Here is a 56,422-nt window from a genome sequence, read left to right as displayed (position 1 = left end):
GCGTTTGCACTAGCGCTGCGGAGCACGATGAGAGGCCGGCAACACACCTTAGCCAGCTCTATTGCCCTAGAAGGCGTTGGCCTGCACACCGGCCTGCCAATTGGCTGCAGTCTGCATCCAGCTCCTGCCGGCAGCGGTCGGGTGTTTGTGCGGGTGGATCAACCGGGATCCCCTGAGATCCCGGCTCGGTTGGGATCCCTGGCCCCTGCCCATCTCTGCACCCTGTTGCAGCAGGGATCCCCCTCTGTTCAAGTGCAGACGGTGGAACACCTGCTGGCCGCCCTTTACATCCTGGGCATTGACAACTGCCGCATCGAGGTGGAGGGGCCGGAGCTGCCGATTCTGGATGGCTCTGCCCTGCCCTTTGTAGAGGCCATTGCCCAGGCCGGGATCCAGGCCCAAGATCAGCCAGCCCTGCTGGGGGTGATCCAAGAACCGGTCACTGTCTGGGCGGGGGAAGCCTTTGTCAGCGCCCTCCCCCATCCTACAGCCCGCTTTACCTATGGCATCGATTTTGCCGATTGCCCGATTGGAGAACAGTGGCTGAGCTGGAGGGAGAACAGGCCGGATTTTGTCCAGTCCATTGCGCCGGCCCGCACCTTCGCCCGCCAGCAGGATGTGGAGCTGGCCCGGGAACGGGGGCTAATCCAGGGGGGCAGCCTGGAAAATGCCATTGTCTGTAGCCAAACCGAGTGGTTGGGGCCATTGCGCTACCCAGATGAGCCGGTGCGCCATAAGCTGATAGATTTACTAGGAGATCTCAGCCTCCTGGGCTGCCGACTGCAGGGGCACATTGTGGCCTACAAGGCGGGCCATGCCCTGCACCACCGTTTGGCCGAGCAGTTGCTCAAGAGTGGATCCCTGCTGATCCATGAAGAGTGAGGGGGAGCAAGGGATCCGGTTGCGCAGCAACAACCCTGCCATCCTCAGTTGCGAGAGCGGTGCGGAGCACTTGTCTTCAAGGGGATCCCCAGGGTGGGATCCGCTTCATTCCCCTCCTTTCCGCAGCTCCCTGGGTGCTCTTTTGGCTGAGTTCTGGCCTGCCGTCCTCCCCGTCCGGGATTTGGTTTTGTCCTCTGCCTCTGTGGGTTCACCATGTCCTCTGATGTCTCTCCTCCTCCCCTTCTCTCGGCTGAGGCAGCCGCTCAATTGGCAACCGCTCCCCCCGTCTTCACAACGGAGCAGATTTTGGAGATCTTGCCCCATCGCTATCCTTTCTTGCTGGTGGATCGGGTTGTGGAGTATCAACCGGGGCAACGGGCGGTGGGCCTGAAAAACGTCACCTTCAACGAGCCTTTTTTTCAAGGGCATTTCCCCAACCGACCCATCATGCCCGGCGTCCTAATCGTCGAGGCCATGGCCCAGATAGGGGGGATCGTGTTGACCAAGTTGCCGGACGTGGCCGGGCGTTTGGCCCTGTTTGCCGGGATCGATGGCGTTCGCTTTCGCCGCCCGGTACTGCCGGGGGATCAACTGCTGCTCTCCGCCGATTTGCTCACCATTCGCCAGAGGCGCATTGGCAAGATGTTCTGCCGCGCTCAGGTGGGAGGGCAACTGGTAACCGAGGGGGAGCTGATGTTCTCCCTGGTGGATTGATGGGCCAACAGCGGCCATCCAGGAGGCGCTCCGGTGTGGGTGTTCTCGCAATTGAGATAAAGTGTTGGGATAGAAAGATGGCTCAGGGGCTGCTTGCGCCTTTCTGTCGGGATACGGTAAACATGTTGTCGCGACAGTGGGGCGTAGCTCTAAGGCTCATCTCCCCTGGAGTCAAGTCTTGGTGATCCTTCGCGGGGTTGGGAGCGTAACCACAGTTGCTGGCTAGGTCGGAAATGAGTTCGTTCGCTTCAGCGGGATCCACTCCCAACATCTCTGCAAGTGCGCCGCACCGCTCACGGGAGCGGATTCATCCCACTGCGGTGATCCATCCGAAAGCTGAGCTGCACGAAACGGTGCAGGTTGGCCCCTATGCGGTGATCGGCGAGCATGTTCGCATTGCTGCCCATACGGTGGTGGGGGCCCATGTGGTGATCGATGGCTGGACGGAAATCGGCGAGGGCAACCACATTTTTCCGGGAGCAGTTGTGGGCACCGAGCCTCAGGATCTGAAGTACAGCGGCGCCCCCTCTCAAGTGGTAATCGGCAGAGGCAATCGCATCCGCGAGTTCGTCACCATCAACCGGGCTACCAATGAAGGGGAAGCCACCCTGATTGGAGATTACAACCTGCTGATGGCCTACACCCATGTCGCCCACAACTGCGTCATCGAAAATCAGGTGGTGATTACCAATGCTGTTTCCTTGGCCGGCCATATCCACATCGAGTCTCAAGCCCGCATTGGCGGCATGGTCGGGATCCACCAGTTCACCCGCATCGGGCGCTTGGCCATGGTGGGGGCAATGAGCCGGGTTGACCGCGACGTTCCCCCCTACATGTTGGTGGAAGGACATCCGGCTCGCATCCGCGGTCTGAACTTGGTGGGGCTGCGGCGAGCCCAAGGGATGGAGGGATCCCTGCCCTTGCTGCGGCAGGTCTACCGATTTTTGTACCGCTCAGGGTTGCCTTTGGAAAAAGCGCTGCAAACACTGCGCAGCAGCCTGTGTGTCGTTTGTAACAGCGGTGCGGAGGGAGAGCGCCATGTCCTTTCCCTACAGGGGAAAGAGTGGGTGGACGAGACGGGATCCCTGCAACATCTGCTGCAATTTTTGGAAGACTCCCTCTCCCAGCCCCAACGACGTGGCCCTCTGCCGGCCCTGCGCGGGAGGGGGGAAGATCCGCCGGTGCAGAGCACTTCAGAGCTGGATGACTAAAGATTGGGGTCGGGAGCGTAGCTCTGGTGAGCCACCTGTTCATCTGCACGGGCGAGGTCTCAGGGGATCTGCAGGCCGGCCATCTGATTGAAGAATTGCTGCGCCAGCGCCCTCAACTGCGCATCACAGCGGTCGGGGGAGAGCGCATGGCTGCTGCCGGGGCCCGTTTATTGCACCGCACTACCGAGATCAGCTCCGTTGGCATTTTAGAGGCTCTTCCCTTTATCGGCCCCGCCCTCTGGACGGAATGGAAGATTCGCCGCTTTTTGGCCCAAGACCCGCCAGATGTGGCTGTGCTGGTGGACTACATCGGCGTCAACAGCCGCATTGCCCGTCTGCTGCAACGGCGGCAGATCCCTGCTGTCTATTACATTGCCCCCCAAGAGTGGGTGTGGTCGCAGGACGCCCGCCTCACCTACCAACTGGCCCAGCAGATGCGGCTGATGTTGGCAATTTTCCCTGAGGAAGCCCGCTACTACGCGGCGGCAGGAGCCCATGTCCAGTATGTGGGCCATCCCCTGTTGGATATTTTGGCCGCTGTGCCCAGCCGTGCTGCCGCCAGAGCCCAGTTGGGGATCCCTGCCGAAGCCACGGTGGTGGTGGTGGTGCCGGCTTCGCGTCGGCAAGAGCTGCGCTCGGTTCTGCCTGTCTTGCTCAAGGCGGCTCAGTTGTTGCAAGCTCACCTGCCTCAGGCACAGTTTTGGGTGCCCCTGGCCTCGCCCCGTTTTGCTGCCCCGATTGCGCGGGCTGCCCGCCGCCTTGGGCTCAACCTCACCCTTTTGGATCCCCAAGCTCTGCCCTTCTTCTCCCCCCACAAAGCTCATCACCTCGCCTTGGCAGCGGCTGATTTGGTGTTGGCCAAGTCGGGCACGGTGAACTTGGAGACGGCCATCTTGGGGATCCCCCAGGTGGTGATCTATCGCCTCAACCCCCTCACCTTCTGGATCGCCCGCCATTGGCTGAGGGTGTCGGTGCCCTTCATGTCTCCGCCCAACCTGGTGCAGATGCGCCCCATTGTCCCGGAGTTGCTGCAGGAGCAGGCCCAGCCAGAGAAGATTGCCCAACTGGCGCTGGAGTTGCTAACTCGGCCCGAACGCAAAGCCCAACTGCAAGCCGACTACGCCGCGATGCGGGCAGCCCTGGGAGAACCCGGCGTTCTGGCTCGCGCTGCCAAGGCCATCCTAGAGGTGTTGGATGGCGCAGCCGGCCCCCAGCGGCATCCCTTTTGCCGCTAGCTCCGGTGACCCAGGGCCCGGGGCACCGCCCGTCCTCCCGCCAGGGCTGCCGTTGAATCTTCCTCTTCCAGATACTCAGCATCTTGGTTGACGCGCCACCCATCGTAGCGCCGTTCCCCCGCCACAATGTTGCGAGCGGCCAAAAGGCCCGTCATCATGGCGTGATCCTGGTTATTGTAGCGGTGCATGCCGTTGCGGCCTGCCACCTGCAAATTGGGCAGTGCTTCTTCCAAAAAGGTTCGAATGGTCTGGATGTGAGCTTGATAGCCGTGATTGTAAACTGGGTAGGCTTTTGGGGCGCGAATGACTGTGCCGCCCAAAACCTTTGCCCTCCCCAGCAGGCCCAACCGCTGCAATTCCAGCGTTGCCAAGGCCATCAAATCCCCATCGGTTTGTCCCCAAAAGGGATCCGTCGCTGAGCAAAAATACTCCAAACCCAAGCAGGTGACCGAGGGATCCGGAACCATGTCCGCGCTCCAATTCTTGAAGTTTTGGATACGCCCCACCCGCACCGAGGGATCGTGAATATAGATCCAGTGATCTGGAAATAGGTTGGGCTCATCCACCAGCAAAGCCACCGTCAAAAAATCCCGATACCGCAGTTGTTCGGCGGCCTCTCGCACCGGCTCCGGTGCTGCAGGTACCAAAGCCCGCACCAGAGAGCGCAGCGGCATGGTGGAAATGAACTGCTCGCCGGTCACCCAAAAGGTCTCTCCCCCTTGAGAACAGGCTTGTACAGCTTGAACTCCGGCCCGGTTCCAGTGGATTGCCGTAACCTTGCGATCCAGTTGTACCGGCTGCCCGGCTTCTGCCAGCAAGGTTTGAACGCGCTCCCACATCTGGCCTGGCCCTAGGCGAGGATAGCGAAAGCGATCGATCAGGGTTTTGATCACCCCCTCTCGGTTGGGGAAAAAGGTTTTACGGATCAAAGAAGCCATCGACAGACCCTTGATCCGCTGGGCTGCCCAGTCGGCGCTGATCTCGTGACAAGGGATCCCCCACACTTTCTCGGTGTAGGTCTTAAAAAAAGTGCGATACAGCCGTTCCCCAAATTGGTTAATGACCCAATCTTCAAAAGATACAGGATTGGGCCTGGGAAAGAGGCGCGCCTTTAGGTAACTGAGCAGACAGAGGGTGGTAAACCCTGGCCCCAGTTTGGCAAAAACATCCGTAGGTCGAATTGGATAATCAAAGAAAACACCTCGGTAAAAAATGTGGGAAAGCCGACGGCAAACCTGCATTTCCGAGCCCAAAATCTCCGTCCACAGAGCCTCAATTTCCGCCGACTTGGAGAAAAAGCGGTGTCCACCGATATCAAAGCGATAGCCTTGGTAGGTTACAGTGCGGGATAGCCCCCCTACCTGCACCGGATCCGCTTCCAAAACCGTTACCGGGTAGCCCTGCTTGTTCAGCTCGTAGGCGGCACTCAATCCAGCTGGCCCCGCCCCGATCACCACTGTGGACTGCACTCTGGATAGCTGCCTTGAGGTACCATCTGGTAGTATAGCAAAGGGATTGCAGTTTGACGGCGTTGGCTGTCTTTTGTGGTGTGTTCTGATTCACCCAGTTCAACGCCTGCACAAAGGCATCTATTGTCGCATCCAATTTTGCAGCTTGCGACTGGGACACCTTGAGTTTGCAAGCTATAGTCAGGACTTGGGTCATGCGCCGATTGTACTTCATCAAGGAAGGCCGCATTCCTTCCGGCACTGACCCTGGATAGTGGTGAGTGGGTAGTGACTAGCCACTAGTCACTAGCCACTAATAGAGTGCGGGGCTCCTGCGGGTTCTAGCTGAAAACAGCACGTCCCGGTTGGCTGGCCACCAATCAGGATCTGATCTTGGCCCTGGCCGATCACCTCTCCATCGCCATTCGGCAGGCGGAATTGCTCCAACAGGTTCAGGAGCTGAACCGCACCCTGGAAGAAAAGGTACAGGCCCGCACCGCCCAACTGGATCGCCAGATACAGGAATTGCAGCGGCTGGATCGCCTGAAAAATGACTTCCTTAGCACGGTGTCCCACGAGCTGCGCACCCCTCTTTCCAACATGAAAATGGCCATCCGCCTGCTCAGCTCCGTCCTGCTGCCTGCCCAGGGCGCTCCCAGATCCCCGGATCCGGCCAAAATCTCTCAGTACTTGAAGGTGTTGGACAACGAATGTGAGCGGGAGATCAGACTGGTCGAGGATCTGCTGGAACTGCAGCAGTTAGAGGTGCTCAAGGGACTCCGTCCCGCTAACGCGAACGGTTCACAGCGGCCCTGCTGGTTGGAGCTGCAAGAGTGGTTGCCCCAGATCGCGGAGCCCTTTGCTCAGGAGGCCCATAGCCGCCATCAGCGCTTCAGCCTTGGGATCCCTCCAGGACTGCCTGCCATTTTTACCCTGCCGGGAGTGCTAAAGTCGGTGCTGGCGGAATTGCTGAAAAATGCATGTAAATTCACCCCTGCTGGGCACCTGATCAGCCTTCAGGCCACCTGCCATTCCGACCACCTGGACATCCAAGTCCTCAACACCGGCGTAACCATTCCCCTGGAAGAGCAAAAGCGGGTATTTGAGAAGTTCTATCGGGTGCCCAGCGCGGATCCCTGGCGGCAAGGGGGGACAGGGTTGGGGTTGGCCCTTGTGCGGCAGCGGGTAAGCCTGTTGCAAGGAAGCATTCACCTCAACAGCGAGGCCAACCACACCTGCTTTACCTTGCGGCTGCCTCGGGTTCTCCCTGTCTTTGGCCAAGGCAAGCCAGCTCAGCCTAGGGTGTAGGCGTCGGGGTGGCCGGCTTTGGAGAGTTGGAAGCTTCCCCTTCCTGCAAAACTTCTTGCAAGCGGGCCCGAACCCGCTGGTTGAGAACAGGATTTTCGTTCGCCAAGGTCATCAATTCGCGGTATTGAAGCACTGTCAGCCCTTGCTCCTCGACAATGCGGCTGGCTTGGGTTTCTGTGCGCTGCATAATTTGCTCGTACTCTTCCTCGTTCTGGGTTTCCCGCAGTTGGGCGCTCGCTTCCCGAATCAGGGGATCCAACTCCAACAAAATCCGCACCAACTGTTCCACCTGGGCATCGGTGACTTGCTCTGGGGTTAGAGTCGGAGATGCCAGAGGGCTAGGAGTTGCTGTGGCCGGAGCCTCCCCCGAAGTTGGAGAAGCAGTTGCAGCAGGGCCAGGCGACGGGGTTGCTCCCTGTGCCCAAGCCGGCAGGGATCCCAAGCTGAGTCCCAGACCCATCAGCAACGCGAATTTCATCATGCCCAAAACTCCCCAAACCCAGACAAGATAGACCTAAGCCCTTGAGGTGCAGCCAAACCTGAAGCCAGACTAGCAAGATGCCTGAATTCCGTCTAATCGGTTCAACGCAGTCCTGGCAGCCCATCAAGCTCATTCCAGCTTGCCGGCACCTGAGGCGGGATCCATCCAATCCCTACGGTACCAGAACTCCTCACTCCAGGGCTCCCAGGATGAACTCGCGAAAGGGCTGTGTGGACATGCTGGGGATCTGCAGTGGATCTCTTGTAGAAACAAGAAGTTGGTTGTACAGTCTTACATGCGCTGTTCAACGGTAGCCCGGCACCGGAGTGCCCCTTTCTCTCCTCGGTTGAGCAGCTCCAGACTTGCAGCATTGGCAATTGACTTAGCACTTCAGCCCAAAGGGGGTTGTCTTGAAGCTGAGCTTAGGTATATGTTCTGTTGAGTATCGTTTTTGTTAATGTTAGGCTAGGGGCCAGATTTGATGCGGATCTCCCACATCGGCATCTGACTTTCTTCGCAGGTGTCAGAGCCCGTGGATCCCCTATCAATATCAGCAGTTAACCTAGCAAACGCCCAATCGCCAGCTCTCTTTGCAGGCGATTGTTGGAGGATTTTTTGTTCGGAGAAAGGTTCCCGATTAGATTTTTTTGGGCGCGTCCATAAGTAACCCTTCAAGGGCTTTGAGGGCGACTGCTGTCTTTATTGCCTTTGTAAAAGATGATAACAAAAATGGGTAAAAGTTATTGCTTTTCTTAAGCAGCGCTGATATATTCTTTGCGGTTGCGGTTGTTCGGTCATCCTTCTACAGGAGGCTTACATTGGTTAGGAGAAGAAAGCGTAAGAGCCGCCGTCGTCTGGAAGGGCGCAAGATTTTAGATCACATTCCTCAATTTAATTTGGACAGTGGTGAGGAGAAGTCTGTAACCGCTGCTCGAAAATATATTCAGGAGAAGTCTATTCAGCCCCCCGCACTTATTTTGGTGCGACGAAATGAACATACAGTTGATCGGTTTTTCTGGGCGGAGAAGGGGTTGTTCGGCGCGCAATATGTCGAGGAGAACCACTTCCTTTTTCCCAGCCTGCGAGCTTTGTTAGCAGAGGTTGCGGCTGAAAAGCCAGAGAAAAAATCCTCGAAGACCCTTGCAACTGCCGCTCGCTAGCTTCTGGCCAGCTTTTCCTACAGCAGGAGCCCAGGAAACAGCCCCCCTACCCTGGGGGGTTTGTTGCAGCCGCTCTCAGAAAATCAAGAAAATCAAAAGAACTGACCCTATTTAGGGGATCCCTTTCACTCAATGGGTTGAGCTTCTGATACCTCACTCCCCATGCTGGATCTGCTGGCGGCAGCGAGGGAGCCACGCGCTACCCTACAAGGGATCCCGTCGGGAGATGCCGGATGAGCCGACTGCCTCAGACCACTGCCCACATCCAAATTACCCGCCGCTCTTGGCAAGAGGGTGCCATTGAGGGGGAAGTCAACGCCAATGGTTGGGCTTGGCGCTTTTGCTGGCGCTTTCGGGCCGGAGAGCTCAGAGTGGAGCCTTCTGTGGGGCGGGCTTTGATTTGCGAGCCCTTGAGCCGTTTTCTGGAAAAATCCGACTATCTGCTGGAACCGGGCAGCAACTACTCGTTTGTGATTCGCAGCAGCTTGTGAACTCTCAATCTGAGCAGATCTGAGCAGAGCTTTTGCCCAGCACCAAAGACCGGGGCTGAGCAATGGAAGGCACCTGCTACGGTGACCCAGAAACCAGGTCTCAAGCCCCGTGGGCGAAGAGTGCCTCCCCTCTCACTCCTGTCGCGCCCAAGCTGTTCGCACTTGAAAGAATCCTCGCCCTCTAGGCAGGGGGGTAGTCAATAAAGCTGCAGCAGCCTTTGGTCTTCGGCGGGGGAGGAGGCACATCCAGAGCTGGGTTGCACTCAAAGAAGCCCAGGGGCTTGAGCATAAAGCCGATGTAGCTAGCCGGCATCACTGGCCAGTCCTCGGTGCGGGGGAAGTGATTGCAGCCAAAGCTATACCAGAGCACCAGGCGGGTGTTTTCCAGGGATCGGTTCGCTTGCGTCCATTGCACCAGCCCTTCGCCACCGGGGTGTTGGTTGGGGTAGTCCCCTGCTGGGAACTTCTCGCCGGGATGGTAGGGCGTGGCCCAGAGGTGGTGGGCCAGGTATCCTGCCCGTCGGTACAGCCAAGAGTCGGGGTGGGCCAAAAGCTGGACATTGTCCCCCGGCATCAGTTTGTAGGCCACCGGCTGTCCCAGGCGGTTGTGGCGATTGGGGTTGACAATCTTCCAATAGCGGCCCCGCAAGGGATCCACCGTTTGCTTAGCCTCCTGCTCGGTTTTGAGCAGGGTGGAGCGGGCGCGAAAGGCGTTGCCGTGAGGGTTATCCGGCCCCAGAGGCAGAGGTTCTGCATGCACTTCATAGAGGGAGTTGCACGGCCCATCCACCGCCATATCGAGGCGGACAGTGAAAAAGTGCTGGTGGTTGAGGCCAGACAATTGGGGTGCCACCAAGACGCCAAACTCCGGCTCTTCCCCCGGCAACGTGGCGCAAGTGTTGATGATGCCGGTGAGCTTGGCTTCAAACTCCAGCGTGCCGTCTTGGTAGAAATACCAGAAAAAGCCGTAGTCGTAGTTGCCAATGGTGGTGAAAAAGGAAAGCACCAACCGCCGCGAGCGCCGCACCTGCGCCCGTTCCGTGCGCCAGTCGGTGTGCTTCCAGAGCACCCCAAAGTCCTCCTCGTGCATACAGACGGCATTTTTCAAAAGCATGGGCTCACCGCTGTTAGTGGGCAGCCAGGCATCGAAGTAGTAGATTTCCCCCAGACAGTCGCAGCCCAGCTGCAGGGAATTGGCCTGCATGCCAATGCCGTATTCCCCCACATCAAAGGCATTTTTGCGACAGTGGGGATCCCGCGGATCCCCGTAGGGCACCACCATCTCGGCTACCGAGGCGCGGTAGAGAATGGGGCGAAGGCGGCCTTGATCCTCGTAGCTCACCTGGTGGAGGACGAGCCCCTCTCGCGGGTTAAAGCTGATGCGCAGATCCCACTTCTGCCAGCGGATGTGGTGGCCGTCCACCTGGAAGCTCACCCCTTGGGGCTGAGTGATTTCTAGCGGCTTCAAGTCTTGGCGAAAATCTTTGAAAAACAGCTCGTCGAAGTTGCCGGACTCCGGCGGCAAGGGCCACAGACCCCGATCCTCCACCTTGACAACTTGCATGCGGTTGAGGTCAATCCAGGGGTAGAGCCCCTCGATGGGGCGGGCATAGCCGTTGTCGCAAGGGGAAGTACGTAGGAAACAAAAGCCTCGCACCAGCCGCCGCCCTTCTTCTTCCGGGATCCCGAAGTAGCCCACCGTCCAGTAGTCCACCATCACCAAATCCACATCGGCAATCCCCCGCCGCTGCAGAGCCGCCAAAAATTGGGGATCCTCCTTGAGCAGGCGGTCGCAGGCGTACACCTCATCGTCGAGCAGAGGGGGCTGCACGCCCGGAACGAGCTGCCAAGAGCGCACCTGCTGTGTTGACAGAGAGACCACGGCTTCGTAGGTGTTGCCACTGGCCGGATCCAACAGCACCACGAAAGCCTGCCGATCCCACGGCTGCCCCGGCTGCCACGCTTCCATCCAAGGCCGCTCCGGCTCTTGTAGCTGGATGGTTACAAAGCGCCCCTGAGAACTGAGGGGCCGTTGCCGGCGCAGGATCTGCACCACTTGCCGCATCTCCTCGGCGCTAAGGGGATCCAAGGGGTGGCCTTGGGGCAATGAAGCCTGGCCAAGCAAAGCAGATTCACTCGACTGGCTATGTCGATCCAAACTGGGAGAAACTTTACAAACCACAGCAATAACCTTGAATTCTTCGGTTGGAAAATGATTGAGCTGAGTAGGAGAAAATGGAGAGAAGTCTGTTGGGAACGGCCAAACGGATCCCTTCGCTCGCCATGCCGCGGGCCAGCCCATCAACCCAACTCAGAGAATCCAGAAAACCTAACAGCAGGCTAAACAGACTATCCTGTTGCCATCGCCAACATCGGGCAACTTTGCAAGAGATACCCGGGGAAAGGAAAACTTAAGCCAAAGCCCAAGGAAGTGAAGACAACCTCGGCCCTGCTAATTGTCCAGATCTAGCAATCTTCTGTTTCCCCGTCCGCTAACCAAATGAAGAGGGCAACGGCACCTTGAGAAGCCGCGCCAGGGCGAACAGGAAGCCGTCAACCCATCGGGAAAATCTGAATACAGGTCTTACTACAGATAAACCCAAACTCGAGAGCAGGAGAAGTTTTCTGTGATTAAACGTCAGGCTTAACGTTGCACAGGAAAGCATAAAAAAGAGAAAACGCTTCACGCAGGCTAAGGGCAGGATCACACCGAGAAAGCTCAACGCAACGTCAACTCTCGCAAGAGCGCAAAGACATCTCGAAGCCTGCCCTGACCCTACCTGCCAGGGGGATCCCACCACTTGGGATCCGAAATGCAACCGACCATCACTATAGCAGAGGCACCCCCCTTTCCCACAAGCCCGGCCCAAAGCCTCCCGGTCGCATCAGCAGGGTGTGACCCTAGGCCTTCTCCCCGTGAAGTTGAAGTCCAGCTCAAGTTGAAGGTTTGGTGTCGGAGAACACATATCTAAGAGTTACCCTGGAGCCATGCTTAAGGTTAAGAATTTCTAACAGTTCGAATAGTAGGATCTCCCAGGTTCTCTGAAAATTGTCCACAATGAGGCAGGGCTCATAGAATCTGGTGAGGGAGATGGCTTCAACTCGATACCGCCTGGTGCCGGTGCGGCCAGGAGACGGCAGCTTTTATCCAGAGCATCTCTATTTGGCCTTAGAAGCCACCCAACTGGGCTATTGGCAACTGGATCTGCGCACCTGGGAGTTGAGTGCTTCTCCCCAGTGCAAGGCCAAATACGGGCTGGATCCCGGCCAAGATTTCACCCTGGAAGTGTTTTTGCAGCACGTTCACCCGGAAGATCGCCAAAGGGTGAAAGAAGCTTTGCAGACGGCTGGGCCCAGGGCGGTAGAGGGGGATCCCAACTTTTCGGTGGAATATCGGGTTTACCAGGCCGACGGCCAGATGCGCTGGCAGCTTTCCCAGGGGATTGTGCTCTTGGGGCCGAAAGGGGATCCCGGCCAGGTTGTCGGGGTGACCCTGGATATCAGCGAGCGCAAGCAATTAGAGATCACCTTGGCCGAGCGAGAGCGCCACTATCGCCAGCTCCTGGAAGCCCTGCCCGACATGCTGCTTCGTCTGGATCGCCAGGGCCGATGTCTGGAGTTCAAGCCGCCCAGCTATTTTTCTGTCCCCCATCCCCCTGCCTACTACCTGGGCAAAACTCCTGAAGAGCTGTTTCCTGAGGTCGCCTGCGCCGGTGCGGCAGAGCCCACAGCCCAAGCCATTCGCGAGCATCTGGAGCTGGCCTTGGCAACCCGGCAAGCTCAAGAGATCGAGTACCCCTGCCCAGAGGGATCCCCTCAGCCCCAATATCAGCAGGCTCGCATCGCCCCCTATGGGGAAGATCAAGTCCTGATGATCATTAGAAACATCACCCCTCGTAAGCAAGCCGAGCTGAAGCTGCAGCGGCAATTGCAGCGAGAAAGGCTGTTCAGCCAGCTCATTCAGGCCATCAACGCCTCGCTCGACTTGCCCACCCTGTTTGATGTGGCAGTCCGGGAAGTGAGGGCAGTGTTACAGGCAGCACGGGTTACCCTTTACCAGTACCTGCCGGCTGAGGCTGTATGGTTAGGTGTTGCCAGCTACGTCCAATCGCCTGATCTGCCCACTGCCCTTCACCTGCACATCCCGGATAGTCCAGACATTGTGGCCATCCAATACTTGAAGCAGCTGCAAGTTTTTCATGCGCCGGATCCCGAGCAAGTTTTGGATCCCTTTGCTATCCATGAAAAGCGAGAATACCACCTGGGCCCTTGGTTGGTGATCCCAGTGGCTTGCCAGGGAAAAGTGTGGGGTGCCCTGGCCCTGCGGCGCCTGATCTCAGATCCGGATTGGCAAACCGACGAGATCGAGCTGGCCAAGGCTATCGGGGAGCACCTGGCGGTGGCCATTCAGCAGGCAGAGCTTTATCAAAAGCTGCAGCAGGCCAATGCTGAATTGGATTACCAAGTGCGGGTGCGCAATGCAGAGCTCGAACAAGCTTACAACGACGAAGCGCTACTCCAGCTCATCACCGAAGAAATTCGCTCCACTTTGGATGAACAAAAAATCTTGGAAACGGTAGCCCGAGAACTGGCCCTGAGCTTGAACCTATCCAATTGCACCATTGCCCTTCATGACCCAGAGCGGCAGGTCAGCGTTTTGGCGGTGGACTATTTGGCCGGAGAAGGGATCCGGCGCTTCCCCCTGGAGGTTTCGTTTGCGGATTTCACCCATGTGCTTCGTCAGCTCCAGCGCGGACAGCTTTGCCACTTCAGCAATCTCCATCACCCCTGCTGGCCTAACCATGACCGCTGTACCCTGATCGTCGCCCCCATCTGTGAAAAAAGGGATCTGGCAGGGCAAGACGAGGAACTGCTTGTTTTGGGGAATATTTGTGGATCCCGTCCACCGGGGCAGATATTTACCGAGCGGGAACAACGGCTTATCCAACGGGTAGCCGGCCAATGCGCCCTTGCCATTCGCCAAGCACGTCTTTATCAGACAATTCAGCGCCAGGTGCAACAGTTGCAGGAGCTCAACCAACTCAAAGATGAGTTTCTGCACATGGTCTCCCACGAAATGCGCACACCTCTCACCAACATGAAGCTGGCCATTGGGTTTTTATCCAAAGCCAACCTAACCGAGCGGGAAAGGCGCTACTTGCAGATTTTGGAGATGGAGACCAACCGCGAGCTGGAGTTAATCAACGACCTGTTGGAATTGCAAGCCCTCGAATCCGGAAACAAAGTCCTCAGACTTACCTGTTTATCTCCCCAGGAATGGATCCCCAATCTTGCCGAGCCCTTCCGGCTGCGGGCTGCGCAGCAAGGCCAACAGTTCCAGGTGGAATGGGATCCCGACCTTTGGCCCCTCTGCACGGATGAGAGCCTCTTGTCGCGGGTGGTCAGCGAGCTTTTAAACAATGCGTGTAAGTACACCCCCACTGGGGAAAGCATCTATTTAAGTGTGAGCCAGGCTAACTCCAATGGCCGTCCCGGCTGGCTGATCACGGTGCGCAATACAGGGGTGGAAATTCCTGCAGAAGCGTTGCCCCGCCTTTTTGAAAAGTTCTATCGCCTCCCCCAGTTGGATTGCCGCAACGCCGGGGGAACGGGCTTGGGTCTATCGCTGGTTCAAAAGGCAGTGGAGCTGCTGCAGGGATCCCTGCGGGTGGAAAGCCACTCCCGGCAGGTGGTTGTTCAGGTGTGGTGCCCCCACCAGGGCAGCTTGTCGGAAACCCCAAGCAAGGCTTAGAGGGCAAGGCCAGCGCCTTGCGCAGGACTCGAACCTGCAACCATCGACTTAGAAGGTCGGTGCTCTATCCATTGAGCTAGCAAGGCCGAAGAAAAGGGTGCAGAGCCATTATATCCCCGACCCAGTTCCCAATCCCCAACCCTGCCCACCTGCCTCTGGCTTGGATTTCCGCAGTGTTGCTTGGGCAAATTGCGCGGTTTGCCTTAGGGAGCCAGGGCGGGATCCCTTCACCATGGGAATGTTGGTTTTCGCTCAGGATATGAACGTCAAAGAGATCGTCTGCCAAGCTCTTGGAACGGGACGTCTGGGCGTCTCTCAGGAAACTTGACTGTACGGATAAGGAAGACTTGCAGACGGCAGATGCTTTGAGCAGATGCTTTGATCAGTGCCTTTTTGGATGGCGCTGTGCAGCGGGAGAGCCACAACTGGGCTCCCTGTGCATCGATCCCTTAAAATGGGCGAGCCGAAAGCAGAAAAGTACTCGTTTGAGTTCGAGGATCCCATGCAACCGAGCTATTGCGTCGGAGATAAGTCCAAAATGGGTGTTGAGGTGTCGAAAATTGGGATCCCCATGCCCTTGCTCCCTGATCCTGGCTCAGTTGGGCGAAAGAAAGCTTCTTCCGGCACTCAAGCTCTGTCTCCGGCAGCCAAGCGTCTGCTGCGCCTCTATCACGGTGGTAGCTTCATCTTTCTGGGCCTGTTGTGGCTGGTGGTCGGGATCCCCAGTCTCTGGGCTTTGCGAGCGGATATAGCCCGCCTGTGGGATTACTTTACTTGGACGGGCCTGCGATATGCCTTGTTTCACCGCCCAGGATGGCCGACTTTGGGGTTGTTGCTCTGTGTCAGCTTCACGATGGGGATCCTGATCGCCCAAAGCCGCTATGAGCTGTTCGGCCTGTATCCGGTGGAGCGTCTCATGCTGGAGCAGCAATCCCGCTGGATCCTGTCCTTGCCGGTGTGGCATCCGCTGCGGCGCTGGTTGGTGCGCAGGTTGGATACTCAAGATTAGGTTTTGGCTGCCACTTGGGATCCCTGCCGGCACCGAGGCAAAATCTCGTTTGCGTGCGGCTGAAATCCCGCACAAGCACCACTTCCGAAGCAGCAGGAGAATTCAACCATGCTCAACCAAAGCCTCAGCCTGGGATTTTTCCGAGGAAGCCACAGATAGCTTCACAATCCGGGCCAGCCGAGCCTTACGACGAGCGGCTGTGTTTTTGTGCAGGACGCCGGTTTTGGCAGCTTTATCAATGCGGCTGAAAGCAGCACTCATCGCCGCCTGGATTTCCTGCAGAGTTTCTTGCTGTGGGTTGGCGGCATAGGCAGTTGAGAGGGAGATCACTTTCTTCATCAGAGCGCGCACCATGGCTTTGGTGGCTTTATTGCGCAGCCGATTACGCTCTGCGATCTGAACGCGCTTGATGGCAGATTTGATGCGTGGCATGGTTGAAGGGGAAGTTCCAGCGAAGATCCAGCATACCATCAGAGCTGGAAGCTCCACCAGTTCCTATTGTTCTCCGATGGGATCCCCATGTTCCAAGATTGCAGCTCGCAGATCCGCTTTAACCCACCTGCCCTTTTCTACGGGGTTGCCGCTTGCGATTTGGATCGGGATGGGGCCTTTGAGCTGTTTGTGTGCGGGTTCCGCGGCTCCAATCGAGTCTTGAAGTGGGATGGGCAAACCTTGGTGGATCAAGCAGACGACACCCTGGCCGATGCAGGGCGCATGGCAATTGGGGTGGCTGCCGCCGACTTTGACGGGGACGGGCAGGAAGAACTTTATGTCTTGAACACCGATACCTTCGGCGGGCGCAAGCGCTTTGGGGATCGCCTCTTCGACTGGCAGGGATCCGCCTGGGTGGACCTGTTCTCCCTGCCGCAAAACCAAGATGCCCTCAACTTGACGGCAGGTCGCTCTGTAGCCTGTGTGGATCGTCTTGGCCAGGGGAGCTATGGATTTTTCGTAGCCAACTACGGCGGCCCTATGCGCCTCTACGAGTTGGGCCCTAACCAAATGATCGCCGATGTGGCGCCAGAAGCGAGACTCAATCGGGTGACGGGCGGGCGGGGGTTGGTGGCCTTGCCCTTGGTCTCGCAGCGGATGGACATTTTTGCCGTCAATGAGCAGGGGCCCAACTTTCTGTTTCGCAACCGGGGGGATGGCACCTTTGAAGAGATTGCCGCTGAGGTGGGCCTGGCGGATCCGGACGAGCACGGACGTGGCGTGGCGGCGGTGGATCTGGATGGGGATGGACGGCTGGATTTGCTCTATGGCAACTGGGAAGGCCCCCATCGCCTCTGGATCCAGACCCCCGACGGTTTTTTTAAGGATGTAGCCCCCCCGGAGTTGGCTAGGCCCTCCCGCATTCGCACAGTCATCGCTGCCGACTTCGACAACGACGGCTACCCAGAGCTGTTTTTCAACAACATCGGCGAGCCCAACCGTCTGTTTGCTTGGCGCTCAGGCCGTTGGCAAGCCATTGACATTGGAGATGCTGCCGAGCCCCAGGGATTGGGGACAGGAGCAGCAGTGGCCGATGTGGATGGGGATGGTCGTCTGGAATTGTTGATTGCCCATGGGGAGTCTGGCGCCCAGCCTCTCAGCTTCTATCGCCCTCAGGCCAATGCCAACAACTGGCTGAGGGTTCTGCCCCTCACCCGCCAGGGAGCCCCGGCCCGCGGCGCGTTGGTAAGGCTGCTCACCTCCACCCGTACCCAGATCCAGGCCATCGACGCCGGCAGCGGCTACCTCTGTCAGATGGAGCCGGTGGCCCACTTTGGCCTGGGATCCGAAACAGGGGTCAAGGAAATCCAGATCCAGTGGCCAGATGGGAAACAGTTGCAGGTGGCCCACCCACCGGTCAACCAGCTTTTGCGGATCCCTTATCCCCGCTAGCCGCCAATCTGAGACATGGTGCGCCGGTAGGATCCCTGGCTGCCGGTGTCCCGCCCTTTGAAGTTGATATCCGGCTTGATGTCCAGCAATTCCCGCACCTGCTGCCTTAGCCTTTCGGCAGGGATCCCAGCTCGCAGCGGATCCCGCAGGTTGATTTGGCCGGATTCGTTGAGCAGGCAAGGGCGCAGCCAACCGTCGCTGGATAGCCGCATGCGGTTGCATCGATCACAAAAGCACTCCGACATCTGGCTGATAAAGCCCAAGGTGCCTTTTGCCCCCGGGATTCGAAACACATCCGCCGGCCCATTGCCGGCCACAAACCCAGGTTCCAGGCCAAAGCGAGCGCGAATTCGCTGTCGCAGCACCTCAGACTCCACCCAGCCGGCCTGCTGAAAGAGGGCGGCATTGCCAATGGGCATAAACTCGATGAAGCGCACATGCCATTGTCGCTCCAGAGTAAGGGCAGCCAGATCTTCCACTTCCGATTCGTTGAGCCCAGGGATCACCACCACATTCAACTTGAGGGGATCAAACCCCACTTGGTGGGCAACTTGGATCCCGGCCCAGACCTGCCGCCAGCGATCCCGCCCCGTGATCAGTCGAAAGGTCTCGGGGTTGAGGGAATCAAAGCTGATGTTGATGCGGCGCAACCCCGCTTCATAGAGGAGTTGAGCTTTTTGGCTGAGGTTGAAGCCGTTGGTGGTAAGGGCCACATCTCTCACCCCAGGCAGGCTGCATAGAGCCCGGATGAGGTGCTCCAGCCCCGGCCTGAGCAGGGGTTCGCCGCCGGTGAGGCGAAAGCAATCGATCCCCAACGGCAAAAACACCTCTCGAACCAACGTGAGGATTTCCTCATCCGTTAAACGCTCTGGGGCTTGCAGCCACGTCAACTCCGCCTCGTCAGGCATGCAGTACTGGCAGCGGAAATTGCAGCGATCGATCAAGCTGATGCGCAGATAGTTAACGGTCGGCATGGCAAGCTAGGCCCAAAAAAGATGTGGCACCCCCTCCCCCAAGGTGCCGAGCAACGCCGGGGACCCTTTCCGTTGCCTCTGGAAAACCTCCCAGCGTCTCCATCCGCGAAGGCAGCGGGAACTGTCTCCAGGCTTTCAACTTGCGGTGGCCACACCTCCAGTTTGCAGGATACTACGAAGATTGAGGTGCAAATCTCTACTCGGCAGAGCCAGGGATCCCTGCCCATTCGGGTTGAACAGGCCGCTGCCAGCGTTCCCACCAGGCCAGCACAGACTCAGGTGGGTGGCTGTCGTGGCTGCCGTTGGCATTGGCGGGGAGGGGGGGAGAGGGAGGTGGGGCCGGCGGTGTCAGCCAACTGACAGGCGCGGGGATCAGACAACTGGGGTGGAGAGGGCGCAGATCGCGGTAGTGGCTGCTGCGAATGGCCAGGATCTCCTGCTGAATGATGTCTGGGGGTTCTCCCAACTCCAGCAACACATGGCTGCACAGACCCAAGCTGGCCTCGAATTCGGGATGGACGACTTCTCTGGCCCCCAACTGATAGAGCTGTTCGATGTCTTCCTTGTCGGTAGCTCGCACCACCACATCCAATCGCGGCGCCAACTCCAGAGCTCGTTTCAGGCAGAGGCGGATGCTCATGCGATCCGGCAGGGCAATGACCAGAGCGCGGGCCTGGGGCAGGCCAGCTTTCTCCAGCACCAACGGGCTGGCCGCATTTCCGTAGAGGTAAGGGATCCCACGGGAACGCAGGTGTTGGATCACCCGTTCTGACTGATCGATAACCAAGAGGGGGTGACGACGGGCTTCGAGAATGCGCACAATGTCTTGCCCCACCTGCCCATAGCCGCACACCACCACGTGCCCCTGTTGAGGAGCATCGGGGGCCAAAGCGCGGGGCCGCTCGCCCGATTCCAACCAGCGGGCCAAGAAGGGGATCCCGTGTAGCCCGGAAAACAGTCGAGGAGCGCCCCTCAGCAGAAAGGGGGTGAGCAGAAGGGTAACGGCTGTAGTGCTGACAATCAACAAATAGATCTGCCGCGACACCAACCCCAAAGCCTGCCCCTCGCTGGCCAGCACAAAGGAGAATTCGCCGATTTGCGATAGGCCCAGCCCCACCACCACCGCTGCCGGCAGAGTGTAACCAAACAGCCGCGCCAAGGGAGCCACGATGCAAAACTTGCCCACCATCACCAGCCCCACCAGCCCCAGGATCAGCAACAGATGGCCGAGGATAAAGCTGGGATCGATGAGCATGCCGATGGCCGCAAAAAAGAGAGCGGCAAACACATCTCGCAAAGGCTCCACATAGTCCAGGGTTTGGTCGGCGTATTCCACCTCCGAGATCATCAGCCCGGCAATGAAGGCCCCAATCTCGCTGGAAATGCCCAGCCGCTCCGTCAACAGGGCAATCCCCACGCAGAGGCTGATCACCCCCAGCAAAAACACCTCTTTGCTCTCCTGCTGAGCCAAAAGCCGCAAGAAGGCCGGAACGAGCCAAATGCCACTCACCACTGCCCCCAGCCCCACCAGGCCAATTTCCGCTACCGACTTGACCAGGGATCCCGCCAGCTCCGGCAAGGGACAATCCAAAGCCGGCAACACCGCCAACATCAGCCCCACCGCCAAATCTTGCACAATCAGGATCCCCAGCATGGCCTGGGCTTGGGGAGTGCCCATTTGGTTGGTCTCAGTGAGACTTTTCAGCACCACCGCCGTGGAAGACAAGGAGAGCACGGCCCCCAAAAAGATCCCTTGCACCGGCGTCAACCAGCCGCTGACCACCGCCAGCACCGCCGTGATCAAAATCGTCAGGCCAATTTGCAAAATGCCTCCGCCAACGGCGATCCCCCGCACTTTGCGCAATTCTTTCAGGGAAAACTCCACCCCCAAGGTGAACAGCAAAAAGGTCACCCCAAACTGGGCCAAGGTTTCCACCTGAACCAACTCTTTGATCCACCCCAACCCGGTTGGCCCCACCAAGATCCCGGCCAGTAAGTAGCCGAGCAACACCGGCTGCCTCAGCAGCGAAGCCAAGAATCCACCTGCTGCCGCTGCCGCCAATACCGTCACAATGTCCAAAATCAGACGAAAGTCTTCCTGCACAGGGCACCCACCAAGGAATGTGAACTTTTGTAGCCAATCCTGAGGATTCTTCCACGATAATGCTTCCTCTGGCATCTCGGACAGAGTGGAGAACCTGGCCCCAAGCCCTGCACCTTACTTCCCCCAGGGATCCCGGCTGACTAGTCCCGATTAGAGGAAGCTGGCCAGAAACTCAGTGGAAATTTTTGTTAAAACTTGCTGGCAATACCTCAAAACCGTAGCTTATAATACAGAATGTAGATAGAAATCGTTCATCCTCTCGCGTGCTGGGCGGCTCGTTAATGTAGGTAGAGCGACATCACGGCCAGAGGACGGAAGTAGGGAGATATCCCGAAGGAACGCGCCTCAACTCTTCTGGTAACCGTGTGGCTTCTCTTGGGAGAAGGCGAACGGATGAAAACTCAACTCATTGGAGGCGAAGATCATGGCACTCTTTTACCGTGGCGTCGATTACACCCCCTCTTCTGCAACTGCAGCGGTTTCTCCCGGCAAAGTGGGGGGTCGTTACCGGGGGCTGGACTGGCGGTTCCGCCACCTGAGCAAGCCGGTGGTTTTGCCCACCAACCTTGACCTGCTCTATCGGGGTGTTGCTCATCACCTCAAGGCGGCCGAAGGGCCGGCTCAACCCGTTCAGACGGCAGAGGCATCTGCCCCGGTGGCTGCCAATGGCCGTTCTCATGTCTTGGATGAGCTGTCTCGCCGCTTGATGATGAGCCATCAACGCTTGATTCGGATTCGCCAGCAATCCATGCTGCTCCGCGGTACAGAGCAGATTGGCCTGCATGTCAACGTGCGCAACTTCTGGAACCGCATCCAAGGAAAAGTGCATCCCACCTTTCGGCTCAACTACGACCGTAGCCGTGTCAGCATGAGCTGATCTGCCCGTAACTGTTGATGCTCTGGCATGAGCTCAGCGAGAAGGGATCCCGGCTGGGGATCCCCTTTTGGTTTCTGGGTTGAGCTTCCTCAGGTCGATGGACGGCACAGGACGCTTCAACGCTGGCACGAGGTGCTGTTGACCAAAAGTAGCTAAGTTGCCCAAGGGATCCACAATTGAGGGGTGCTATTTCCTCGGAAAAAAACGGGATCCCATCAGGGATCCCGCTGCAGAATCGGCCACACCGCTTAGGCGTCGAAGTAAAGGGCGAACTCGTAGGGGTGAGGCCGCAGATTGATGGGGTTGATCTCGTTGTCGATCTTGTACTCGATATAGGTCTGGATCAGATCCTCAGTAAAGACACCGCCCTCTAGCAAGAAGGCATGATCCTTCTGCAGGTTTTCCAGGGCATCCAGCAGGGATCCAGGCGTGGAAGGGATCTTGGCCAGCTCTTCCGGCTCCAGATCGTAGATATCTTTGTCCAAGGGCTCGCCGGGATGGATCTTATTCTTGATCCCGTCCAGGCCAGCCATCAGCATGGCCGAAAAGGCGATGTAGGGGTTGCAGGTGGCATCCGGGCAGCGGAACTCCAGACGCTTGGCCTTGGGATTGTTGCCGGTCACCGGAATGCGAATGGCAGCGGAACGGTTGCCCTGGGAGTAAGCCAGGTTCACCGGCGCCTCGAAGCCGGGCACCAAGCGCTTGTAGGAGTTGGTGGTGGGGTTGGTGAAGGCCAGGATTGCCGGGGCATGCTTGAGCAGGCCACCGATGTAGTAGAGAGCTGTCTCGCTCAGGTTGGCATAGGTGCCTTCGCTGTAGAACAGGGGCTGGCCATCCTTCCAGAGGGACTGGTGGGTGTGCATGCCGGTGCCGTTGTCGTTAAATAGGGGCTTGGGCATGAAGGTGACGGTTTTGCCGTGCTTGCGGGCCACGTTCCGGATCACGTATTTGTAAACCATCATGTAGTCGGCAGCCGTGATCAGATCGGCAAAGCGATAGCCCAACTCCCCTTGCCCGCCGGTAGCCACCTCGTGGTGATGCTTCTCGATGGGCACCCCCAACTTGCCCATGGTCAGCAGCATCTCGGTGCGGATGTTTTGATGGGCATCGGTGGGCGGTGCCGGGAAATAGCCCTCTTTGTAGCGAGGCTTGTAGCCCAGGTTGCCACCTTTCTCCTCGCGGCCCGAGTTCCAGCGACCTTCGATGGAATCCACGAAGTAGTAGGCCGAGTTTTGGGTTTGGTCGAAGCGAACATCCTCAAAAATGAAAAACTCCGCTTCCGGCCCGAAGTAAGCCGTATCGGCAATGCCCGTCGATTGCAGATAGGCAACGGCACGGGCGGCAAGGCTGCGGGGACAGCGGCTATAGGGCTGGCCAGTGCGCGGCTCAACAATGCTGCAAGTTATGCTGAGGGTGGGCACCTCCAGAAAGGGATCAATCCAAGCCGTCTTGGGATCCGGCACCATGTACATGTCCGACTCGTTGATCGCTTTCCAGCCCCGGATACTGGATCCGTCAAAGGGAAGCCCCTCGGTGAAGGTTTCTTCCTTGATCATCGAGGTGTGGAAGGAAACATGCTGCCAGGTGCCAAAGATATCCACAAACTTGAGATCCACTATCTGGACGTTGTTGTCCTGGATCATCTGAAGCACTTCTTGGGGCGTGGATGCCATTACTCTCTCCTGATTGGGTTGCGGTTAAGACTGGGGGAACTGTGGCTGAAACAAATGGGATCCCAGCAGGTGATCCCCACGCTTCGACCCAGACAGGCCAAAAACGCTCACTCATCCTAGAAAGGCCAACACGGGTATTTTGTAGTTTCTGATACAAAATTCATTTGAGCTCCGCTTTCTGACCAAGACCAAATTGCTGGCCATCTCAGACACCTCTTTTCCTTCTGGCTTGGGTCAACCGGGATTGGGTGTTGGGGATCCAAAACTTGGGCAATGGCCGCCACTTGGCCAACCTCTGGGCAGAGATAACCCTATGGGATGGGCAAAAAAGGCCCCAATGGCCTGAGGCGAGCGAAAATGAGGCTAATAGGCCTCGGCCTCGACCGGTTCGCCAAGGGGTGTTAAGCTAAAGCGTAGTCGTTATGAGTTTGGCTTTTATTCCCATTGCAGAAGGAGAGACATCGGATGACAGAGCAAAGTCGGGTTGAGAATGTGGTGATTATCGGCTCCGGCCCTGCTGGGTTTACAGCAGCCATTTACGCTGGGCGTGCCAACCTGAAGCCGGTTGTGTTTGAGGGGTTCCAGGCGGGCGGGATCCCGGGCGGGCAACTGATGACCACCACCGAGGTGGAGAACTTTCCGGGCTTTCCCGAGGGCATCACCGGCCCCCAACTGATGAAGAACATGCGGGCTCAAGCGCAGCGGTGGGGGGCAGAACTTTACACCGAAGATGTCACCTTTGTGGATTTAAGCCAGCGGCCCTTTGTCGTCTGTTCTGACGAGCGGGAATTGCGCACCCACAGCCTGATCATCGCCACCGGGGCCACAGCCAAGCGCCTACACCTGCCGGGGGAGGAGACCTACTGGAACCGGGGCATGTCAGCTTGTGCTGTCTGCGATGGGGCTATGCCCATGTTCAGAGGGGTGGAATTGGTGGTGATCGGCGGCGGCGATACTGCCTGTGAGGAGGCCACCTACCTGACCAAGTTTGGATCCCACGTGCACATGCTGGTGCGCAGCGACAAAATGCGGGCCAGCAAGGCCATGCAGGATCGTGTTCTCAACAACCCCAAGATCACTGTGCACTGGAACACCGAGGCGGTGGAAGTGATGGGCGACGGCCTGCGCCTGACCGGGGTGAAAGTGCGGAACAACCAAACCGGCGAAATACGCGAGATGTCAGTGGGTGGCCTATTTTATGCCATTGGCCACAAGCCCAACACCGACTTGTTCAAAGGACAACTGGAACTGGATGAAGTCGGCTACATCGTCACCCGCCCGGGATCCGTGGCCACCAGTGTGGAGGGGGTGTTTGCCGCCGGCGACGTGCAGGATCACGAGTTTCGTCAGGCGATTACCGCTGCCGGCACTGGCTGTATGGCGGCCATGTTGGCAGAGCGTTGGCTCTCGGAACACGGCTTGGCCCAGGAGTATCACGTCCTTCCCCAAAGCCATCCTGAACCCAGCCCTGCTGCGACTTCTGCGGCAGAGTCTGCTGGGGATCCTGCTGTTGAGGAGGCCAGCTTTGAGGAGAATGGACAGGATGACTTAGACTTCAGCAAGACTTGCCATGAGGGGAGCTATGCCCTGCGGCGACTCTACCACGAAAGCGATCGCCTGCTCATGGTCAAGTACACCGCCCCCACCTGTGCCCCTTGTCATGCCCTCAAGCCGATCTTGAACAAGATCATCGATGAGTTCTCGGACAAGCTGCACGTGGTGGAGATCGATATTGAGAAAGATCCGGAGATTGCAGAGGCAGGGGGGGTGACGGGCACCCCGACGGTGCAATTTTTCAAAAACAAGACGCTGGTGGCCCAGTTGGTGGGCGTTAAGCCCAAGTCCCAATATCGAGAGGTGATCCAGGCCAATTTGTGTGAGGAAAAATCCCCCTAAGGATGTTTTCCTCTCCAACCTCTGGCCCCTCTCCCCAAGGGAGAAGGGAGCTGGGCGCAGAAAACGGTTTCCCAACCGAGGCTCAGCTAGTCCGAAAAGGCACCGTGGTAGGCGGCCTGCATAGCTGCCAAAGACACCACCAGTAAGGGATCCCCTTCTGCCGTCCTCAAGAGCAGGGGATCCGCAGGGGATCCCACCTGTCCCACAAGCTGCCACTGGCCGGGGAGCTGGGACTCCAAATAGGCTTCCCAGAGGGAACGGTGGGCCGGGCTTACGGAGACTAGGATGCGGCTGGATCCCTCTCCAAACAGGGCTTGATCCCAGCGCAAGGATCCAGGAGCCAGGGAGAGGGTTGCGCCGCGGCCTCCGCTCAAGCAGGCTTCTGCCAAAGCCACAGCCAATCCCCCCTCGCTGCAGTCGTGGGCAGAGCGCACCCAGCCCTGGCGGATTCCATGGCGACAGGCAGCTTGCACCCGCTTTTCCAATTCCAGATCCACTGGCGCGGGCCGGCCCGTAACTTGCTGGTGGATGACCGCCAAATACTCGCTGCCCCCCAAGCTGGTGAGGGCCTGGGATCCCAGGAGGTAAATGAGATCCCCTTCTTGCTGCCACCCCTGGCCACAGATGCATTTCAAGTCGGGAATAAGACCCACCATGCCAATGACAGGGGTAGGGTAGATAGCCTGCGATCCCTGGGGGGTGAGGGTCTCGTTGTAGAGAGAAACGTTTCCCCCCGTTACCGGCGTACCGAGGGCACGGCAGGCATCTCCAATCCCCCGACAGGCCAGGGCCAGCTGCCAGTACACCACCGGGTTTTCGGGATTGCCAAAGTTAAGGTTATCGGTAACAGCTAGGGGATCGGCCCCCACACAGGTGAGGTTGCGGGCAGCTTCCGCCACGGCTGCCTTGGCCCCCTCGTAGGGATCCAAATACACCCAGCGGCCATTGCCATCCAGGGTGGCAGCGATGGCCTTGCGGGAAGCTCGCAGGGGCGGCACCTCGCCCACGCCAAACCTTTGGGAACGGATGCGGATAACCGCCGCATCTCCCTGGCCCGGCCAAAGGACGGTGTTGTTTTGCACCTGGTGGTCGTATTGGCGATAGATCCAGGCTTTGCTGGCTAGGGTGGGGCTGGCCAAAAGCTGCAGCAGCACCTCTTTCCATGCCAGCGTTGCCTGAGCGAGGTGGATCCCCTGGCAATCACAAGGGGGTAGAGTGGCGGGATCCCATTGCCACGCTGCCTGCACGTAGGCTGGCGGCTCTGGCAACACCGGACGGACATAGACGGGGGTGTCTTCGGCCAAAGCCCGCACCGGCACCTGCACCACGCAGGATCCCTGGTGCCAGATCTCCACCAGCGGCTCGGCAATGACTTCCCCGGCCACACTAGCTTGCAAACCCCAGCGGTGGAAGATCTCCATCACCTCCGCCTCGCGGCCTTTTTGCACCACCAGCAGCATCCGCTCCTGGGATTCCGAGAGCAGGTATTCCCAGGCAGCCATGCCGCTTTCCCGCGCCGGCACTCGGTCGAGGTCAAAGCGGATCCCCACCCCTCCCTTGGCGGCCATCTCCGCGGTGGAGCAGGTGATCCCGGCTGCCCCCATATCCTGGGCAGCCACCACAGCTCCTGTGGCAAAGGCCTCCAGACAGGCCTCGATGAGGCACTTGCCCAGGAAGGGATCCCCCACCTGCACTGCCGGCCGATCCTGCTGCGCATCCTCCTTGAGCTCGGCGCTGGCAAAGCTGGCCCCGCGGATGCCATCCCGCCCGGTGGTGGCGCCCACGTACAAGACCGGGTTCCCCACCCCCCGCGCTGCCGATTTCACCACTGCCGGCGTCTCCAGCAGCCCCAGGGCCATGACGTTGACCAAGGGATTGCCGCTGTAGCAGGGATCCACGGCCACCTCGCCGCCTACGGTGGGCACCCCAACACAGTTGCCGTAGTGGGCGATCCCTTCCACCACCCTGGCCATGAGGCGGCGGTTGCGGGGATCGGTCAGCGGCCCAAAGCGCAGCGAGTTGAGGAGGGCAATGGGACGGGCGCCCAGGGTAAAGATATCCCGCAGGATCCCTCCCACGCCGGTAGCTGCCCCCTGGAAGGGCTCCACTGCCGAAGGATGGTTGTGGGACTCGATCTTAAACGCCAGCCAATCCCCCTCCCCCAGATCCACTACGCCGGCATTTTCCCCCGGCCCCACCACTACCCGCTCGCCCGTGGTGGGAAAGTTTTTCAGCAGAGGGCGGGAGTTTTTGTAGCAGCAGTGCTCTGACCACATCACCCCAAACATGGCCAGCTCGTTGGGGTTGGGATCCCGGCCCAGCTGCTGCTGGATCTGTTGATATTCCGCCGGGGAAAGGCCGTGGGCTTTTAAGTCTTCGAGAGTATAGGGCATAGTGCTCCAATTGCCCCTAGCTTAGGTCAACAACCCAGGGCCCAAGAGACGGGCCTGACGCTCTTCCAGTATGCGGCTTAAGGGGGGCCAGCGCTTCAGGTCGGGGTCTTGGACAATAAGCTGCTCTGCCGCTTGGCGGGCCAGCTGCAGCACCTCTTGATCCTCCATGAGGCTGGCCAGGGCAAAATCGGGTAGCCCCGACTGGCGGGTGCCCATCACCTCCCCTGGGCCGCGGAAGCGCAGATCCATCTCGGCAATGAAAAACCCGTCGTGGGACTGCTCCAGCACCTTGAGCCGCCGCAGGGCCTCCTCGCTTTTGGATCCTGTCATCAGGATGCAGTAGGCCTGGTCAGATCCCCGCCCTACCCGCCCCCGCAGTTGGTGCAGTTGGGAGAGCCCAAAGCGCTCCGCATGCTCCACCAGCATCACCGAGGCATTGGGCACATCTACCCCCACCTCCACCACCGTGGTAGAGACCAGAATATCCAGCTCCCGCCGGCGAAAGGCCGCAATGACAGCTTCCTTCTCGCTACTGGTCAAGCGCCCGTGCAGCAGGCCCACCCGAAATTGGGGGAAGACCTTTTCCTGCAGACGCTGGTGTTCCTCGATGGCAGATTTGAGATCCAGCTTCTCCGACTCTTCAATCAACGGCAGCACCACGTAGGCCTGCCGCCCTTGGGCAATTTCCCGCTCGATAAGCCGCATCACCTGCAGGCGATCCCCTGGCCGGGCCACCAGGGTGTGCACGGGCTTGCGCCCCGGCGGCAGCTCGTCAATTTGGGTAACATCCAGATCCCCATGCAGGGCCAGGGTGAGGGTGCGGGGGATGGGGGTGGCGGTCATAGTGAGCACATCGGGGTGATCCCCTTTCTGTTGCAGAGCGGCCCGCTGCTCCACGCCAAAGCGGTGCTGCTCGTCGATGACCACCAAGCCCAGGTTGCGAAACTGCACTGCCGGCTGGATGAGAGCATGGGTGCCCACCACCAAGGGCAATTCCCCGGTCTGCAACTGCCGCAGGATCTCCCGGCGCTTAGCAGGGGGCGTGGATCCAGTCAACAGTTCAACGGGCACCTGCAGCTGGCTGAGCCATTCCACCAACTTGCGGTAGTGTTGCTCGGCCAAAACCTCGGTGGGAGCCATGAGGGCCGCCTGCCAACCGGATTGAATGGCTGCCAGCACAGCTGCCACCGCCACCACGGTTTTGCCGGATCCCACATCTCCCTGCAAGAGGCGGTTCATGGGCAAGGGATCCCGCAGATCCGCTAGGATCTCGTCGATGGCCCGCTGCTGGGCAGCGGTAAGCTGAAAGGGCAGGATTTGGTAGAAGCGATCCAACAGCTCCCCTCTAGCCGGCTGGTAACGAGGTATGGCCTGAGCTTGGGCACGATAGCGGTGTCGCCGCTGCAATAGGCTTAGTTGTAGGTAGAAAAACTCATCGAACACCAGCCGCCGCCGGGCCTGGGCCAGCAGCTCTCGGGTCTCAGGAAAGTGGATCTGCTGCAGGGCAACAGGCAAGTCCAAAAGCTGCAACTGCCGCTTGAGATCCGCCGGCAAGGGATCCTCCACCAAGGCCGCCGCCGGCAAAGCCAGTTGCACCGCCTTGCGCACCAGATCGGCGGGGATCCCTTCTGAGAGAGGGTAAACTGGCAAGATCTTGCCCAGCCTGTCCAGCTCCTCGCCCTCTCCCCCCAGCACCTCCAGTTGCGGGTTATCCAGCGTTAGGCCCAACCGGCCCTTTTTGACCAGGCCGCTGGCAGCCACCAGGGCCCCCTTGGGGTATTGCCGCTCCAGGGAAGCTTGCCAACTGCGCTGGGCAAACTGCCGCCCGCTGTAGAAGCGGCTGAGGGTAATTACACCACTTTTGTCGGCAATCTTTAGGTTGAAGATGGTCAGCGAGGGATTCTTGGGGCTGGTAAAGCAACTGCAACTTTTCACCGTCCCTACAAGGGTAACGGTCTCCCCCACCTTGGCTTGGCGGATGAGCACCCGCCGGGAATAGTCCAGGTAGTCGCGGGGGAAGTAGTAGAGGGCATCCCGCACGCTGTGTAGGCCCAGTTGTGCCAGTTTCTCCGCCGACTTGGGACCAATCCCTTTGAGAAACTGCAGCGGCTGCTCCAGGCTGAGGCCGGCAGGGAGAGATGGGGAAATCGTGCTCCGCCCTGCCTCTGGGGGGGTTGTTGCTACGCCTACGGCAGGGAAACCAGAGCGCTGTGGCAACGAGGCTGCAAACGAGCCAGGTTGGTGGGAACTCGGTCGGGACAGCTCTTGCTGACGTCGGACTCGCTCCAGCCAGCGGCGGGTTTCGGCCACCAGGTGCTGGCGTTCGGGCAGCTCCAGCTCGGAATACAGGGTATAGCGGGATCCCAGTTCTTTCCATCGCCGCCGGTCATCTCCATTCAGCACCCAGTCAGAGGGGGGATCCTGTCCGAACACACTCCCCAAAAATTGGGAGAAGGTCTGCTCTCGCCCCCGCAGGTCGGTAAACCCCACCTCTGCTTCTAGGGAAAGGGCGCGCTGAAGCCGCTGTAGATCCACCTGGCTCAAGTTGCTTGGCTGCCGGGAGTGCTCCTTATCAATCCAACTTTAGCCAACAACGGCAGGACAACCGAAGGAGTGCAGCAGCGCAAGCCACACTTTCCATTCCTTGATAAAGAAAAAAGCCTGCCTTATTACTCCGCAACACTGTCGTGACGGGGCAGGCCGAAGGGATCCAGAGGCACTTTTTGGGAGATGCAGGAGCTTTAGCTGCGGGCCAGGGCGGATCCCAAAAGCAGAGCCATCACTGCCGGCACCAAGGCAATCGCCAGGATGGTGAAAACTTGTGCGTCCGTCATAACCAACTCCCTAACAGTGGAATTGCACAAAAGTCAGCCCCCTCACTCTACCGTAGCTTGAGGGGTAGCCTTGACACCGAGAAGAAAAGCTCAACATTCTTTACAAAGCAGCCCTTGCCCATCCCGCTTGACCGTGGCTCCCAGATCCTCTGCTTGGATCGATGTTGCTCCGCAACGCTGTCGCGACTGACATTCTCCCCACCCCTAAAGCAAGGGATTCTTTCTCAGTTTTGGGGTTTTACCCCAGGCAGAAAGGCCGGGGCCTGCGCTGCTGGTTTGCGGGTCATGCTACGATGTTGCTCCGCAACGCCGTCGCGACGGCGAAGCAGTTCTTGCCCATTCCTCCTGCGAAGTTCGGTCTTGGCGTCATCATGGTAGCTGCTCCACAAAGTCTGACCACCTCACGGGATAGCTTGGCCATCCTGGCGGAAACGGATCCCGTTGTTTACCGCCTGATCCAGCAAGAGCTCAACCGGCAGCGGGATCACCTGGAGATGATTGCCAGCGAGAACTTCACCTCTCCTGCCGTCTTGGCAGCCCAGGGCTCGGTGCTCACCAACAAGTATGCAGAAGGGCTGCCGGGCAAGCGCTACTACGGCGGCTGCGAGTTTATTGACGAGATTGAACAACTGGCCATTGACCGCGCCAAGCAACTGTTTGGGGCGGCTCACGCCAACGTGCAACCCCACTCCGGGGCGCAGGCCAATTTCGCTGTTTTCTTGGCCCTGCTGCAGCCGGGGGACACGATCATGGGCATGGATTTGTCTCATGGCGGCCACCTCACCCACGGCTCGCCGGTGAATGTCTCCGGCAAGTGGTTCCGCGTGGTGCACTACGGGGTGCATCCGCAGACGGAGCGGATTGATTTTGACCAAGTGCGGGATCTGGCTTTGCAGCATCGGCCTAAGCTGATCATCTGCGGCTACTCCGCCTACCCGCGGGCAATCGACTTTGCTGCTTTCCGCACCATTGCCGATGAGGTGGGAGCTTATCTGCTGGCCGACATTGCCCATATTGCCGGCCTGGTGGCCACCGGACACCACCCCAACCCCGTGCCCCTCTGCGATGTGGTGACCACCACCACCCACAAGACGTTGCGCGGGCCGCGTGGAGGGCTCATTCTCACCCGCGACCCAGAGCTGGGCAAAAAGCTGGATAAGGCAGTGTTCCCCGGCAGTCAAGGGGGGCCGCTGGAGCATGTTATTGCTGGCAAGGCGGTGGCCTTTGGAGAAGCCCTGCAGCCCAGCTTTGCCCAGTACTCGGCCCAAGTTATCGCCAATGCCCAAGCCCTGGCGGGATCCCTGCAACGGCGAGGCATCCGGCTAGTTTCGGGGGGCACCGACAATCACCTGATGTTGCTGGATCTGCGCTCGGTTTCGGCGGTGCTGGAAAAAACTGGGGCGGCGGATCCGGTAATGACGGGCAAACGGGCGGATCGGCTGATGGGGAAGATCCACATCACCGCCAATAAGAACACCATTCCCTTCGACCCACAGCCGCCCTTTGTAGCTAGCGGCCTGCGTCTGGGATCCCCAGCCTTGACCACCCGCGGCCTGGGGCCGGTAGAATTTGAAGAAATTGGGGAGATCATCGCCGATTGTCTGTTTCAGCCTGAGGAGCCTGCTGTGTTGGAAGAGTGTCGCCAGCGGGTGGCTCAGCTCTGTCGTCGTTTCCCCCTCTACCCCCACTTGGGATAACCGCAATCCTCGCCACGGCTTGCTATGCCCTACTTGGTTGCCTTTCTGGCTGCTGCCTGTGTGGTTCTGTGGGCAACCCCGGTGGTGAAGGCGGTCGGGATCCGCAGTGGCCAGTTGGACTTTCCCGACGAGCGCAAGATCCACCAGCAACCGATGGTGCGCCTGGGGGGGGTTTCCATCTTTTTTGGCAACTTGGTGGCCCTGCTGTTGCTCTGGGGAGCCGGAGCTTTTGGGGGCTTGCGCACCGAGCAGGAGTACGAGATTTGGGGGGTGACGATCGGTGGGGTTTTGTTTTTTTTGATTGGCCTGGCGGACGACCTGTTTCACCTGTCGCCTTTTTCCCGCTTGTTGATGCAATTCGGCGTGGCTGCTGCCGCTTGGGGAGTAGGGGTGCGCATTGAGTTCATCAGTCTGCCCGGGAGAGGGATCTGGCCCTTTCCGGTGTGGTTGAGCCTGCTGATTACCCTGTTCTGGCTGGTGGGGATGGCCAACGCCATCAACTTCATGGACGGGCTGGATGGACTGGCGGCAGGGGTGTCGGGAATTGCGGCAGTGGTGATGCTGATCGTAACCCTGCTGCTGGATCGACCGGCGGCGGCCATGCTGGCGGCGGCTTTGGCGGGAGCTTGCCTAGGCTTTTTGCGCTACAACTTCAACCCAGCGCAGATCTTCATGGGGGATGGGGGGGCCTATTTTTTGGGCTTTACCCTGGCTGGGATCGGGGTGATCGGGGTGGCCAAGGGGGTGACCACGCTGGCAGTGGCTCTGCCTTTCTTTATCTTGGCGGTGCCGATCCTGGATATGTCCACCGTAATCCTCAAGCGGCTGGCCGGGGGGAAGTCGCCTTTCCATCCCGACAAAGGCCACCTGCACCACCGCTTGCTCAAAGCCGGCCTATCCCATCGGCATTCAGTGCTGCTCATCTACGCCATGACCCTCTGGGGGGGATCCCTGGCCTTGGCCTTGGCGGGCTTGCCAGCAGGGGGCACCTACCTGGGCGGGGCCTCGCTGGTGTTGGCAGGGGTGGCTTGGGGGGCTTGGCAACGGCAACGAGCTTTGCCCTCGGAGGACAGGCCCGAACAGGAATATGTTGCTCCGCAATGCTGTTGCGACCAGGAATGTAAAGAAGATTGAGCTGGGCTTGTTCTCCATCGCTCGCCTGCCTAGACTGGAGGCGCTCTATATTTGTTGTTTTTTGTTTTGTTGTTTTTTGTTTAGCTCTGTGTTGCCTCATGCGCCCCACACCTGAGTTGGCAGCTCTCCTGCGCCGCACCGCGGATCGTATCCAATCCCAACACTGGGGCTTCTGGGACTGGGAGTATTGTTGGCGGGACAGCACCCGCTGCAATTGCGGCCTGTTGGTGCGAGAAGCCCTGGGCTGGGATCGGCAGCAACTCAGCCTGCGCATCCACCGCGGCACCTGGCGCTCCATCGCCCAAACCGCCTACCGAACTGTTGCCCTGGCCTTGAGGGATCCCTGGCAACTGGAGGGGCAGTGCGAGGCCACCGGCCTGCGGCTGGGGTATGTGTTCGAGAAAATGGCAGAGCTGGGGTTCGACCAACCGGAAGACTTTGCCGCCCTGGAGGAGCTGAGCGATCCCGTAATTCTGGCCCGCCTGGCGGAAAAAGGTGTGGAGCCAGCACAGCGCGACCAGGCGATCCATGTGGCGCTTTACATGCGGGAACTGGCGGACTGGATTGACGAACAACTGCAGGCGCAGGCTCAGATCAGCCGCTTGAGCCAACCTTTGCCCAAAACACCAGGGATCCTCGTCCAACAGTCGGTGCACCTTACTTGAGGAACTCAGTTGCCTTCCTCTACCATCACCACATGGGCAGGGATCCCAGGGGGAAGAGCCTTGCAGCCGGACAAAAAGGCCAGCTCGATTAAGAAGGCAAATCCCCCCACCTCAGCGCCGCTCTGGGCCACCAATTGGGCGGTGGCAGCGGCTGTACCCCCGGTGGCAATGACATCATCCACGATCAACACCCGCTCTCCAGGCCGCAGGGCGTGGGCGTGCAGTTGGAGCTGGTCTTGGCCGTATTCCAGGCTGTAAGTCTGGCTGAGCACCGGCGGCGGCAGTTTGCCTGGCTTGCGAACCGGGACAAAGCCCAAGCCCAGGTGTTGTGCCAAAGCAGCCCCTAAAATGAACCCCCGCGACTCGATGCCGACCACATAATCTAGGGATCCCATGCCGGTGGTGCCGGCGGCCAACTGTTCAATAGCCGCCCGGAAGCCTGCCGGATCCTGCAGCAGGGGGGTCATATCCCGAAAGAGGATGCCGGGTCTGGGAAAATCGGGCACCAAGCGAATGAGGGCTCGCAGATCCATCCTGTTTTCCTCGCTGGCCAGTGGCTTGCTGTTCGCGTTAGCGGGACGGAGTCCTCAAAGGACGCTCCAAGCAACCCATCATACTCGGTTAGCTAATGGGCAGATGGGATCCCTTTTGGTCAGTCGAGCAACGGGGAAGATTTTTTATAATTGGCAAGGCTAGGGGCCGCGGCTCACCTGGTCACCCATCTGTGAACTCGGAGACTTCTCATGCGTTATTACATGGCCATCGACTCCAATCCCCTAGCCAGTTTGCCGCTGGCTCTGTTTGGAGTGAGCAGCGAGGCGGCCTATGTCGATCTGCTGCAAGACAAGCTCATTGTGCGGGCGGGCAGCCTGTTCAACGAGACGTTCTCCTTGAGCGAGTTGGGGCGAGGGGAGCGCTTTCCCTGGCCCTGGTACTACGGGGTGGGCGTGCGCACCGATTTTCAGGGGATCGTTGGCCCGGTCACCAGCACCCAAGGGGTAATTGCCATTCCACTGGTGCAGGAAAAGCCTCTTTTTATTCCGTTGCTGGGGCCGGTGGGGCTGCAAGTGCCCTGCAAAAAGCTGGTCTTCAGCCTCAAAGATCCAGACACCTTCCTGGCCAACTTCAATCAGGGTCGCCCAGAGGTGAACGCCGGCCCGAAGAGTGTGGTGATTGAGTAGATGGGGATCCCTGTGAAACCTGAGAGACGGCGGCCTGTCAAGAGCCTACAGAGATCCCCCAGGGGTTGGGGTGACAGGCCCAGAAGCAACGCGGCTTATGCGACGCAAGCCCGGCAAGCCGGCATCCACCACCACCACACTGCCATCCGGTAAGACTGCCAAGCCGGCAGGTTGATCGAACCGGGCCACCGAGGTGGGGCCATCCTGCCAGCCGGGCTGATTCTGTCCGGCCAAGGTGGAAACTTGTCCCCCAGGCTGAAGACGACGAATGCGATGGTTATCTCGGTCGGCTACCCAGAGGTTGCCTGCCGCATCGAAGGCCAGCCCCCCCAGGGTTTGAAAACGGGCCTCTGCCAGGGGGCCATCCCGATAGCCTGGCTCTGCCCCGGAGAGGGTGGTCACTCGTCCGCCAGCAGAGAGCCGGCGCAGGCGATGTCCATCGGCAATCCAGAGGTTCCCCTCCTTATCCACCGCCAGAGCCGTGGGCTGCAGGAGCTGGGCCTGTTCTGCTGGGCCATCGACGGATCCCGGCTGGCCGGTGCCGGCAACCGTGGTCACTTCACCTGCAGGGGTGATGCGGCGGATGCGGCGATTGGCGCGGTCGGCAACGTAGAGGCTGCCATCTGAACCCAAAGCCAGCCCAGATGGCTCCCGGAACTGAGCTCGGTCAAGCCCCCCATCTCGGTATCCGGCTATACAAGTGCCGGCAAAGGTGCTCACCTGTCGTTGCAGGTTGATATAGCGCAGGCAATGGTTGCCGCTGTCGGCCACCCACAATCCCCCCTTGGGATCCCAGAGCAGCCCCTGTGGGGAGTCAAACTGAGCTTGATTGGCTGCTCCGTCGCGGCGGCCTGCTTGGCCTGTGCCGGCCCAAACTTCCAATTCCCCCTCTGGAGACAGCCGGAAGATGCGGTGCTGGGCTCTATCGGCTAAATAGAAGGCTCCTTCAGGATCCACAGCAATGCCGCTGATTTGCTGCAGGTAGATCCTGGACTCGGTGCCGGTGTTATCAGGGGCGTTGCCGACAGGATCTGCCGCGGGCGAGGTGCGGCCATCCAGCAAAGTTTCCACCACCCAGGCCGATGCTGCCGGAGCAGTGGGGGTGGGAGAGGGGCTGGGGGAAGGAGTAGCGGCAGGCCAATCGTAGACCAGAGTGCCCAACCCTTGCCCGGAAGCATCCGCAACAGCAACCCAAACTGAGCCGGAAAGAGAAGAAGGCGGCATCACCACCAAACGGTCACCGCTGCGGGAGCGAATTTCCCCCCTCAGGATGCGCTCGGGATTGGCTGCTGCAGCAAAGAGAACTGTTTCCACCCGCTCCAAATTTTCCCCTGAGAGCAGCAACGGCTGGCCGAGAGCGGGAGTTGCCGAGCTACTGTGCAGAAGCGGTACCCCCACCTCAGAGAGCACCAACATAGAAAGGCGGCGCTGGCGCTCTGTGTCTTGGGGAGGACGATTGACACTGCCAGAACTCCCAGAGCGGGCAGAAAGGGTCAGGGATCCCTTCCCTTGCGCCAGAGTGGTGGATCCCCGATAGGCGATGGCGCTGAGCTCCGCTTCCCCGGCGGGAGGATTGGTGAAGGTGAAGGTGGCCGGTTGCCCCGGGCGCAGAGGGGCAGTGGCGGTTTGGCGATAAGTGCCCAGGGTAATGCTCAGGTCGATCCCTTCCACCCCCGGCCAGGTGGGGGTGCGGGCCAGCCAGCGATCCACCTCTGAGGCCGGTAGCTGGGCCACCAGATCGGATCCCTGTTCCTGAAGCAGCAGAACAATGCGGTTGCTGGGCACCGACAAGCCGGCCTGACGCGCTTGCTCAAAAGTGAGAGAAAGCGGGGAGAGAGGGAGAGGAGTTGGGGTTGAAACCGGCTGTAGGGCCGCAGGGGGAAGAACGCTGGGAGACAGACTAGAAGAAGAAAGCTCGCCACAGCCCGAGAGAGCCAGCACCAAGGCACTCAGCGCAGGCCAAGGTAGCGGTGTCAGGGAAGCCCGTCGTGGCATGATGCAGCTCATCCCCTCCCACAAACTGGGAAATGGCGGAAACCCAAACCCCCACGCTTACCTTCATCAGCGTACAAACCGGCGAAAATTGCCCAGCACCCTCTCTGCCGCAGGAGCCACCTCGACCAATGCCTTGGCCCCTGAACCGCATTCCTATTCATGACCAACCATCCTCACCCACAGGTGAGTCGCACTCCTCACTCCATCTATCCTTACTCAAATCCCCACCGAAAGACCAGATAGCAGTTTCAGCGGCCAGGAAATCATCCAGGCCATAGCGGTAGCGCTGTAAGTCGATGCTGCCCGCGTTCGCCCGGTTCGGCTATAGAGTGGGGACAGGCCACTCTCGCGGATGAATCAAGTAGACGGTACCCCCGGAGTGCTCCAGCCACAACGACTCTAGCTGTTCGCGGCGGTAGGTACGGCGAACCTCTTCGTTGGTTTTGGCCGCCGGATCGTGGAGGATGGGATCCCCGTGGCTAAACTGCTCCGCACCGCTGCCGCGAGCAAACCCCACCAGCACCGCCAGATGGCCGTTGCTTCTGGGAATTGGCGCCCCTTCCAGTTCTCCCTCACCCCAAGCATAGCTGAGGACCACCGGAACCCCTGCCGCGATCCAGGCTTCTGCTTGGGCCAAGCTCTCCAGCCGCGCCACCACGCCGGACAAACCCTGCTCTGCAGCATGGGCGACGTTGAAAGCCCAGTTGCCATGGCCCTGGTAAACCCGGTCATACACACCGGCCACTGCTGCGCGCACCAACACCTCACAGGGACGGGGATCCCGCTTCCAGTAGGCCATCACCATCGCCAAAGAGGTGGGGCTACACCAGACCTCTCCCCCATCGGGGTACACCATCTGGGAGCACCAAGGCAGATCCAAGATTTTGCCCCAGCGGCTGGGATCCCCAGGGGATAGGCGGCTGGGCCTGACCGGCTCGTTGGAAATGGCAACTGCCACCTGATCCACAACGGCAGAACGGCCTGGCTCTTGCGTGAACAGGCGCACCCTGACCTGGAAGGCTTCTGCTCCGTTGAGGGTATCCTTGAGCACCAGCAAGTCCGTGTACAGGTTGCCATCCTCATCCCCTTGTCCTTGCACTGAGTGGCTGGCCAGAGTCAAGGGATCCGCAGCCCATACCCCGCCGTGATACCACTTTGTCCAGCGGTCTGAAAGCTTGGCCCGAATCCACAGTTCCAACCAGGTGCCGGGGGGCGTGGTGGCATTCCAGGAAGCGATTGCCCCGACCATAGGGAAGCTGGTGGGGACTGCTGGGCTGGTGGCTTCTCCCACCCAGTAGGGGCCAAGGGGATAGAAAGGGCGCCCCCGATCGCGTAAGCGGTGCGGAGCATTATCGCGTAAGCGGGACGGAGTCCTTAGCGCCACCTCAGGCTCTTCAAGGCTGACTTCTTGCCGCAAACCCTCTGGATCCAAGACCAATTGCCCTCGGGCGTTCAGGCAGATCCCTTGGGTTGACCAGTCCTGAAACCCCTGAGCTTCTCCCGCCCGCCAGCGCTGAAACCCGGTGCGATAGGTGAAGTGGGTCTGGGCTTGCATCGTCAAGAGCATGACTCTAGTCAATAATAAGCTCAACTATACTGAAAATAATGTATAATATGTTCAGTACGGATTACTACCAGTTGATCTTTCTGTTTACTTTCGAGTCTGCCAACATGGTAGCCAAAGCAAAGCAGAAAATTGGTAGTAAGACGACACGGAAACTGCGCTTTGGGTATTCTACTCAAAGCTTTGCGGGATACCGCCATTCTGTTTGGACTCCGTCCCGCTAACGCGAATGGAAACAAACAGAATGCTATCGCTGCATAGTTGAACAGTGATGTTCAGCAGTGTTCAGCGTAAATGTATCAGTCCTGGAAAAGTTGGAACAGGCTGGGCCAACGCGGGCAACCCCAGCAAGAGCAGCACAACCCCGCTGACCAGCCCAGGCAGCCCCTGCCGTTCGCGTAAGCGGGACGGAGTCCTTTAGCCACTGCCTTCTGCGAGCATTGTCCGCCTGCCCCCACTAATAGCGCGACACCGCCGGATGTCCACCAATGTACCAGCGCCAGGGGATCTCGGCTCCTTGGGTGATGCCGATGCGGGTGGTTTGGACGATGGACAACTGCGTTTGCCAAGAGGGGGATCCCTCCAGCCAAATGCCTTCCTGGCCGGCTTCCGCCCGCTCTAGCCGCCAGCCGTTGTGGGATCCGTCGATGCGCAGGGCTTGACAGAGCAGGCCCGGCCCCGCCGCCGCCCGTGCTGGCTGATTCTGTTTGTTGGCCGGGATCCAGTCTGGCAGGCGATCCAACTGAGCTGCCCGGATCAGAACCGCCGCCGGGATCCCTTCTGGCTCGGTAACGATATTTAGGCAGTGGTAGAGGCCGTAGATGCGATAGATGTAGAGATGCCCTGGCGGGCCAAACATGACCTGGTTGCGTTGGGTCTTGCGGCGGTAGGCATGGCAGGCCGGATCCCCAGCCGTGTAGGCCTCCGTCTCTACGATCTGGGCCCGCACCTGCAGCCCATCGGCAAATTGCCGCACCAGAACCATGCCCAGCAAGGCAGGTGCCACCAGCGGGGCCGGCTGGCTCAACCACTCCACAGCGTCCACGGCAGGCTTGGCAGCCCTCAGCCCCCAGCAACGGCAGGGACGATGCTCACCTCATCCCCATCTTGCAGAGGGGTGTCACATCCCTTGAGGAAGCGAATGTCTTCGCTGTTCACATAAAAGTTGACGAAGCGGCGCAATTCCCCCTTCTCATCGCACAGCCGCGCCTTAATCCCCGGACAGCGTTGTTCCAAAGCATCCAACAATTCGCGGATGGTGGATCCCTCGCAATTCACCACCCCCTGATCCTGGGTGAGCGCCCGCAGCGTGTTGGGAATCAGCACCTTGACTGCCATAGCCCAATGCCTCGTCCATTAACCAACATCAAAAAACTAGGGTAGCAGCACCCCATCGATGCCGTGAATCACGCCGTTGGAAACTGGAATATCCGCCAGGTTCACGTTAGCCCCGTTGACCCGGATGCTGCCATCGGATCCCACCTGCACCTGCAGCGGCAGCCCTGCCAAGGTGGTCAGAGTGGTCGATTGGCCGGGCCGCAGGTCAAACGAGGTAATCCGCCCCGGCACCACATGATACGTGAGAATGCGGGTGAGCTGAGCCCGGCTGGCCGGCTGCAACAGCGTCTCCACCGTACCCGGCGGCAGTTGCCCAAAGGCCACATCGGAAGGGGCAAAGACCGTGAACGGCCCCGGCCCTGCCAACGCCGTATTCAGGCCCGTCGCCCGCAAAGCTGCCGCCAGCGTCGAGTAGCTGCTGGGCAAAGTTTCCAGCTCAACGGCAATGGTGTTTAGCCCTTGAGGCTGGGCCGCAGGAGCAAAGACAAGCGGGGCCACTACAGCCGCCAACGGGATCCAACGGCGAACAAGGCGTTGAACAGAAGGAAAGATAGGCATTGTGCAAAGCTCCTGAGCCAATAGGTCTACGCCAGGGATCTTAACAGTTCTTCATTAAGATCCTGTTAAGAGGCAGTGGAGAGGGTCTTCCCTGCAAACCGAGTTCATACTGATGCCTCTTGCCAGTCCAGCCGCTCTAGGGTGCGGGCGCGCTCCAAAGCCTGTTCAAAGCTCTCCAGCTTGGGCGAGATCACCAGAGGATGGCCTACGTGGGGTTGAACCGCCTCCTGGGTCTTCAGGCCGTTGCCAGTAATGTAGGCTACTGTAACCGCCTCCGGATCGATTTGACCGGATTCTGCCAGGTGTTTGAGCACGGCAATGGTGGTGCCGCCGGCAGTCTCGGTGAAGATGCCTTCGGTCTCGGCCAAAAGCTTGATGCCGGCAACAATCTCCGGATCGGCAGCCGTCTCGATCTGGCCGCCGGTTTTGCGGGCAATGTCCAGGGCGTAGATCCCGTCGGCAGGGTTGCCGATGGCGATGGATTTGGCGATGGTATTGGGCTTAACAGGGCTGACAAAATCCCGCCCCTCGCGAAACGCCTGGGCAATGGGCGCGCAGCCCTGCGCCTGTGCGCCGTGGAAGGCGACCGGCTTATCCGCCACCAGCCCCACCTTCACAAACTCCTGGAAGCCTTTATAAACCTTGGTGTACAGGGATCCCGAGGCCAGCGGGATCACCACCTGATCCGGCAGTTGCCAGCCCAGTTGCTCCACCACCTCGTAGGCCAGGGTTTTGGAGCCTTCCGAGTAGTAGGGGCGCAGGTTGATATTGACGAAGCCCCAGCCGTAGCGATCCGCCACCTCGGCGCAGAGGCGGTTCACCTGGTCGTAGTTGCCCTCCACCGCCATGACGGTGGGGTTGTAAATCAGGGATCCCAGCACTTTGCCCGCTTCTAAGTCCGCCGGGATGAAGATGGTGCAGTCCAAGCCGGCGTGGGCGGCAATAGCAGCGGTGGAGTTGGCCAGATTGCCCGTGCTGGCGCAGGAAACGGTGGTAAAACCCAGCTCCTTGGCGCGGGTCAGCGCCACCGACACCACCCGATCCTTGAAGCTAAGGGTGGGCATGTTGACGGCATCGTTCTTGATGTAAAGATTTTTTAACCCCAGCCGCCGACCCAGCCGCTCCGCCTTAACCAGCGGGGTCATGCCGGTGCCCACATCGATGGGCTTTTCAGAAGTTACTGGCAGAAAAGGCCGATAGCGCCAGATAGACAGCGGCCCAGCTTGGATGCTCTGCCGGCTGACGCTGTGCCTCAGCCAGTCGTAGTCATAAACCACTTCCAGGGGGCCGAAACACAGCTCACAAACATGCTTGGCGACCGGCTCATACTCGGCGCCACACTCCCGACAGCGCAAACGGCTGAAGCCCACCTTGGAGCTGTGCAAGGCAGAGGCCAACGGGGAATCGGCAGGGCTGAGCGGGCGTTCGGAAAGAGTTTGGGACATGGGCAGCCTCAAGGTGAAGGAAAGGGTGGGCGCTGGATTGAACTTACCTATCGTTGGGGGGAATCTTATCACTCGCAATCTGCCGCGTCAACTAAACCCGACTAAAATAGTCTGGATTAGATCCGGTTGAGGATAATGGAATCGGTGCTTGGCTCTCTCAGGCGGGCTGTCTGGTGTTTGTATGAGCCGCAACATCCCTTGGGCGACTCTGCCCTTTCCTCTGGGATCCCCTGCTATCGGCAGCCTTGGGGGAGCTGATCCCAGCGCCCTGAGGTCTCTTCAACTCTTCAATCAGGTGACTTAGGCTGGGAACTGAGCCTCTACCCAACTTTATTTCCCAGGTTTATTTCCCAGGGCAACAGAAAACTTTCCCTACTGCTCTGCCTGCCTCAGGCCGGTCGCAAATAACCCTATCCGTTGCCGCCATCGCTAAGCTGGATAAGCGAGCTGAAATAACCTGAAAATTAAAAGACCGGGGATCCCGGCTATTCATTTTGGAATTGCCACCCTATGCTCAGAGTTGGACGGGACAGCATTGATTTTCTCGATCACTACGATGTGGTGGTGGTCGGCGGGGGGCACTCCGGCTGTGAGGCAGCATTGGCGGCAGCGCGGCTGGGCTGTAACACCCTCATGCTGACATTGAATCTGGACAAGATCGCCTGGCAACCCTGTAACCCTGCCGTCGGCGGCCCGGCCAAATCGCAACTGGTACACGAAATCGATGCCCTCGGCGGCGAGATGGGCAAAGTTACCGACCGCACCTATTTGCAAAAGCGGGTGCTCAACCGCTCGCGGGGGCCGGCGGTGTGGGCGCTGCGGGCACAAACCGACAAACGGGAATATGCGCGGGTGATGCGCTCGGTGGTGGAAAACCAGCCTAACCTGACGATTCGCGAGGGCACTGTCACCGATTTGGTGTTGGGGCGCAACGACGAGGTGGTGGGCGTGGTCACCCATTTCGGCACCATCTTCGGCTGTCGGGCGGTGATCCTGACCACCGGTACGTTTTTGGGGGGGCGCATCTGGATTGGTCGCCACTGGCAAGCTGCCGGACGAGCAGGGGAATTTGCCGTGGAAGGGCTGACCGACACCCTGCGCCAACTGGGCTTTGAAACGGGCCGGCTGAAAACCGGCACCCCTGCCCGCGTGGATCGGCGCAGCGTGGATTTTTCGGTCATGGAGCGGCAACCGGGGGATCCCGATGTGCGCTGGTTTAGCTTCGACCCCGAGGTGTGGGTGCCAAGGGAGCAGATGGATTGCTACTTGACCCGCACCACCCCAGAGACCCACCGCATCATCCGGGAAAATCTCCACGAAACCCCTGTCTATGGCGGCTGGGTGGAGGCCAAAGGGCCCCGCTACTGCCCCAGCATCGAAGACAAGATTGTCCGCTTTGCCGACAAGGAAAGCCATCAGATTTTTATTGAGCCGGAAGGGCGGGATCTGCCGGAGCTCTACATCCAGGGGTTCTCCACGGGGATGCCGGAGAAAATCCAGATCCAGATGTTGCGCTCCTTGCCTGGCCTGGAGCGGTGCGTCATGCTGCGGCCTGCCTATGCGGTGGAATACGACTATCTGCCGGCCACCCAGCTCTACCCCACTCTGATGACCAAAAAGGTGCAGGGGTTGTTTTGCGCCGGCCAGATCAACGGCACCACCGGCTACGAAGAGGCGGCAGCTCAGGGGCTCATAGCCGGGATCAACGCCGCCCGCCTGGTTCAAGGCAAGCCCCTGGTCACCCTGCCGCGGGAGTCCAGCTACATCGGCACCCTCATCGACGATCTCTGCACCAAAGAACTGCGGGAGCCCTACCGCATGCTCACCAGCCGCTCCGAATACCGCCTCATCCTGCGCTCCGACAATGCCGACCAACGGCTCACCCCCCTGGGGCGAGAATGGGGCTTGATCGATGACCGGCGCTGGGCCCTGTTCCAAGCCAAGCAAGCGCGCATTGCCGCAGAAATCGAGCGCCTGGAAACGCAGCGGGTGAAGGCCCACGACCTGGCCGGCATCCAACTAAGCCAACTGACGGGGCAGGGGATCAAGGGATCCGCCACCCTGGCCGAGATCTTGCGCCGCAACCAGATTCACTACTCCGATCTCCTGGAACTGGGGCTGGGGGATGCGGAGCTGGATCCCTTTGAGCAGGAGGCGGCAGAGATTGCCGTCAAATACAGCGGCTACATCCAGCGGCAGCAGAGCCAAATTGAGCAGGTGAGCAAGCAGTACCACCGCCCTCTGCCCCCCGATCTGGACTACCACTCCATCCCCACCCTCTCCAAAGAGTCGCGGGATAAGCTCTCGGCGGTGCGCCCGCTAACCGTGGGCCAGGCGGCCCGCATCGGCGGTGTCAACCCCGCCGACATCAACGCGCTGCTCATCTACCTTGAGGTGAGGCAACGTCAGAGGGCGGCGGATCCCGTCTGTTCTTCTCTGTGAGCTCCGCCCCCATCCATGTAGAGGGAAGGGATCCCTTCTAGGGGCATGCGCGAGGCTACCCCCAGCTCCAGCGGCGAGACCTCCCCCCGCAGCCAGTGGCAGAGCCCAGCTGCCCCAATCATGGCGGCATTGTCGGTGCAGAGGGCTAGAGGCGGGATCACCACCCGCAACCCCTTTTGCCGGGCTGCTTCCCTGAGGCGGGCCCTCAGCTCCCGATTGGCAGCTACCCCTCCCGTCAGCAGCAGCGTCGAGAGGCCCAGCGCCTCGGCGCAGGCCACTGCCTTTTCGGTGAGCACATGGGTCAGACAGGCCTGGAAGCTGGCGGCAATGTCGGCAATGGGCAACTCCCGGCCTTGCTGCTGCAACTGCTGGACTAGGCGCAACACCGCCGTTTTCAGGCCGCTGAAGCTTGTGTCGTAGGGATGCTCCACTTTGCCCTCGGGCAGGGGAAAGCGCTGCGGATCCCCCTGCTGGGCCCAACGGTCAATCTGCGGCCCTCCCGGGTAGCCCAGCCCCAACAGCCGCGCCACCTTATCAAATGCCTCGCCGGCAGCATCGTCGCGGGTGCGGCCCACCGTCTGGTAGTCCCCGTAGTCCTTCATCCAAATCAGGCTGGTGTGGCCTCCCGATACCAAAAGGCATAGGCAGGGGGGGCGCAAATCGGGCTCTGCCAAGAAGCCGCTGAAGAGATGGCCCTCCAGATGATGCACCCCGATCAGGGGCTTGTCGTAAAGCAAAGCCAGGGTCTTGGCCCCCATCAGCCCCACCAGCAGGGATCCCACCAGGCCCGGCGCACAGGTTACGGCAATGGCATCTACCTCGGCCACCTCCAATCCGGCCTGCTGCAGAGCAGCCTCTAGCACAAAGGGCAGAGTTTCCACATGCTGCCGTGAGGCCACCTCCGGCACCACGCCCCCGTAGGCCGCATGGAGGTCGATTTGGCTGGCCACCACCGAGCTGAGCTGCCGCGGGGCAAACCCCGGCCAGGCCACATCCGCCGTCACCACAGCCACAGCCGTTTCGTCACAACTGGTTTCGATGGCAAGGACGCGGGGCATGGGAGAGCAGGCTGGGCAAAAGGGATAGGAGAGCTTTGGGATACTTGAGATACTTGAATTAAGAATTGTGTGAGCTAAAACCCGGGATCCGTCGGGGCGAGGCGCTCAGGAGTATGATACTAACCGTTTAGTGCCTGTTTCTGCACTTAGCATCCCTTAGCATTTGGACAGATCTTAGACCCCTACCTCAAGGACACATCCTGCTATGCGAACCTTTTTAAGCCTTCTTTTGGCCCTTTGCATCGCGCTTGGCCTCGCCCAATCTGTGCAGGCAGAGCCCTTGATTGGTCTGAAACCTTGCAGCGAAGTTCCCGCCTTTCAGGCCCTGATGAACGAACGCCTGAGCAGCCTAGAGGAGAAGATCCTCAACGCCAGCCCTGCTATGGCTCCCGTCTACCAGCAAAAGCTGGCCCAAACCAGCAAGCGCTTTGAGCGCTACAGCAAGCTGCTCTGCGGCGAAGAGGGCCTGCCCCACCTGGTTACAGATGGTCGGTTGAACCATGCGGGCGAGTTTCTCATCCCCGGCCTGCTCTTCCTGTATATTGCCGGTTGGCTGGGCTGGGCGGGGCGTTCTTACCTGATCGCGGTTCGGGATGAGGATAGCCCCGAAATGAAAGAAAGCCTGATCGATGTACCGCTGGCGCTGCGGTGCTTCCTCACGGCTTTGGCTTGGCCCGCTGCTGCTTTTAAGGAAATTGCCAGCGGCGAAATTCGAGAGCCGGAAGCGGCTGTGCCCATCTCCCCCCGCTGAGGAGCTGAGCCCGGCTTTCTAACTCGATTTATTTAACTTTTGAGAGGCGTCTATGGCTGATTTCACCAAGTTTCTCACCACTGCTCCGGTGGCATTTATCCTGTTTTCCAGCTTTGTTTTTGCCCTGTTCATCGAGATCAATCGCTTCTTCCCCGACATTTTGACGTTCTGAGTGTAGGCCAGGGATCCCCAGCGCAACCTACGCCCGGTGGGATCCCTGCTTTTTTAGGCTTTTTTCCATCCTCCTTTGAACTGGACACAGAGTTGCTGAAATGGTCGAACCCAATGCCGATCCTGCTCCGTTGAATAGGTTGAACATGAATAAGGGATACGTCACCGTCCCTGAGGGAGATCCGCAAATTGGGGATCTCTGGACACCGATCAACCACGCGCCTGTTGTCCGGCTGTTGATCGACTGGCTGCCCATCAACCGACCGGGATTGAGTTCCATTTGGCGGGGCTTGGAAATCGGTATGGCCCACGGCTATTGGCTGGTAGGCCCCTTTGCCAAGCTGGGGCCGCTGCGCAACGAGCCCATCGGTCTGCTGAGCGGCTTTTTGGGAGCCTGTGGCCTGATCTTGATTCTGACGGCGGCCCTTTCTCTCTACGGCACTGTCACTTCGCAGCGCAACATAGGGCCGGTAGGGGGATCCCAATCTTGGAGCGAATTGGCCGCTGGCTTTTTGGTAGGGGGTATGGGGGGGGCGGTCGTCGCCTACCTGCTTTTGCTGAATGCAGATCTCCTTGTCCCCGCATCTTAACTGGAGCTATTGGCCATCCGTTGGATCATCCACAACGTCTTTAATCGCTTCTCGAGCATCCTCGACTCCAGGGTGGGTGGCTGCCTTTGTTTGCTCGGCCTTACCTTCCAGCCTTTCACGCTGATCGCTGGCCAGCTCACCCACAATTTCTTGGATTTTGCTCTCCAGATTCTTGGCAGTAACTCCAACTGGCTTTTCAAGGCTCATAACATCAGCCCCTTAACCGGCTTTGCCCTGTCTACTCGATAGCACCTTTTCTCTCTGGGCCTCGTGATCCAAATCACCTGCAAGGGGGGAAAGAGCGCGAGTCAGGCTAGCAGACCAGAGGAAGCTTGTCTTAGCATGGACTGAATCCTGCAATGAGCCGATGACAGCGGTTCTAGACATTTTTTCTGCCTATCTTTCGTGAGCTGCTGTGAACGATCTGCTGTTCGAGCCCACTTCCGAAAGGCCCTCCTTGGCCGAGATTCGCCGCCTATCGCCCGCAGCCTTGGCCTACTTGGGAGACGCCATTTACGAACTGCATGTGCGGCGGCAACGGCTATTTCCTCCGGATCGACTGGAGCGCTATCATCAGCAGGTGGTGAGGCGGGTGCGCGGCTCGGCTCAGGCTAAGCTGCTGTTGGCCCTGTTGCCCCATCTCAACCCCGAAGAGCAGGAAATTGTCCGCTGGGGTCGCAATGGCTGCGGTCGCCCACCCCGGCATCTGCCTCTGGCCGATTACCAAAACGCCAGCGGCCTGGAAACAGTTCTGGGCTATCTCTACCTGGCCAATCCCGAACGGCTGCGCCATATCCTCGCCCTCACTGATGTTTTGGCTGAGACCCTAGGCGAGTGGGAAGGTTAGGATAGTCTTTCCGTCTTTCCATCTTCCACGCCCATGCCCAAGACTTCTCAGCGCAAACCTGCTTCACGGCTGTCTCGCTCGGGCAAACTGCAGCCGCGAAGGGCAGGGCAATCCGTTAGCAAGCGGGTACAGCGGCCCAAACGCCGAGACGGGGATCCCAAGCTTGCCCTCCGAGAGGCTCCAGTGAAGCCCATCCGTCGCGACGCGCAACGGCAGTGGCCCCAAGGCAAGATGGCTCCTCAACCAGTAGGCGAGCTGGATCCCGGCCTCTCCACTGGCGAGACAGGGATCTTGCCAGGGGAAGTTCAGCCTCAGGCCGACGGGAATCCGGAGACCGAGCTGGAGCAAGAGATTATCTACGGTCGCCAGACAGTACTGGCTGCTTTGAAAAGTCAAGCCACCCTCAATCGGGTTTGGATCTTGCCGAAGTTGCGCTACAGCCCCCAATTTTTGTCTCTGTTGGAAGAAGCCAAAGCGCGGGGCACCGTTATCGACGAAGTGTCTCCAAAGCGGCTGAACGCCCTCACGGCTGGCGCCAACCACCAGGGTATCGCTGCCCAAGCCACGCCTTATCAGTACGTGGCCCTGGAGGATTTGGTGGAAAGAAGCCGGCAGGCCAGCCCCAATCCAGTGCTGGTAGTCCTAGACGGGATCCAGGATCCCCATAACTTGGGAGCCATTGCCCGTAGTGTGGAGGCTTTTGGCATGCAGGGGATGGTGATCCCACAACGGCGGGCAGCAGGGGTAACCTCGACGGTGATGAAGGTAGCGGCGGGAGCCCTCTCCACCTTGCCGGTGGCGCGGGTGGTGAATTTGAATCGGGCTTTGGAATACCTCAAAGAGCAGGGGTTTTGGGTTTATGGCACCACCAGCCGAGGGACTGACCTCATCTATAGAGCCGATTTTCAACGGCCCATTGCCTTGGTGGTGGGATCCGAGGGGGAAGGGATTAGCCTGCTCACACAGCGCCATTGTGACCAACTGCTGTCCATTCCCTTGGCAGGCCGTACTGAAAGCTTGAATGCTTCTGTGGCCGCCGGCATTGCCCTCTACGAAATCCACCGGCAGCGCTCTCCCCACCACCTCAAACGCCCTGAGGTTGATACATTCCTCAACAAATCGTCAATAAAAGTAGTAGAATCTAGGGGATTGCAAAAGGACATCCAATGATTGCTAGACTTGATAATGGGGGATGGATCCCGTGAGCAACCTTTTGGCCAATCTGTTGGATAAGCTGCGCGGCCTATCGGTCTGGATCGAGATCACCACCGAGGACTGCACCTACTACTACGGCCCCTTCTCCGATGAAGCTGAGGCGGAGCGGCTCAAAGGCCACTACATCGCCGACCTGCAAAAGGAAGGAGCCAAAAAGATCCAGGCTCTGGTGAAGAAAATGCGCCAGCCACAGTCTCTGACGGTGACCCGTACTCCGTCGGGAGCCCGTTCCTGATGTCTGCTACGGCTTATCAAGTAACCCTTCATCACCGCGGCCAAACCTACCGCTTCCCCGCCTCTGCGGATCAGACGGTTTTACAAGCTGCTCTTGAACACGGGATAGAGCTGCCTTCCTCTTGTCAGGCGGGGGTTTGCACCACCTGTGCGGGGCGGCTGAGGTCGGGATCTGTGACTCAGACAGAGGCAATGGGGATTGGGCCAGAACTGCAGGCCCAAGGGTTTGTGCTGCTGTGTGTAGCCTATGCTACCTCCGATTTGGAGGTGGAGACCGATCAAGAGGAAGAGGTTTACCGTTTGCAGTTTGGCTCCTAACCGTGCCGGATTTCTGTTCAGGTCTACTTGTTAGTAGGTGTTGTAGTCATTTCGATTCAAACTAGGACACTGTACCCACAACTAAAACCTTGGTCGCGTCTTCGCGTCAGCGTTGCGGAGCAATAGCGTTGCGGAGCAATAATGCAGGGGCCCAAAAGGTTTTTCTCAGTAGCCCGGCTGTCTCAGCCTAATCTGAAAATACTACATTAGTTTATATTGATTGTTGGATTCTTAGTGTTAGAAGTTATCGAAAGTAAGTCTGTTTCCTTGGCGAGATCAGTTCTCGACTCCTGTGAAGTTGCATTTGTTGCACCTATCTCTGCCGTTGAGCTCGCCTCTCTCTGCCCCGCAACTGGAGCAATCCCTCTGTCAGCAAGTTGACCGGGAGCTGGGCCAGCCGGCTCGGCTTCTGCGCTGGAGCTTGACGGCGGTGGAGGGGGATAGAGCCTGGGTTGAGGTGGTCGCCACCACTGATGAGGGCTACTCGGATTTAGACTAGGACAACTCACTCTTAGTCAGCTTCTTGACAGACGTCTGCAAGAGTTTTCCCAATACCCCAGTGGTCTCAGACCAATCGAGAACCAACAGTTTCATTGCTACGTTAAAGAGATGGTTCATATTGATTGATGGAAATGGCTATCGGTACCCTTGCCCATTTTTGTCGTTTGGCCAATGTCTGTCTCTGCATCTGAACCAACTCCGGCTCCACTGCTGGCCGAGCAGCACCCCCCTGTCGCCCTCACCATCGCTGGATCCGACAGTGGTGGGGGAGCAGGGATCCAAGCGGATCTGCGCACCTTTGCTTTCCAACGGGTACACGGTACCTCTGCCCTGACCTGCGTGACCGCCCAGAATACCCTTGGGGTGAGCCGGGTGGATGCGCTGCCCCCCGAAGCCGTGGCCGCCCAAATTGAGGCCGTGGTGCAGGACATTGGGGTGCAAGGGATCAAGACGGGCATGTTGCTGAATGCCGAGATCGTGCTGGAGGTAGCCCGTCAGGTGGAGCGCTGGACGTTGCGGCCTCTGGTGGTGGATCCGGTGATGGTGTCCCGCACGGGAGCGAAGTTGTTGGCAGATGAGGCCATTCAGGCCATCCGCGAGCGGCTGATCCCCTTGGCTCAGGTGCTGACCCCCAATCGCTATGAGGCGCAAATTTTAACGGGGCTGCAGCTGCAGTCCCTGGCGGATATGCAAACGGCGGCTCAGCAGATTCGCACCCTGGGCTGTGGAGCGGTGTTGGTCAAAGGTGGGGGTATGCCGGGGGAACTGCAGGGGGTGGATGTGTGGTTCGATGGCGAGCGACTGGAAGTGCTGAAAACAGAGCGGATCCCCACCCGCCACACCCACGGCACCGGCTGTACCCTCTCGGCGGCCATTGCAGCACAGATGGCCTGGGGCAGGGATCCCTTGGCGGCCACAGTGGCGGCCAAAGCCTATGTAACAGAAGCGCTGCGACATCCTTTGGCCATCGGGTCAGGTCAGGGGCCAGTGGGGCACTTCTACCCGCTTCTGTCCGGGATTGGCAAACCTGTGCCATAAGAGAGAGGTCACTCTCTCTGGCTGCTATGGCTGGCCCATTGAATCTTTCTAGGAAGGGATCCCTGCCCAAATGGCGGCTTTGGCTACCCCTCCTGCTGCAACTGGGTATCGTTCTGCTGATACCGGCTCGGCAAGCGCTGACTCTTGCTGTCGGAACCACGATCTACCTGCAAACGGCCCCTGTGGATCCCTATGACCTTTTGCGGGGCCGGTACGTGACCTTGGGCTACGTCGTCGCTCGACGCTCCACCCTAGAGCAACTGCCGGGTTGGTTACCTGATTTGGAGACGCCAGGGATCCTTTATCTGCGCTTAGCTCCCCCCGCAGGGGATCCCACTCAACCTTGGCGAGCAATCGGTGTCAGCCGGGAGATGCCCAAAGATTTGCAGCCTGAAGAGAAAGTGCTGCGAGGCTGGTTTGACGGGCAGCAGCTCAAGTTGGGAATCGAAGAATTTTTTATTCCCGAAGCAGCTGGAGATGCCTTGGAAGAGGATATTCGGCGTTACCCTGAAGCCACGCGGGCAGAAGTGAAAGTGGATCCCTGGGGCAAGGCAGCATTGGTCGGCCTCTGGGTAGGGGAGCATCGGTACTAAGTGCTCATTCTGCCCGGCTTTAACGCTTTAACAATTAATCACCATATTCTGACATCCGAACCCGAAGGAGAGCCGGAAAACTGAATGGGGCAGGGATCCCTATCACTTGCCCCTCGAAACCCTGAAGATGGCGAGAACCGGAGCTGTGCCATTGAGGAGCTTGCTAAGTGCTGCACAGCCTTGCTCAACACCTGAATTAGGGTCATCCCAATTGGGTCAAACTTCTTCAGCTAGAAATCGCAGGAGCCCCGCACTGTACCCGTAGGGTCAGTGCCGGGAGGAATGCGAGGTTACAATAGAACCATGACCCAAGTCCTGACCGTATCCTGCAAGCTCAAGGTGTCCCCGTCGCAAGCCGCCAAATTGGACGCGACTTTGGAGGCTTTTGGCCAAGCCTTGAATTGGGTCAACCAGAACACGCCGGAGAAAGTCGCCAACGCCGTTAAGCTCCAGTCTCTGTGCTACCGCGAAATCCGTGCCCGGTTCGGCTTGTCCAGTAACTTGGCAAGGACTACGTCCCGCTTACGCGACCAGCAGGTCTGCAGGCGGCTGGCCGGCGCCCGTAAAGTTGCCCAACAGAAAAACCGCCCCGTCAAAGCGTTCAAAGGAGACTTCGCTACCTACGACGCTCGTATCTTTTCGTTCCGCGAGAAAGACTGGACGGTGTCGCTGACCACGGTGGAGGGTCGGGAGCGCTTTGAGCTGGCGATTGGCCGCTACCAGAGAGAACGGCTGGCGGGCTCCAATCCCAAATCTGCCACTCTGGTCAAGCGTAAAGACGGCTCCTACTCTATTCAGATCTGTGTGGAAACGGAGCCATCCCCACCGCAACGCACGGGTAGAGTGCTGGGGGTGGACTTGGGAAGGACAGATATTGCCCATACGTCAGAGGGGGATAACTGGAATGGACAGCAGTTGAACCGAATCCGAGACCACTACTCCAAGCTGAGGGCGGCACTCCAACGTAAAGCCAGTAAGGGCACACGCAGTTCGCGGCGCAGATGCCGTCAACTGCTGCAACGGCTGTCTGGCAAGGAGAGACGCTTTCAGTCGCGTCAGCGTTGCGTAGCAAAAACGTGGGTCAATCATCGCATCTCCAAAGCTATTGTCTCTAGGGCAAAAGCTACCAACAGCGCTATCGCCCTGGAAGACCTGACAGGGATCCGGGAGCGCATCAACCAACAACCCCGCAGTAAAACTGAACGGCGCAGGGCCAACAGTTGGGCGTTTTATCAACTCCGTCAATTTTTGGAGTACAAGGCTCTGCGTGCAGGGGTTGCTTTGATTCTGGTGCCGCCTGCCTACACGTCGCAGACCTGCCACCGGTGTTTGCACATTCATCCCGACCCTGCGCAATCCTACCGCAGTGGAAAGAAGTTTAAGTGTGGACACTGTGGATGGGAAGGGGATGCGGATTTGAATGGTGCGAATGTGATTGCGCTTTTTGGGGCTGCTGTAAACCAGCCTAGAGGTTCGTGGTTGGCTTGCCAACTGCAGGGCTACCGAAAGCCCGCTCCGTACCGCTTTAGCGGTCGGAGTCGGGTAGTTTACGTTTTCACTTCCGAATCTCTCCTATCCAACAGGTTTTGCAACCACACCTGAATATCCCGCAGGCTCTCCGGGGAAACTTCATGGCCCATCTCGTACTCGCGATAGGTGAAGTTCAGTGGCAGCGGGGCAAAATAATCCCGGATCTGGCGGCCAAAAGCAATCGGCAAAACAGCATCAGCAGTGCCATGAACCACCAGGATGGCCAGGTGTTTCATCCGCTCCGGCTCCACCGCCTCGGCCAGGATCTCTGGAGATAGGCGCCCACTCATTGCCACCACCCCCGCCAGCTTCTCCGGCTGGGTCAGAGCCAAGTACAGGCTCATGATCGCCCCCTGGCTAAACCCCAGCAAATACACCTGCCTGGGATCCAGGGCAATACCCGGGATCCCACTGGGCAGCGTCTGTTCCAGAAAGCGGCTCAGGAGCTGGAGGCTATTGCGCGCTTGCTGGGGATCCCCCACCAGCCCTTCCGGTGTCCAGGCCATTTCAAACCAGGCAAACCCGCCTCCACTCCAAGGAATAGGGGCTCTCAAGCTGATCACCGCCAACCGAGGATCCAGATAGGGGGCCAACTGGAACAAATCCCCCTCGTGGCTGCCGATCCCGTGCAGCATTACCAACGCAGGCGCGGGTCCTAAGCCGCCCTGTCGGGGGGGCTGAACGCGGTAGGTGAGGGGGAAAGGAGAAAACACGCCACGGATCCTCAGAAGCAGAGACGGGGTATGGCCGGCCTACGCCCAATCCTGGGGCTGGCGGAGCACCTGGTAGAGCTTAGCTTCCCACGTGTCCGGCTGGGGCTCGTAGCCATATTCCCAGCGCACCAATGGCGGCAAAGACATCAAGATCGACTCGGTGCGGCCCTGGGTCTGGAGTCCAAAGATCGTGCCGCGGTCATAGACCAAGTTGAACTCCACGTAGCGCCCGCGACGATAGAGCTGGAATTGCCGTTCTCTCTCCCCCCATTCCATCCCCTGCCGCCGCTCCACAATCGGCACATAGGCCGGCAAGAAGGCGTCGCCACAGGTTTGCACCAACTGGAAAAGATGTTCCCAACTGCGGGATCCCACCCGCACCTGTAACGATGGTGGCTCAGAAGCCAGTTGTTCGGGATCCCCTTCCGCCTGGCCTTCAGGCCGATAGAGCAGCCCAGGGCGTTCATCCTGATAGTCGAAGAAAATGCCGCCAACGCCGCGCGCCTCGCCGCGATGAGGTAGGAAAAAGTAGCGATCGCACCAGATCTTGAAAACTGGGTAGTAGACGGGATCCAAGCGGTCACAGGCTGCCTTGAGGGTGCGGTGAAAATGGGCCGCATCCTCCTCAAACAGGTAATAGGGGGTGAGATCCATCCCGCCCCCAAACCACCAAACCGGCCCCGCCTCGAAATAGCGATAGTTCAGGTGTACCGTCGGCACATAGGGGTTGCGAGGATGCAACACCATAGAGGTGCCTGTGGCGTAGAAAGGATGCCCTGCCGCTTCTGGACGCTGTTTCAGAATCGAAGGGGGCAGATGGGATCCGAACACCTCGGAAAAATTGACTCCCCCCTGCTCAAACACGTCTCCCTGCTGAATGACCCGCGAGCGCCCGCCCCCTCCTCCAGGGCGTTCCCAACGGTCTTCCCGAAACTTGGCTTTTCCGTCTAGGGCCTCCAGACGGGCACAGATGTCATCTTGTAGGCGCTGCATGAATTGGCTCACCTGTTGACGGGCATCCACTGGCAGCGCTGTAGGGCTTGAGGCCAGCATTATAGTCTTCCAATCTCTCGAAACTCGACAAAAACCTCTCCAGCCCCCATCAAACCTCTCAGACTGGGAGAGCCGAACTGCCAAACTGAAGAGTTCTAACCTGGCCGGGCAAGAAACTCCCTGGAAATCCAGGCCGCTCTTGGATCTTACGTGGGAACCGCCTCATAGGGACGAAGTCGCGCCCATTTGTTCCGTTCCTCGCGAAAGCTCTGGCAGCCCACCACATCCCATTCCATCTCGGTGCCCCCATTGCGGATATTGACATTGATCTGGGGGCCCTGCGGCTCAAAATCCGGCGTCAGTGTGAGATGAGGTTGCTGATGCTGCGCTTCCACGGCATGGTAGGTGGTACAGCGATCCACGTAGTAGCAGTGAATACAAATACACATGGCTGCTGCCTGCAAGAAACGGTTCCCAATCTTGAGGGTAGCATCCTGCCTCCTTCCAGACGGCGGATCCCCTCTTTCTCAGCCGATTCTTGAGATATTTCTTAGCAAAGAGAGGCATCTCCTCGTCTCTCGTCTAAAATCTCGACATATTTCTCAGGCTGAGGCTTGATCTGCCCTTAGGATCAAACCATCCAGGCTATCCAGAGGAACTGCCATGAACACCCACACCCGCTACCGCTTCACCTGTACCCTCTCCTTTGGAGATATCTACGGCCAGATCATCGTTTGGCTGATTGTCATCTTTGCCAGCTTGGCCGCTGCCCTCTCCCTGATGAATAGCCCCCTCTACGCTTTTCTCACCATTGCTCTGATTTTGGTGATCTCCCTGCCTTTCCTGCTCTTCGCCTTCGTGACCACCCTGCTCAATCACATCGAGTTTGCCGTTGTCCCTCCTGAGGAAGAGGAAAATCGCGCTGCTGCTGCCGCTAAGTCGCCCGTGGCCGTCAGTTAGAAACAACTGGCAGTCGGTTGGCGCTTGTCGGATGGATCCCTTGCCCCAAAGACACCTGTGCTGAGTTAAAAAAACCTTGGCTCTCTTGGTCTAGCGCTTGAGTTGGCCCCTGCAAGGCGAGCAAGCGGGTAGCCTTTTATTGGCATTTTATTGGCAATTGTTTTACCAAAGAATTGGGTCTAAAGCCCTGCCGTTCACGGCAGCTTTTGTGCTGTACTCTAGACCAGTAGTAGAGTAGTCAACCACTTAAAAAACCCGGTAGTCCGGCGACTACGCAAGCAACCTAAATAGGTTTTGCCCTTTCTCTTCAACGGTACTTAGGGCAGAAGGGAACTGCCCCGCTTGGGGAGATGGGCACCGCTGTCGTAAAGGGGCAACCCGATACGGCAAGTGCTGTCTTGGAACCAAGAGCCAGAATCCTCTGCCTTTGGGCAGGGGAGTATGGTGACATCCTCCCGGCGCTCCTCCTGTGGACAGAGCGCGGGCCACCCTTCCCGTCAGCAGGACGGAGTCCTTACCTCGCGGTCGGGCATTCCTGCCCCACGCCACTTGTCTGGGTCTACAA

General features: G+C 59.0%; 52 protein-coding genes, 1 tRNA gene, 1 pseudogene and 1 riboswitch (1 of these 55 cut by a window edge). Of the genes and pseudogenes, 30 read left to right on the top strand and 24 right to left on the bottom strand.

What is annotated here, in order from left to right:
- The 5 genes from ACVWZF_RS08730 to lpxB form a co-directional block, all read left to right on the top strand.
- Positions 1-13, top strand: partial view of a hypothetical protein gene (locus tag ACVWZF_RS08730; RefSeq protein ID WP_011434325.1) — the 3' portion only. The gene continues 575 nt to the left of window position 1, outside the view; 13 of the gene's 588 nt are visible here — the last part of the coding sequence; its start codon lies beyond the left edge, outside the window; it ends in the stop codon at positions 11-13.
- A gap of 14 nt (positions 14-27) precedes the next feature.
- Positions 28-882, top strand: a complete 855-nt coding sequence (lpxC, locus tag ACVWZF_RS08725) for a UDP-3-O-acyl-N-acetylglucosamine deacetylase (RefSeq protein ID WP_011434326.1) — start codon at positions 28-30, stop codon at positions 880-882.
- Between the two features lie 213 nt (positions 883-1,095).
- On the top strand, positions 1,096-1,596 hold the full coding sequence (fabZ, locus tag ACVWZF_RS08720) for a 3-hydroxyacyl-ACP dehydratase FabZ (protein ID WP_011434327.1): 501 nt from the start codon (positions 1,096-1,098) through the stop codon (positions 1,594-1,596).
- 233 nt (positions 1,597-1,829) lie between these two features.
- Positions 1,830-2,807, top strand: coding sequence for an acyl-ACP--UDP-N-acetylglucosamine O-acyltransferase (lpxA, locus tag ACVWZF_RS08715; protein WP_414382304.1), 978 nt, complete (start codon positions 1,830-1,832; stop codon positions 2,805-2,807).
- Between the two features lie 26 nt (positions 2,808-2,833).
- Positions 2,834-4,042 (top strand): lipid-A-disaccharide synthase, encoded by a 1,209-nt coding sequence (lpxB, locus tag ACVWZF_RS08710; protein WP_011434329.1) that lies wholly within the window; start codon positions 2,834-2,836, stop codon positions 4,040-4,042.
- Here lpxB and ACVWZF_RS08705 read toward each other — a convergent pair.
- Together ACVWZF_RS08705 and ACVWZF_RS08700 are read right to left on the bottom strand one after the other, a co-directional pair.
- On the bottom strand, positions 4,039-5,511 hold the full coding sequence (locus tag ACVWZF_RS08705) for an NAD(P)/FAD-dependent oxidoreductase (RefSeq protein WP_011434330.1): 1,473 nt from the start codon (positions 5,509-5,511) through the stop codon (positions 4,039-4,041). The two genes, lpxB and ACVWZF_RS08705, sit on opposite strands and share 4 nt — an antisense overlap.
- Positions 5,512-5,545: 34 nt before the next feature.
- A pseudogene (locus ACVWZF_RS08700) lies at positions 5,546-5,707 on the bottom strand (RNA-guided endonuclease TnpB family protein); the annotation flags it as partial.
- A gap of 176 nt (positions 5,708-5,883) precedes the next feature.
- Between ACVWZF_RS08700 and ACVWZF_RS08695 the strand changes: the two are divergent.
- Positions 5,884-6,798, top strand: coding sequence for a sensor histidine kinase (locus ACVWZF_RS08695; protein ID WP_457411274.1), 915 nt, complete (start codon positions 5,884-5,886; stop codon positions 6,796-6,798).
- Here ACVWZF_RS08695 and ACVWZF_RS08690 read toward each other — a convergent pair.
- Positions 6,788-7,279 (bottom strand): DUF4168 domain-containing protein, encoded by a 492-nt coding sequence (locus tag ACVWZF_RS08690; RefSeq protein ID WP_011434332.1) that lies wholly within the window; start codon positions 7,277-7,279, stop codon positions 6,788-6,790. The genes ACVWZF_RS08695 and ACVWZF_RS08690 overlap by 11 nt on opposite strands.
- Before the next feature lie 818 nt (positions 7,280-8,097).
- On the opposite strand from ACVWZF_RS08690, the gene ACVWZF_RS08685 reads away from it, so the two are divergent.
- Together ACVWZF_RS08685 and ACVWZF_RS08680 are read left to right on the top strand one after the other, a co-directional pair.
- Positions 8,098-8,439 (top strand): DUF3155 domain-containing protein, encoded by a 342-nt coding sequence (locus tag ACVWZF_RS08685; protein ID WP_049749658.1) that lies wholly within the window; start codon positions 8,098-8,100, stop codon positions 8,437-8,439.
- Positions 8,440-8,672: 233 nt separating this feature from the next.
- Positions 8,673-8,930, top strand: a complete 258-nt coding sequence (locus ACVWZF_RS08680; RefSeq protein ID WP_011434334.1) for a DUF3146 family protein — start codon at positions 8,673-8,675, stop codon at positions 8,928-8,930.
- A 181-nt stretch (positions 8,931-9,111) separates the two neighbouring features.
- On the opposite strand, the gene ACVWZF_RS08675 is transcribed toward ACVWZF_RS08680, so the two are convergent.
- Positions 9,112-11,112, bottom strand: a complete 2,001-nt coding sequence (locus ACVWZF_RS08675) for a primary-amine oxidase (RefSeq protein WP_011434335.1) — start codon at positions 11,110-11,112, stop codon at positions 9,112-9,114.
- Between the two features lie 909 nt (positions 11,113-12,021).
- Between ACVWZF_RS08675 and ACVWZF_RS08670 the strand changes: the two genes are divergently transcribed.
- On the top strand, positions 12,022-14,682 hold the full coding sequence (locus ACVWZF_RS08670; RefSeq protein ID WP_457411273.1) for a sensor histidine kinase: 2,661 nt from the start codon (positions 12,022-12,024) through the stop codon (positions 14,680-14,682).
- Positions 14,683-14,695: 13 nt separating this feature from the next.
- Here the strand turns inward: ACVWZF_RS08670 and ACVWZF_RS08665 are convergent.
- Positions 14,696-14,768: transfer RNA gene (locus ACVWZF_RS08665), tRNA-Arg, on the bottom strand.
- Positions 14,769-15,253: 485 nt separating this feature from the next.
- Here ACVWZF_RS08665 and ACVWZF_RS08660 point away from each other — a divergent pair.
- Positions 15,254-15,691 carry a hypothetical protein gene (locus ACVWZF_RS08660; RefSeq protein WP_187147245.1) on the top strand — a complete coding sequence of 146 codons (438 nt, stop codon included), beginning with the start codon at positions 15,254-15,256 and terminating at the stop codon, positions 15,689-15,691.
- Positions 15,692-15,793: 102 nt separating this feature from the next.
- On the opposite strand, the gene rpsT is transcribed toward ACVWZF_RS08660, so the two are convergent.
- Entirely contained in the window at positions 15,794-16,123 is a 330-nt protein-coding gene (gene rpsT / locus ACVWZF_RS08655) for a 30S ribosomal protein S20 (protein WP_011434338.1), read from the bottom strand.
- 87 nt (positions 16,124-16,210) lie between these two features.
- Between rpsT and ACVWZF_RS08650 the strand changes: the two genes are divergently transcribed.
- The gene (locus ACVWZF_RS08650) at positions 16,211-17,575 is read left to right on the top strand and encodes a CRTAC1 family protein (protein WP_011434339.1); all 1,365 of its coding nucleotides are present in this window, start codon (positions 16,211-16,213) and stop codon (positions 17,573-17,575) included.
- On the opposite strand, the gene moaA is transcribed toward ACVWZF_RS08650, so the two are convergent.
- Complete coding sequence (gene moaA, locus ACVWZF_RS08645; RefSeq protein ID WP_011434340.1) at positions 17,572-18,549, bottom strand: GTP 3',8-cyclase MoaA; 978 nt, start codon at positions 18,547-18,549, stop codon at positions 17,572-17,574. The genes ACVWZF_RS08650 and moaA overlap by 4 nt on opposite strands.
- A gap of 196 nt (positions 18,550-18,745) precedes the next feature.
- Positions 18,746-20,653 carry a cation:proton antiporter gene (locus ACVWZF_RS08640; protein ID WP_011434341.1) on the bottom strand — a complete coding sequence of 636 codons (1,908 nt, stop codon included), beginning with the start codon at positions 20,651-20,653 and terminating at the stop codon, positions 18,746-18,748.
- Positions 20,654-20,899: 246 nt separating this feature from the next.
- A riboswitch (Glutamine riboswitch) is annotated at positions 20,900-20,998 on the top strand.
- 79 nt (positions 20,999-21,077) lie between these two features.
- On the opposite strand from ACVWZF_RS08640, the gene ACVWZF_RS08635 reads away from it, so the two are divergent.
- Positions 21,078-21,530, top strand: a complete 453-nt coding sequence (locus tag ACVWZF_RS08635; protein WP_011434342.1) for a DUF4278 domain-containing protein — start codon at positions 21,078-21,080, stop codon at positions 21,528-21,530.
- 248 nt (positions 21,531-21,778) lie between these two features.
- Here the strand turns inward: ACVWZF_RS08635 and glnA are convergent, their stop codons facing one another.
- Positions 21,779-23,203, bottom strand: a complete 1,425-nt coding sequence (glnA, locus tag ACVWZF_RS08630; protein ID WP_011434344.1) for a type I glutamate--ammonia ligase — start codon at positions 23,201-23,203, stop codon at positions 21,779-21,781.
- A 465-nt stretch (positions 23,204-23,668) separates the two neighbouring features.
- Here glnA and trxB point away from each other — a divergent pair, with 465 nt between their 5' ends.
- Positions 23,669-25,099 (top strand): thioredoxin-disulfide reductase, encoded by a 1,431-nt coding sequence (gene trxB / locus ACVWZF_RS08625; RefSeq protein WP_457411272.1) that lies wholly within the window; start codon positions 23,669-23,671, stop codon positions 25,097-25,099.
- Positions 25,100-25,185: 86 nt separating this feature from the next.
- Here the strand turns inward: trxB and purL are convergent, their stop codons facing one another.
- From purL to psaM, 3 genes are all read right to left on the bottom strand, one after another.
- Positions 25,186-27,492, bottom strand: coding sequence for a phosphoribosylformylglycinamidine synthase subunit PurL (gene purL / locus ACVWZF_RS08620; RefSeq protein WP_457411270.1), 2,307 nt, complete (start codon positions 27,490-27,492; stop codon positions 25,186-25,188).
- A gap of 21 nt (positions 27,493-27,513) precedes the next feature.
- The gene (gene recG / locus ACVWZF_RS08615) at positions 27,514-30,027 is read right to left on the bottom strand and encodes an ATP-dependent DNA helicase RecG (RefSeq protein ID WP_414408264.1); all 2,514 of its coding nucleotides are present in this window, start codon (positions 30,025-30,027) and stop codon (positions 27,514-27,516) included.
- A 206-nt stretch (positions 30,028-30,233) separates the two neighbouring features.
- Positions 30,234-30,326 carry a photosystem I reaction center subunit XII gene (gene psaM / locus ACVWZF_RS08610; protein WP_011434349.1) on the bottom strand — a complete coding sequence of 31 codons (93 nt, stop codon included), beginning with the start codon at positions 30,324-30,326 and terminating at the stop codon, positions 30,234-30,236.
- Positions 30,327-30,697: 371 nt separating this feature from the next.
- On the opposite strand from psaM, the gene glyA reads away from it, so the two are divergent.
- The 3 genes from glyA (at position 30,698) to ACVWZF_RS08595 (ending at position 33,822) form a co-directional block, all read left to right on the top strand.
- Positions 30,698-32,023: a serine hydroxymethyltransferase gene (gene glyA, locus ACVWZF_RS08605; protein ID WP_049749659.1), complete on the top strand. Its 1,326-nt coding sequence runs from the start codon at positions 30,698-30,700 to the stop codon at positions 32,021-32,023.
- Positions 32,024-32,047: 24 nt separating this feature from the next.
- Positions 32,048-33,157 (top strand): glycosyltransferase family 4 protein, encoded by a 1,110-nt coding sequence (locus ACVWZF_RS08600; RefSeq protein ID WP_414342225.1) that lies wholly within the window; start codon positions 32,048-32,050, stop codon positions 33,155-33,157.
- A 98-nt stretch (positions 33,158-33,255) separates the two neighbouring features.
- Positions 33,256-33,822 (top strand): hypothetical protein, encoded by a 567-nt coding sequence (locus ACVWZF_RS08595; protein ID WP_148202776.1) that lies wholly within the window; start codon positions 33,256-33,258, stop codon positions 33,820-33,822.
- A 5-nt stretch (positions 33,823-33,827) separates the two neighbouring features.
- Here ACVWZF_RS08595 and ACVWZF_RS08590 read toward each other — a convergent pair whose 3' ends face one another.
- A complete protein-coding gene (locus ACVWZF_RS08590) occupies positions 33,828-34,355 on the bottom strand; it encodes an adenine phosphoribosyltransferase (RefSeq protein ID WP_011434353.1) in 528 nt (175 codons plus the stop codon).
- A 210-nt stretch (positions 34,356-34,565) separates the two neighbouring features.
- Here ACVWZF_RS08590 and ACVWZF_RS08585 point away from each other — a divergent pair, with 210 nt between their 5' ends.
- The gene (locus ACVWZF_RS08585) at positions 34,566-35,003 is read left to right on the top strand and encodes a hypothetical protein (protein WP_011434354.1); all 438 of its coding nucleotides are present in this window, start codon (positions 34,566-34,568) and stop codon (positions 35,001-35,003) included.
- Between the two features lie 45 nt (positions 35,004-35,048).
- Here the strand turns inward: ACVWZF_RS08585 and ACVWZF_RS08580 are convergent, their stop codons facing one another.
- The 6 genes from ACVWZF_RS08580 to thrC all read right to left on the bottom strand — a co-directional run bounded on the left by ACVWZF_RS08580 (position 35,049) and on the right by thrC (position 41,903).
- Entirely contained in the window at positions 35,049-36,998 is a 1,950-nt protein-coding gene (locus tag ACVWZF_RS08580; RefSeq protein ID WP_011434355.1) for an NHL repeat-containing protein, read from the bottom strand.
- A 322-nt stretch (positions 36,999-37,320) separates the two neighbouring features.
- Positions 37,321-38,565, bottom strand: coding sequence for a C39 family peptidase (locus tag ACVWZF_RS08575; protein ID WP_148202778.1), 1,245 nt, complete (start codon positions 38,563-38,565; stop codon positions 37,321-37,323).
- A gap of 454 nt (positions 38,566-39,019) precedes the next feature.
- Positions 39,020-39,598, bottom strand: a complete 579-nt coding sequence (locus ACVWZF_RS08570; RefSeq protein WP_011434357.1) for a DNA-3-methyladenine glycosylase — start codon at positions 39,596-39,598, stop codon at positions 39,020-39,022.
- Positions 39,599-39,624: 26 nt separating this feature from the next.
- Positions 39,625-39,900, bottom strand: coding sequence for a ubiquitin-like small modifier protein 1 (locus tag ACVWZF_RS08565; RefSeq protein WP_011434358.1), 276 nt, complete (start codon positions 39,898-39,900; stop codon positions 39,625-39,627).
- Between the two features lie 36 nt (positions 39,901-39,936).
- On the bottom strand, positions 39,937-40,458 hold the full coding sequence (locus tag ACVWZF_RS08560) for a fasciclin domain-containing protein (protein ID WP_011434359.1): 522 nt from the start codon (positions 40,456-40,458) through the stop codon (positions 39,937-39,939).
- 104 nt (positions 40,459-40,562) lie between these two features.
- Positions 40,563-41,903 carry a threonine synthase gene (gene thrC / locus ACVWZF_RS08555; protein ID WP_011434360.1) on the bottom strand — a complete coding sequence of 447 codons (1,341 nt, stop codon included), beginning with the start codon at positions 41,901-41,903 and terminating at the stop codon, positions 40,563-40,565.
- A 510-nt stretch (positions 41,904-42,413) separates the two neighbouring features.
- Between thrC and mnmG the strand changes: the two genes are divergently transcribed.
- Positions 42,414-44,345, top strand: coding sequence for a tRNA uridine-5-carboxymethylaminomethyl(34) synthesis enzyme MnmG (mnmG, locus tag ACVWZF_RS08550; protein WP_011434362.1), 1,932 nt, complete (start codon positions 42,414-42,416; stop codon positions 44,343-44,345).
- Here mnmG and tsaD read toward each other — a convergent pair.
- Complete coding sequence (gene tsaD / locus ACVWZF_RS08545; protein ID WP_011434363.1) at positions 44,309-45,403, bottom strand: tRNA (adenosine(37)-N6)-threonylcarbamoyltransferase complex transferase subunit TsaD; 1,095 nt, start codon at positions 45,401-45,403, stop codon at positions 44,309-44,311. The two genes, mnmG and tsaD, sit on opposite strands and share 37 nt — an antisense overlap.
- 205 nt (positions 45,404-45,608) lie before the next feature.
- Here tsaD and ACVWZF_RS08540 point away from each other — a divergent pair, with 205 nt between their 5' ends.
- From ACVWZF_RS08540 to ACVWZF_RS08530, 3 genes are all read left to right on the top strand, one after another.
- The gene (locus ACVWZF_RS08540; RefSeq protein WP_414342216.1) at positions 45,609-46,154 is read left to right on the top strand and encodes a Photosystem I reaction center subunit III; all 546 of its coding nucleotides are present in this window, start codon (positions 45,609-45,611) and stop codon (positions 46,152-46,154) included.
- A 52-nt stretch (positions 46,155-46,206) separates the two neighbouring features.
- A complete protein-coding gene (locus ACVWZF_RS08535) occupies positions 46,207-46,326 on the top strand; it encodes a photosystem I reaction center subunit IX (RefSeq protein WP_011434365.1) in 120 nt (39 codons plus the stop codon).
- 100 nt (positions 46,327-46,426) lie between these two features.
- A complete protein-coding gene (locus ACVWZF_RS08530; protein ID WP_414332284.1) occupies positions 46,427-46,915 on the top strand; it encodes a photosystem I reaction center protein subunit XI in 489 nt (162 codons plus the stop codon).
- Between the two features lie 6 nt (positions 46,916-46,921).
- Here ACVWZF_RS08530 and ACVWZF_RS08525 read toward each other — a convergent pair whose 3' ends face one another.
- The gene (locus ACVWZF_RS08525; protein ID WP_041436874.1) at positions 46,922-47,122 is read right to left on the bottom strand and encodes a CsbD family protein; all 201 of its coding nucleotides are present in this window, start codon (positions 47,120-47,122) and stop codon (positions 46,922-46,924) included.
- Positions 47,123-47,330: 208 nt separating this feature from the next.
- On the opposite strand from ACVWZF_RS08525, the gene ACVWZF_RS08520 reads away from it, so the two are divergent.
- From ACVWZF_RS08520 to ACVWZF_RS08485, 8 genes are all read left to right on the top strand, one after another.
- Entirely contained in the window at positions 47,331-47,762 is a 432-nt protein-coding gene (locus ACVWZF_RS08520) for a ribonuclease III domain-containing protein (protein WP_011434368.1), read from the top strand.
- 33 nt (positions 47,763-47,795) lie between these two features.
- Entirely contained in the window at positions 47,796-48,932 is a 1,137-nt protein-coding gene (gene rlmB, locus ACVWZF_RS08515; protein WP_414400106.1) for a 23S rRNA (guanosine(2251)-2'-O)-methyltransferase RlmB, read from the top strand.
- Between the two features lie 22 nt (positions 48,933-48,954).
- The gene (locus ACVWZF_RS08510) at positions 48,955-49,212 is read left to right on the top strand and encodes a DUF1816 domain-containing protein (RefSeq protein ID WP_414384163.1); all 258 of its coding nucleotides are present in this window, start codon (positions 48,955-48,957) and stop codon (positions 49,210-49,212) included.
- Complete coding sequence (locus ACVWZF_RS08505) at positions 49,212-49,529, top strand: 2Fe-2S iron-sulfur cluster-binding protein (protein WP_414342213.1); 318 nt, start codon at positions 49,212-49,214, stop codon at positions 49,527-49,529. Before ACVWZF_RS08510 ends, ACVWZF_RS08505 begins: the two co-directional genes overlap by 1 nt.
- A gap of 292 nt (positions 49,530-49,821) precedes the next feature.
- Positions 49,822-50,028 carry a hypothetical protein gene (locus ACVWZF_RS08500; RefSeq protein WP_414332282.1) on the top strand — a complete coding sequence of 69 codons (207 nt, stop codon included), beginning with the start codon at positions 49,822-49,824 and terminating at the stop codon, positions 50,026-50,028.
- A gap of 173 nt (positions 50,029-50,201) precedes the next feature.
- Positions 50,202-51,068: a bifunctional hydroxymethylpyrimidine kinase/phosphomethylpyrimidine kinase gene (gene thiD, locus ACVWZF_RS08495; protein ID WP_457411268.1), complete on the top strand. Its 867-nt coding sequence runs from the start codon at positions 50,202-50,204 to the stop codon at positions 51,066-51,068.
- Positions 51,069-51,094: 26 nt separating this feature from the next.
- Positions 51,095-51,661 (top strand): GDYXXLXY domain-containing protein, encoded by a 567-nt coding sequence (locus ACVWZF_RS08490; RefSeq protein WP_457411266.1) that lies wholly within the window; start codon positions 51,095-51,097, stop codon positions 51,659-51,661.
- A gap of 303 nt (positions 51,662-51,964) precedes the next feature.
- Positions 51,965-53,263 (top strand): RNA-guided endonuclease InsQ/TnpB family protein, encoded by a 1,299-nt coding sequence (locus ACVWZF_RS08485; RefSeq protein WP_457393918.1) that lies wholly within the window; start codon positions 51,965-51,967, stop codon positions 53,261-53,263.
- Here the strand turns inward: ACVWZF_RS08485 and ACVWZF_RS08480 are convergent.
- The 3 genes from ACVWZF_RS08480 to ACVWZF_RS08470 form a co-directional block, all read right to left on the bottom strand.
- Positions 53,209-53,904, bottom strand: coding sequence for an alpha/beta hydrolase (locus ACVWZF_RS08480; RefSeq protein ID WP_457393921.1), 696 nt, complete (start codon positions 53,902-53,904; stop codon positions 53,209-53,211). The two genes, ACVWZF_RS08485 and ACVWZF_RS08480, sit on opposite strands and share 55 nt — an antisense overlap.
- Before the next feature lie 39 nt (positions 53,905-53,943).
- The gene (hemF, locus tag ACVWZF_RS08475) at positions 53,944-54,957 is read right to left on the bottom strand and encodes an oxygen-dependent coproporphyrinogen oxidase (protein WP_414349961.1); all 1,014 of its coding nucleotides are present in this window, start codon (positions 54,955-54,957) and stop codon (positions 53,944-53,946) included.
- Between the two features lie 146 nt (positions 54,958-55,103).
- A complete protein-coding gene (locus ACVWZF_RS08470; protein ID WP_011434378.1) occupies positions 55,104-55,346 on the bottom strand; it encodes a Ycf34 family protein in 243 nt (80 codons plus the stop codon).
- Between the two features lie 214 nt (positions 55,347-55,560).
- Between ACVWZF_RS08470 and ACVWZF_RS08465 the strand changes: the two genes are divergently transcribed.
- The gene (locus tag ACVWZF_RS08465) at positions 55,561-55,857 is read left to right on the top strand and encodes a hypothetical protein (RefSeq protein WP_011434379.1); all 297 of its coding nucleotides are present in this window, start codon (positions 55,561-55,563) and stop codon (positions 55,855-55,857) included.
- The last annotated feature ends 565 nt before the right edge of the window (positions 55,858-56,422 follow it).

It is taken from the genome of Thermostichus sp. OS-CIW-30 (assembly GCF_054060215.1).
This window is presented reverse-complemented; position numbering and strand designations above follow the sequence as displayed.

Bases quoted from the DNA above. Each gene is read 5' to 3' on its own strand.
- lpxC (WP_011434326.1), top strand. From the start codon at position 28: ATGAGAGGCCGGCAACACACCTTAGCCAGCTCTATTGCCCTAGAAGGC.
- fabZ (WP_011434327.1), top strand. From the start codon at position 1,096: ATGTCCTCTGATGTCTCTCCTCCTCCCCTTCTCTCGGCTGAGGCAGCC.
- lpxA (WP_414382304.1), top strand. From the start codon at position 1,830: ATGAGTTCGTTCGCTTCAGCGGGATCCACTCCCAACATCTCTGCAAGT.
- ACVWZF_RS08690 (WP_011434332.1), bottom strand. From the start codon at position 7,279: ATGATGAAATTCGCGTTGCTGATGGGTCTGGGACTCAGCTTGGGATCC.
- ACVWZF_RS08680 (WP_011434334.1), top strand. From the start codon at position 8,673: ATGAGCCGACTGCCTCAGACCACTGCCCACATCCAAATTACCCGCCGC.
- ACVWZF_RS08670 (WP_457411273.1), top strand. From the start codon at position 12,022: ATGGCTTCAACTCGATACCGCCTGGTGCCGGTGCGGCCAGGAGACGGC.
- ACVWZF_RS08660 (WP_187147245.1), top strand. From the start codon at position 15,254: ATGCCCTTGCTCCCTGATCCTGGCTCAGTTGGGCGAAAGAAAGCTTCT.
- rpsT (WP_011434338.1), bottom strand. From the start codon at position 16,123: ATGCCACGCATCAAATCTGCCATCAAGCGCGTTCAGATCGCAGAGCGT.
- ACVWZF_RS08650 (WP_011434339.1), top strand. From the start codon at position 16,211: ATGTTCCAAGATTGCAGCTCGCAGATCCGCTTTAACCCACCTGCCCTT.
- moaA (WP_011434340.1), bottom strand. From the start codon at position 18,549: ATGCCGACCGTTAACTATCTGCGCATCAGCTTGATCGATCGCTGCAAT.
- ACVWZF_RS08635 (WP_011434342.1), top strand. From the start codon at position 21,078: ATGGCACTCTTTTACCGTGGCGTCGATTACACCCCCTCTTCTGCAACT.
- glnA (WP_011434344.1), bottom strand. From the start codon at position 23,203: ATGGCATCCACGCCCCAAGAAGTGCTTCAGATGATCCAGGACAACAAC.
- trxB (WP_457411272.1), top strand. From the start codon at position 23,669: ATGACAGAGCAAAGTCGGGTTGAGAATGTGGTGATTATCGGCTCCGGC.
- purL (WP_457411270.1), bottom strand. From the start codon at position 27,492: ATGCCCTATACTCTCGAAGACTTAAAAGCCCACGGCCTTTCCCCGGCG.
- psaM (WP_011434349.1), bottom strand. From the start codon at position 30,326: ATGACGGACGCACAAGTTTTCACCATCCTGGCGATTGCCTTGGTGCCG.
- glyA (WP_049749659.1), top strand. From the start codon at position 30,698: ATGGTAGCTGCTCCACAAAGTCTGACCACCTCACGGGATAGCTTGGCC.
- ACVWZF_RS08600 (WP_414342225.1), top strand. From the start codon at position 32,048: ATGCCCTACTTGGTTGCCTTTCTGGCTGCTGCCTGTGTGGTTCTGTGG.
- ACVWZF_RS08595 (WP_148202776.1), top strand. From the start codon at position 33,256: ATGCGCCCCACACCTGAGTTGGCAGCTCTCCTGCGCCGCACCGCGGAT.
- ACVWZF_RS08590 (WP_011434353.1), bottom strand. From the start codon at position 34,355: ATGGATCTGCGAGCCCTCATTCGCTTGGTGCCCGATTTTCCCAGACCC.
- ACVWZF_RS08585 (WP_011434354.1), top strand. From the start codon at position 34,566: ATGCGTTATTACATGGCCATCGACTCCAATCCCCTAGCCAGTTTGCCG.
- ACVWZF_RS08580 (WP_011434355.1), bottom strand. From the start codon at position 36,998: ATGCCACGACGGGCTTCCCTGACACCGCTACCTTGGCCTGCGCTGAGT.
- ACVWZF_RS08575 (WP_148202778.1), bottom strand. From the start codon at position 38,565: ATGCTCTTGACGATGCAAGCCCAGACCCACTTCACCTATCGCACCGGG.
- ACVWZF_RS08565 (WP_011434358.1), bottom strand. From the start codon at position 39,900: ATGGCAGTCAAGGTGCTGATTCCCAACACGCTGCGGGCGCTCACCCAG.
- ACVWZF_RS08560 (WP_011434359.1), bottom strand. From the start codon at position 40,458: ATGCCTATCTTTCCTTCTGTTCAACGCCTTGTTCGCCGTTGGATCCCG.
- thrC (WP_011434360.1), bottom strand. From the start codon at position 41,903: ATGTCCCAAACTCTTTCCGAACGCCCGCTCAGCCCTGCCGATTCCCCG.
- mnmG (WP_011434362.1), top strand. From the start codon at position 42,414: ATGCTCAGAGTTGGACGGGACAGCATTGATTTTCTCGATCACTACGAT.
- tsaD (WP_011434363.1), bottom strand. From the start codon at position 45,403: ATGCCCCGCGTCCTTGCCATCGAAACCAGTTGTGACGAAACGGCTGTG.
- ACVWZF_RS08540 (WP_414342216.1), top strand. From the start codon at position 45,609: ATGCGAACCTTTTTAAGCCTTCTTTTGGCCCTTTGCATCGCGCTTGGC.
- ACVWZF_RS08535 (WP_011434365.1), top strand. From the start codon at position 46,207: ATGGCTGATTTCACCAAGTTTCTCACCACTGCTCCGGTGGCATTTATC.
- ACVWZF_RS08530 (WP_414332284.1), top strand. From the start codon at position 46,427: ATGGTCGAACCCAATGCCGATCCTGCTCCGTTGAATAGGTTGAACATG.
- ACVWZF_RS08525 (WP_041436874.1), bottom strand. From the start codon at position 47,122: ATGAGCCTTGAAAAGCCAGTTGGAGTTACTGCCAAGAATCTGGAGAGC.
- rlmB (WP_414400106.1), top strand. From the start codon at position 47,796: ATGCCCAAGACTTCTCAGCGCAAACCTGCTTCACGGCTGTCTCGCTCG.
- ACVWZF_RS08510 (WP_414384163.1), top strand. From the start codon at position 48,955: ATGGATCCCGTGAGCAACCTTTTGGCCAATCTGTTGGATAAGCTGCGC.
- ACVWZF_RS08505 (WP_414342213.1), top strand. From the start codon at position 49,212: ATGTCTGCTACGGCTTATCAAGTAACCCTTCATCACCGCGGCCAAACC.
- thiD (WP_457411268.1), top strand. From the start codon at position 50,202: ATGTCTGTCTCTGCATCTGAACCAACTCCGGCTCCACTGCTGGCCGAG.
- ACVWZF_RS08490 (WP_457411266.1), top strand. From the start codon at position 51,095: ATGGCTGGCCCATTGAATCTTTCTAGGAAGGGATCCCTGCCCAAATGG.
- ACVWZF_RS08485 (WP_457393918.1), top strand. From the start codon at position 51,965: ATGACCCAAGTCCTGACCGTATCCTGCAAGCTCAAGGTGTCCCCGTCG.
- hemF (WP_414349961.1), bottom strand. From the start codon at position 54,957: ATGCTGGCCTCAAGCCCTACAGCGCTGCCAGTGGATGCCCGTCAACAG.
- ACVWZF_RS08470 (WP_011434378.1), bottom strand. From the start codon at position 55,346: ATGTGTATTTGTATTCACTGCTACTACGTGGATCGCTGTACCACCTAC.
- ACVWZF_RS08465 (WP_011434379.1), top strand. From the start codon at position 55,561: ATGAACACCCACACCCGCTACCGCTTCACCTGTACCCTCTCCTTTGGA.